Below are 57671 nucleotides of genomic sequence, written 5' to 3' on the forward strand. Positions count from 1 at the left end.
CTCTTGCCCATATCGCTTAGCCGGTACTGAGGAGTTCACTATTCATTCTGGATGCGGATGATTACCACCATCGCAACCGACCTCATAACCTCTAAGTTAATCCTTAAATATCAATCAACTACAAGCAATCCAAATTCACTGACAGACTAACCCATGACTGACGATAACTTCAGGTTATGAAAAGCAGGGAGAATATATCATTGGACCTTTTTTGGAATAGATTAATATACTCCAGTTAAGGTTTCCAATTTTTATCTTCTTAAATTTCAAGATGAGTATAATCATCAGAAAATAGAAGATAAAAGAAGACTGGTTATCTGAATTGTCACGACAAGGATTCCAATCGGTTTATAACTGACCTGAATTACTGGAAATCTCGATAATATAAATAATCAACAAAAAACCGGGACAAAAGCATGAGAACGTTCGCAAAAAAAATTTTAAAGTCGACTCAGCTCATTGCCATTTCAGCTGCGCTGGGCCTTACTGGCGCGTTGAACGCCGCAGCAAGCGATAACGAGTACAAGTTCAAGCTGGCTCTTGAATCGGGTGATAGAGAGTCCGCCTCCGGCGTATCCATGCGGATGTGGGCGGATCTTATCGAGAAAAACTCCGATGGCAGAATGAAAGTCAATGTCTTCTATCAGGGTGAGCTCGGTGGTCAGCAAGAGATGTTTGATCAGCTGGCGAAGGGCAATATCGATATGATGTTGACCTGGCCCCAGACCTCATACGATGAGCGCTTGGCCGTAAACTATATCCCTTATCTCACACTGGGCTGGGAGGATGCGCTTAAAGCCTACGGAAACGATGGCTGGCTGAAGGGCATTCTTGGCCCGATCTATGCCGAGATCGGCCTCAAGTACTTCGGCCCCTATCCTGAAGGGTTTGGCGGCATTGCAACCAAAGGGCGTTACGCTACCACCTATGACAGCGCGCAGGGGATGAAGGTCCGTTCTCAGCCCGTATTCCCGCTGCCTCAGACCTTGAAAGCCATGGGCTTCCAGGCTGTGCCGATCGACTGGAACGAGGTGTACACCGCAATCCAGACCGGTGTGGTAGATGGCGACTCCAGTAATGTAATCTACTGGGACTACCAGTACTTCCGCGATCAGCTCGACTACTACGTTCATACCAAGCACAACTTCTCATCCTACGCGCTGTTGATGAACAATGAAAACTGGGAAAAGCTGGACGCAGAGGACCAGAAAATTATCGCCGACGCGGCCCAGGCGGTCATCGACAAGCAGTTTGTCGATGCAAAAGCTGAAGATGAGAAGTGGATCAAGGCTGCGCAAGAAGGCGGAATGGAGTATATCGTTCCGACAACCGAAGAGATGGCTGACTGGGTCAAGCGTGTGCGCGAGGAAGTATGGCCGATTGCAGAAGAATCTCTTGGCAAGGAGCTGATGGACAAGATTCGAGCAAACGCATCGGTTCCACAATAAGTTAACAGCCAATCCTGTTAGTGCCCCTCGATTATGGGACTAGATAGTCGGTTTGAAAAAACCGACTATCTTATTTCTAAGTACCACAGGAGCTATTTATGAACGGCATACTCTCTTTCATCTCTAAAATAGATGTTGTTGTCGCGTTTATTGTGAAGCCGATCGTCATCTTTCTCAGTGCGGCCGTCGCTTTCATGATGGCTTACGGAGTCCTGACCCGCTCAGTGATGGATCAGCCTGTCTTTGGGCTGGAGGAACTGGTGCTGATGGCGGCTATGTGGCTTTACATGTTGGGTGCCGTACTGGCCTCACGCGAGCGCTCACATCTGACGGCTGATTTCGTCCAGGTGGTATGCAGCAATCCGACAGTCATCCGCTTCATGCATCTCGTCGCTACGGCGATATCCCTTTTCATGGCAGTCATGTTTTCGACCTGGGCATACGATCTGATGAGCTGGGGAATTGAAAAGGGACAGACAACCACAGTTTTTCATATCCCTTGGTATATATCACAGAGCAGTTTGTTTTTTGCCAGCACTCTACTTGTCTTCTATTTGATTAGAGACTTCTTTAACGATCTACAGAAACTGCGTGGGGTGGCAGTCGAGTAATTTTCAGAAGGGATTAAATAACTTTAATAATATAAAGGTATTTTCTATGGGTGCTGTATTTGCAATCGCTACGGTAATTGTGCTGATGATGATCGGCGTGCCGGTAGTGTTCTCATTCGCCGCTATGACACTGGTCCTGTCCATAGCTTATGGTATCGATGTATCATCCTTGATGACGACAGGCTTCTGGTCCGTCAACTCGATTATTCTTTTGGCGCTCCCGCTGTTCGTAATGACCGGCTACCTCATGCAGGCAGGTGGACTGGCAACACGGCTGGTACTCTTTGTGGAGGCACTGGTCGGCAAGTCACGTAGTGGTATGGGTTCATCGATGGTCGTTGCATGCGGCATTTTCGGGGCCATATCCGGTACCGCTTCGGCTGCGGTAGCATCCATCGGAACCATCATGATCGGTCCGATGGAGAAGCACGGCTACAAGCGCGAATATACCAGTGCGCTTCTGGGTATCTCCTCACTGCTGGGGCTGCTGATCCCTCCCAGCATCACGATGATCCTGTATGCGGTAGTAACAAGGCAGTCGGTCGCTGCATGCTTTCTGGCGACAATCGGCCCCGGCATACTTCTGATTATCCTGCTATGCCTGATGAACTGGTGGAAGATGCGACATCATCCGGATCCGGCAGCCGAAACCCTCTCGTTCAATAAACGGATGGAGCATATCGGTCAGACCGGATGGAAAGCCTTACCCGCCCTGGTATTACCCATCATCATACTGGGCGGCATCTACGGTGGTGTCTTTACGCCGACCGAGGCTGCGGCGATCGCGGTTGTCTACTCTATACCGGTAGGGCTGTTTGTTTACCGCGAACTGGACCTGAAAAAAATGGGGCGCTGCTTCGTGGAGGCTGCAGCGACAACCGGTGTCATCATGGTGATACTGGTATTCTCGTTCGTGGCAAGCCGCATATTCACGTTTGAGGGCGTTCCACAGGAACTGACCGATGTACTGATGGATCTCTTCAAGGACAAGTTGATGATCCTGTTGGTAGTCAATATATTCCTGATTCTGCTCGGAATGATAATGGATGATGTAAGCGTTGTCGCAATCATCAGTCCGTTGCTGCTTCCCGTCATGGTCCACATAGGTGTAGATCCGATCCATTTTGCTGCCATCGTCGGGACCAGCGTCGTTATCGGCTGCAACAGCCCTCCAATGGCGCCGATCCTGTTCATGACCTGCCGCATAGGCAATGTGGGTATGTCTCAGGTAATGAAGCCTGCATTGGGTTTCATGGCCTTTGCGGCACTGCCGGTTATGTTGGTTACGACATATTGGCCACCGCTGGCACTGTACTTGCCCAAGCTTTTTGGCTATATGTGACGGATATTACAAAGAATAGCAGGCCGAGTACATTTTCGGCCTGCTATGTTTATTTTCCGTGCCATACGTACTAAAACTATTGCTCTGCAGGAAACACATTGTGAATATGCGCGTGTACTCTGAAACCAGAGTACAAAGCTTGTACCACCGACACATATAATAAATCATAGCTCATCAGTCCAACTAAATACTCTGACCAACTGTCAGAAAAACATACCACATCTTCAACACCTAAAATAAAAGCACTTTTTGTTTCTTGACAATTTATCGATGGCATCTTCCATAGGGGCTGTCGACGTAATGGTCACATCTAACCTATTATCACCCGAACCCATATTTGAAGTCATTACCAGTTGCATAGAGGGATCGAAGGTTGACAGTGATTTAAGCACATTCTCGTTATTATATGGAGCTTAGATTACATAAATGCAGAAAATTGCTTCTTAAAACAAAATGTAGCACAAGTAAAATAGCTACAATCTGTGGATTTATAAGCCATACTCATTTTATCCATAGTTTAAAAAAATGTACGGCGCGTCACAACGAACGTCGAACTAGAAGGGAAAGATATTTTTAATTGATTTATTTTTAATATTTTTTTAGGATACCAAAAGGTTGGGGCATCTTGCGACTACAATCCAAACTGACCGCGATCGAACGTTTCTACCTCTCCTTATCACCAGATAGAGGCTCCAGTCCCACTATGGTCAGGCATGCAGATCCAGACAAGGTCTTAGTCAAAATGCCTTCACTTAGAGCAGTGAAGTCGTTCGTTGCAGCAGCAAAGTACCTGAACTTTACACGTGCCGCCGAGTCTCTCTGTGTCAGCCAGGCGGCAATCAGCCGACAAATTCGCGAACTGGAAGCCTACTTGGGGGTCGATCTATTCAAACGCGTAGGTCGCGCGGTCGAACTGACTGAAGCCGGGGCAATATTCTATGATGCCGCATACCTCTCATTTATAAACATCGCACAGGCAGCAGAGCGTATCCGAAATGTTGGTGCAAATAAGAAAATGCTGACCATATGCTGTACACCGGCTTTCTCATCGCTTTGGTTATCCAGGAGACTACCCTCTTTTTTTTCCGATAATCCTGATATTGATATCAATGTAGTTACAACCGAAAACTTCTTGCAGATGGAACCTGGAGTTTATCCTGATATATTCATAAACAAGAGTGCAGACCTAAGAGAAGGCTATCATTCAGTTCCGCTTTTTCATGATTTAATCTACCCCGTTTGTACACCCACCTACTTGAAACTACATCCTGAAGTAGACACCTTGAACGGATTATGTCGTGCTGCGTTATTGAACTTGAGCCCTTATGGACGTGCCCAGGTTGCAGAACACTTGGACTGGGGAGTATGGTTTTCATTTTTTAACATAGAAATAGAAGATCAGCTACAAAACAAACCCCATATATTCAACGCAAATGATTATAATATGCTGATGCAGATGGTGCTGAATGATCAAGGTGTTTCCTTAGGCTGGAACCATCTTGTACGACCATTAATAGAAGAGGAAAAACTGGTTTCGCCTGTAACGGAAAAGGTAGAGTTAAAAGAAAAGATACACTATTTAACCTATTTGGAAAGCAAGTCAACCAATGAAGCGTTTCTTAAGTTTCGAGATTGGTTATTCAAGGCTGTAGAACTTGAGATTACCTCAGTTCATGTGAGATAAAGGATGCTCCCCGCTCCGCAGGACTGAAAGTAGAATCTCTATCGTCGGTGCAGGGGGCTCTTGAGTACGTCCGGTCACTTCGCGAATAAACCTTGCACGAAATTGTCATATAATATCACTCCATTCACCCCCTTCTTATACGGCACTGACCGATAACGTCAGATAGCTTGGCGAATCCTGTCATTGTCGATTTTCATCCCTGCCCTAGACTTAGAACACCATGCACAACAAGAAACGGGTGACGTCATCCATCGTCGCCCAACACTGCTACGGAGCCTGACCATGTTGATGGAAGGAAAAACGATTCACGTTGCAGCGGTTGATGAGGGGATCTACGAGCTGGTGTTCGCCAGCGAGCACTCCGTCAACACGCTGAACCGGGCCACCCTGGCCGAGCTGCAGGAGGCGGTCACCGCCCTCAAGGCCACCGCCGATGTTCGCGGCCTGATGATCACCAGCACCAAGGATAGCTTTATCGTCGGTGCCGATATCACCGAATTCATGGGGATGTTTGCGGCCGGCGAAGCGGCGATCGTCGAGGGTCTTTCGCAGATCAACGCGCTGTTCTCCAGCATTGAGGAGCTGCCCTTCCCCACCGTTGCCGCGATCAACGGCCTGGCCCTCGGCGGCGGTTTCGAGATCTGTCTGACCTGCGACTACCGGGTGCTGACCGCAGGCGCCAAGGTGGGTCTGCCGGAGGTGAAGCTGGGGATCTACCCGGGTTGGGGCGGCACCGTACGCCTGCCGCGGCTGATCGGTGTGGATAACGCCAACGAGTGGATCTGCGGTGGTGCCGAGAACCGGGCCGACAAGGCGCTGAAGGATGGCGCGGTGGATGCCGTGGTCGCCCCTGAGCAGCTGCGCGATGCCGCGCTGGAGCTGCTGCGCGGCTGCATCGCCGGCAAGTTCGACTACCTGGCTCGACGGACCGAGAAACGCAGCCCGATCAAGCTGAACCAGATCGAGATGATGATGGCGTTCGAATCGGCCAAGGGTGTTATCGGTGCCAAGGCCGGTCCCCACTACCCTGCGCCGATGGCGGCGATCAAGACCATGCAGAGCCATGCCACCAAGGAGCTGGACGATGCTCTGGTGATCGAAGCGAAAGGCTTCGCAAAGCTGGCCACCAACGAGGTGACCCCGGCGCTGGTCGGGCTGTTCCTGAAGGATCAGCTGGTCAAGAAGGTCGGCAAGAAGTACGAAGCCGACACAGCCCCGGTCAAACAGGCCGCAGTGCTCGGCGCCGGTATCATGGGTGGCGGTATCGCCTACCAGAGCGCCTCTCGCGGCACACCGATCCTGATGAAGGATATCAACGAAGATGCCCTGCAACTGGGTCTGGACGAAGCCGCCAAACTGCTCAACAAGCAGCTGGAGCGCGGCAAGATCGATGCGCCGAAGATGGCCAAGGCACTGGGCCATATCCGTCCTACGCTGAGCTACGGCGACTTCGGCAACGTGGACCTGGTGGTCGAGGCGGTGGTCGAGAACCCCAAAGTGAAGAAGAGCGTGCTGGCCGAGGTGGAAGCCCAGCTGCCGGAGGGCGCGATCCTCGCCTCCAACACCTCCACCATCTCGATCACCGAGTTGGCCACGGCATTGAAACACCCGGAAAACTTCTGCGGCATGCACTTCTTCAACCCGGTACACCGGATGCCGCTGGTCGAAGTGATCCGCGGCAAGAAAACCTCCGCTGAAGCGGTGGCGCGCACCGTCGCCTACGCCAAGGCACTGGGCAAGACACCGATCGTGGTTAACGACTGTCCAGGCTTCCTGGTCAACCGCGTGCTCTTCCCCTATTTCGCCGGTTTCTCCGCTTTGCTGCGCGACGGCGCCAACTACCTACAGATAGATAAGGTGATGGAAGGTTTCGGCTGGCCGATGGGTCCGGCCTACCTGCTCGACGTGGTCGGCATAGATACCGCATGCCACGCCGACGGTGTTATGGCCGCGGGCTTCCCGGACCGCATGTCCCATGAGGGCGAAACCGCCATCGAGCGGCTGTACAGCCTCAAGCGTCTGGGCCAGAAAAACGGCCTGGGCTTCTATCGCTACGAGCTGGACCGCAAGGGCAAGCCGAAGAAGCTGGTCGACGAGGAGCTGCCGAAGCTGCTCGAGGGCAGTGTCGGTTCTGCACGTGAGTTCGGCGACGAGGAGATCATCGCCCGCATGATGATCCCGCTCTGCATCGAAACCGTGCGCTGCCTCGAAGAGGGGATCGTCGGCTCCGCCGCCGAGGCGGATATGGCCCTGGTCTACGGCATCGGTTTCCCGCCGTTCCGCGGCGGTGCGCTGTACTACATCGACCAGATGGGGCTGGATGTGTTCTGCCGGCTGGCCGACAGGTTCAGCGACCTGGGTAAGCTGTACCAGCCCACCGACAAGATGCGCGAGATGGCCGCTGCCGGCCAGAAATATTTCGGAAAGGAGAGCAGAGCATGAGCCTGAAACCTACAGATGTGGTCATCGTCGATGGCCTGCGTACCCCGATGGGACGCTCTAAGGGTGGTTGCTTCCGCAATGTTCGCGCCGAAGAACTCTCCGCCGCCACCATCCGCGGCCTGCTGGCACGCAACCCGCAGGTCGACCCGAACGCCATCGAGGATGTGATTTGGGGCTGCGTTAACCAGACCCTGGAGCAGGGCTTCAACATCGCCCGTAACGCCTCGCTGCTGGCCGGTCTGCCGCACAGCGTGGCCGGCCAGACCGTCAACCGCCTGTGCGGCTCGTCGATGTCGGCACTGCACACCGCCGCCCAGGCGATCCAGACCGGCAACGGCGATATCTTCATCGTCGGCGGTGTCGAGCATATGGGCCATGTGGCGATGGATCACGGTGTGGATATCAACCCGGCATTGTCCAAGCAGGTGGCCAAGGCATCAATGATGATGGGCCTGACCGCCGAGATGCTCGGTCGCATGAACATGGTCTCCCGCGAGGATCAGGATGCCTTCGGTGCCCGCTCGCATCAGCTCGCCTACCAGGCACAGATCGACGGCCGCTGGGGCAACGAGATCCTGCCGATCGAGGGCCACGACGAACGCGGTTTCAAGACACTGGTCGAGCAGGATGAGGTGATCCGTCCGGAAACCACGGTGGAGACTCTGGCCACGCTGAAGCCGGTATTCGTGCCCAAGGTGGGCACCGTCACCGCCGGCACCTCCTCGGCGATCTCCGATGGCGCCTCTGCGATGCTGGTGATGTCCGCGGCCCGCGCCGCCGAACTGGGGGTCACGCCGCGCGCCCGAATACTGAGCATGGCGGTGGCCGGCTGTGATCCATCCATCATGGGCTATGGCCCGGTGCCGGCATCGCAGAAAGCGTTGCAACGCGCCGGACTGACCACGGCGGATCTGGATATCGTTGAGCTGAACGAGGCGTTCGCCGCCCAGGCGATCTCGGTACTCAAGGGACTGCGCCTGCTCGACGAGCTGGATACCAAGGTCAACCTCAATGGCGGCGCCATCGCTCTGGGCCATCCTCTGGGCTGCTCCGGCACCCGCATCTCCACCACGCTGATCAACGTGATGGAGCAGCAGAACGCCACGCTGGGTCTGGCCACCATGTGTATCGGCATGGGCCAGGGCATTGCAACGGTGTTCGAGCGGTTGAACTGATCCCGTCTGGAAACCGGGGTACCTGCCTGCAGAATCGGCAAGTACCCCTACCTCAACTGACTATCTTTGCTCCCACGCCGGTTATAGAGCGCATCATCCTTTTCGCTTTTCTCGAGCTCGGACTGGCATTGTATGCACAGGCGCACACCCGGAATCGCCACTCGCCGCTTCTCCGGGATAGGCGCATCGCACTCCTCGCAATGGGTCAGGCTCTCACCCTTGGGGATGCGGCTCTGCGCCCGCTGCACGGCGGACTCCACCGTTGCATCGATCTGATCCTGTACTGCGCCATCTTGCGCCCAGCCACTTGCCATCTATTGCCCTCGACCTGCCTCTATTCATACTCAATGTACGACTTTCAAGAGGCAACTGCATAGCTGAACGCGACATCGGAAAAGCGCATCGCATGCGCCTGACAAGACACATCTGTGCACCATTTACCAACCTGAGGGATACTAGGCCTGCTGCCACAACTCATAAGCGCTCAGAGCATTGTCGGCCGTAACGCTATAATCCAGCTCAGAGGGGAAGTTCAGGACCATATGGTAAAGGAACTCTGCGACAAAGATTCTCTGTGCAACGGAACAGATTGTCAGCAGCCGATTATCGCGCCAGCCATAGGTCAGATGGAACAGCATCTGCTCGAAATAGCACTCGTCCGCGATGGTCTCCAGGCTTAGCCTGACCATCGCCGGCAGGCAGTACTTCAAACCCTCGGCGGCGCAGAAACAGAGGGGATCCCAAGCCGGGCTGCCCAGCTGTTCCAGTCCGATACTGTCCAGAGTGTGTGCAAGCAGCGTCTTGTCATGCTCGGCACATTCACAACAGTGCCGGTAATTTGTGAAATGCTCAGGCTTTTCGACCGCGAATACGCGCTTGGCCTCTGCTATCCAATCCCTGTCCATGCAAAACCTTCTGCTGGTTCCGATGATCAGCCCCAGTCTAGGCTAAATACCGAAGCCCCAACAGCGCTTATCAGATGGCCTGAACCGCGCTTTCACACCTAGATCAGCAGCTGCCACAACGCAAAAGCCAGCCCCAGGCCTGGGTCGCCTGCCAACTCAACAACATGTGAAACCTGAGACGGCTTTGTAAAGGTACGCCGCACGAGCAACCTCCACCGATGGCCGCGAAGGCCGCTCCATCGCTTCCGACGAGCGCCCGAACATCAAACTGAGCCCCCCCCGAAATAGCTTAGCGGAGCCGCCGGTGAAGGCACCAACCCGGAGCCGCTGTTCGCCTCCGCTTACTCCACCTGCTTTATCGGCGCGATGAAGTTCGTCGCAGGCCAGGACAAGATCCAGTTGCCCCTATTCCAACGCCACCTGCGGCAACATCCGCGTCGAGCTGGTGCTGAAGTAAGGCTGCAAGCCCCGCATACGCAGGGCACTGTATGTTATGCCGACATGTCGGTCGCGTCGGTCTTCAACGCTTTTACCAGCACCGACGTATCCATCCGTCCCAGCCCCTGTTGCTGCATCAGTTCGTAGCGCCGATCCACCGCCTCGGTCATCGGCAGGCGTAACCCGTAAGCAGCAGCCGCCTCCATACAGATCCCCAGATCCTTGCGCATCCAGTCGATTGCAAAACCGAAATCGAACTCCCCCCTTGCCATCGTTTCCATACGATTGACCATCTGCCAGGAGCCTGCCGCACCGTGCTGCAGGGTATCGACCACCCTGTCCACCGGCAGTCCCGCCTGTTGTGCCAGCAACAGCGCTTCGCTCAGCCCCTGCAGCACACCGGCGATACAGATCTGGTTCACCATCTTGCAGCGCTGGCCCTGTCCGCACTCTCCCATCAACTGCACCTGCCGCGAGTAGCTACGCATCACCGGCTCGATCCGCTGGAATACCGCCTCCTCGCCACCGCACATGACGGTGAGACAGCCGTTCTCCGCACCGGCCTGGCCGCCCGATACCGGCGCGTCGATAAAGGCGACCTGCGCCTGTTTGCAGGCTGCGGCCAGTTCGATCGCCAGATGGGCCGAGTTGGTGGTGTGATCGACCAGCACCGCACCGGGCTTCATCCCCGCCAGTACGCCGTCGTCACCGTAGATCACACTGCGCACATCATCGTCGTTGCCGACGCAGACAAACACGATATCCGCATCATCTGCCGCCTGCCGCGGTGTCGCAGCGGCCCGGCCTTCGAATTCGGCCGCCCACTTATCCGCTTTAGCCCGAGTGCGGTTGTACACGCTCACCGGGTATCCGTTACGGGCCAGATGCCCCGCCATCGGATAGCCCATCACGCCCAGACCGATAAAGGCTGTCTTCGGTTTCGTCATCGCTACGCTCTCCTTTGCCATCTCTTATGGTCATACAATCGAATATTGATATAGGTTATTTATTTAAAATGACATATGTTAATACGACTGTTAATATCCCTTGGATCCGAGACGGATAGAGTTAAACGCGCCGCTCGATTAGAATCGAAGGCCACTTCAGGGTTGGAAACAAGGATATGAGCGAAGCCAAGTACATCGAGATCGCTCGCAGCATTGAGTCACAGATTGACATCGGTCATTACGCCGAGGGTGACAAATTACCTACCCATCGCGCGCTGGCGGACGAGTTCGGCACCACGCCGATGACCATCGCGAAGGCGTATAAGCTGCTGACGGAAAAGGGACGTATCGAATCCTTCGTCGGGCGCGGCAGTTTCGTCAAGGTGAGAACCGGACTGAAACGGGCGATCCACTCCCGACCGGACGATCGGGAGTGGAATTTTTCCATCCTGCAGCCCTGCTATGCCGAGCATGTAGAAGCGCTACATGAGCAGCTACAGCAGAGTTTTTCCTCACTGACCAACCCGACTTTTTACGGTTACACGGAAGATTCCGGCCTGATCGAACACCGGGCCGCGGGCATGCAGTGGATGCAGCACTACGGTGTGCAGACGCGCGCGCCCGAACAGATACTGCTGACCAACGGCGCGCAACACGCGCTGTCGATTCTGATCGAACTCTATACCGAACCGGGCGATTGCATCGCAGTCGACCGGTGGACCTACCCCGGCATTCTCTCCATCGCAAGCTTTCTGGGGCGACAGGTGGTCGGTGTGGCCATGGATGACCAGGGGATGATCCCGGACGCGCTGACGGAGACCTGCCGTCGCCACAAGCCAGCCCTGGTCATACTAATCCCCTCGCACCAGAATCCGACCACAATCACGCTGTCGCAGCAGCGGCGGGAGCAGTTGGCCGAAGTGATTCAACGCTATCCGCTGTGGCTGGTGGAGGACGACATCTACGCATTTCTGAACACGTCGGCGAACCAGGCGATCACCAACCTGCTACCGGAGAAAAGCTTCTGCATCAGCAGTCTGTCCAAGGCGGTGAGCCCCGGCCTGCGCTGCGGTTACTTGAAGGCGCCACAGAGCCAGGTGGAGAAGCTGGCCGCCTATATCCGTGCCACCGTCTGGCTGCCACCACCGCTGATGTTCGAGGTAGCCGGCAACCTGATCGAATCGAACCAGGCATTTGAGATGGCACGAAAGCAGCGGGAGATCGCCCGCCGCCGACAGCGTCTGGCTCGCAGGATTCTGGGCGGACAGTCGTACTGCGCTCAGGACACCAGCTACCACCTGTGGCTGCAACTGCCCGGCGACTGGCAGGCGGATCAGTTCGCACTCACCGCCAGGGAGCGGGGAATGCTGGTCAGCAGCGGCGCCTATTTCAACACCTGCGCAGACGAGACGAAATCGGTTCGCTTGTCGCTGATCGCCATCAGCGACGAGTCCGAGCTGGAGCGGGGCTTGAAGGCACTGGCCAACCTGCTGGAACAGGAGAGCGGCAGCGGACCGACCGGTTAGGGAAATCCAAGCTACGACTTCCAAAGCCCGATATCAAACCGCCCCACGTAGCCCGGTTCATCCCGGGTCAGCTGCATCATCAGGTGGCTACCGCCGCGTCGAAAGATACCGTCGCGGTCGTTACGCACGGTGCGCGGCCCCATGTCGGCGTAGGGTGGCTGTGCGTGAACCCGGTCGGTGACGGCGTCGTCGAAGTAGAGCTGCGAGGTGAACTCAAGGCCCTGCTGGGATTGGGGATCGGTGCGGATCTTGAAGTGAATATGCACGGTGCGCCCGGGATACCAGCCGGGGTAGATCGTCAGGAAGCGGGCAATACCGTCGGCATCGGTGCTCTGATAGCCGCGCAGGAAGCGTTGGCCACGGGTGTCGAACCGGCCGTTGATATCGCGCACGTCGGAATAGACGCCCTGTGCATCGCATTGCCAGAGATCCACCACGGCGCCGTCGAGCGGCGTACAGGCGCTGTCCTCGATCAGGGAGACGTGAAACTCCAACCGCAACGGCACACCCGGTTTGATCGCGCCGTCGGACGGATCGGAGCGGATATCGCTACGGTCAAGCCTCTCGTCGCGGAAATAGGGGCCCTCTGTCTGTTGTGGTCTCACCACGCATTGAGCCGACGTGCCGTCTTTCCCGGTCGGTGACTGCGCACGCACGCCCCCGACGAAGGGTGCAGTGGATAAGGCCCCCATCAAGCCCAGCAGCTTACGCCGGCTGAGACTGAGCACCCCGCCGGCGCCCTTCGTCGAATCCTTTTTCACCCTCACGCCTCCCGGTTAGGTTGTACAGCTTACCGCCTCACACTATAGAGACTAGCAGCCGGACGAGCCTACAACGTCGTCTGCTTCACCTTTTCGGACTTCCGCACCGGATTGAGCAGGCAGGTCAGCGCCGGTAGCAGGATCAGCGCGCCGAGCATGTTCCACAGGAACATGAAGGTGAGCAGCAGCCCCATATCGGCCTGGAAGCGGATCGGCGAGAACACCCAGAGCACCACGCCGATGGCCAGGGTCAGACCGGTGAATGCCACCGACTTGCCGGTGCTGCGCAGGGTTTCGAAGTAAGCGGTCGGCAGATCCATCCCCTGCTGTAGCAAGGTGTTGAGCCGCGAATAGATGTAGATGCCGTAATCCACCCCGATACCGACGCCGAGCGCAATCACCGGAAGCGTCGCCACCTTGACGCCGATACCGAGCTGCGCCATCAGCGCCTGACACAGCAGCGAGGTCAGCGCCAGCGGTGCGATGATGCAGACCACCGTCTTGATCGAACGGAAGGTGAGCAGGCAGAGCAGGCTGACCACGGCGTAGACCCAGAACAGCATCTTGTACTGCGCCCCGGCGATCACCTCATTGGTGGCGGCCTCAAAACCGGCGTTACCCGCCGCCATCAGGAACTGGATGCGGTCGCTGTTGTGCTGCTCGGCAAAGGTATCGACGGCGGCGGTGAGACCGGCCAGCGTCTCGGCCCGGTGGTCCGCGAGGAAGACAATTACCGGCATCAGCGAGCAGTCGTCATTCATCAACCCCTGGGGTACGTAGCGTAACGAGGAGTTGATCACGTACTGATTGCGGCTGACACTGCGCCACTTCAGGTTGCCCTCGTTCAGACCCGCGGTAACACGCTCGGCCACATCCACCAGCGAGATGCTGCTCTGCACCCCGGGCGTATTGCCGAGATAGAACTGGAACCGGTCCACCAGTTGCAGGGTCTGGAAACTGCTGCACTGTTCGCTGGCGGTTTTCACCATCACCACAAACACGTCGCTGGAGTTGGCATAGTGTGAGGTGATGTAGGCGTTATCCAGGTTGTAGCGCGAGTGCGCACGCAGCTCTGGAGCACCGGCGCTGAGATCGCCGATCTTCAACGACTGACCGGCCTGCACACCGATCCAGGTCAGCATCAGCGCAACGATGACAGCGATAAGCGCACCGCGTGGACGGGCAAAGCGGGTCAGAGCCCGCCAGACCACGACACTGTGCTCCTTGCCATGACGCGCCTTGTGGATCGCTCGCGCACCGACACCGGTCCAGGAGATCAGCAGCGGCAACAGCAGCAGGTTGGTCAGCACAATCACCATGACGCCGAGAGCTGCGGCCACCGCCAGATCCTGAATTACCTGGATATCGATCACCATCAACGTAACGAAGCCGAGGCCGTCGGAGAGCAGTGCCGTGAGCCCGGCGATATAGATAGTGCGGAACGCCAGCCGCGCGGCATCAAATTTATTGGCACCGGCTGCCGCCTCGATTCTGACATTGTTGACCACCTGTACGCCGTGGCTGACACCGATGGCAAACACCAGAAAGGGCACCAGCATCGAGTAGGGGTCGAGACCGTAGCCGAGCAGATGCAGCAGGCCGAGCTGCCAGACCACCGCCACCACCGAGCAGAGCAGCGGTATCAGCGTGCCGGTCAGGCTATGCGAGTACAGATAGAGCAGCACCATCGTCACCAGCAGCGCAATACCGAAGAACAGCGCCACCTGCACGGCACCGTCGATCAGGTCACCGACCACCTTGGCGAAGCCGGTGATATGGATGCTGACTTGGTCGGAGCTGTACTTGTCGCGTACCAGCGTTTCGAGCTGCTGCGAGAACTGCTGGTAGTCGAGCCTGTTGCCGGTTTCCGGATCACGGTCGAACAGCGGCACCTGGATCAGCGCCGAGCCGAAATCGTTGGCCACCAGGCGGCCGACCTGCCCGGAGCGCAGGATATTGACCCTCAGCTGCTCCAGCTTTTGCGGCGAGCCATCGTAGCCCTCGGGGATCACCGGGCCACCGACGAAGCCCTCCTCGGTGACCTCGGTCCAGCGCACGTTCGGGGTCCAGATCGACTGCAGCGCCGAGCGATCAACACCGTGGATGAAGAACAGTTCGTCGGTGATCTCCTTCAGCGTCTGCTGAAAATCGGCCTGCAGGATATCCCCCTCGCTCGGCGCCACCACCACGCGGATGCTGTTGCCGAGACCTGCCAGGTCGTCACGGTACTGCAGATAGTTGGCGACCCAAGGGTGCGAGGTGGGGATCATCTTGACGAAGCTGGCGTCGGGGCGGATCTGTACCGCTTGCCACCCCAGCAGCAGTGTCACCAACAGGAATAGTAGCGCTATCGGAAGGCGGAAGCCGAACAGCAGGCGCTCAAGCAGACGTTCGCTGGCCTTGATCGGCGCCAGCAGTGCACTGTCCAGGCGGCTCATTGCGCACCTCCCTTCAGTTCGATCTGGCTCAGCCCTCCCTCGCCGACCAGCCAGAGCCGGTCGTGCAGCGCGACAGCGGCGGTAAAGCTGCGCCGATTGGGTACAGCAAGCGCGGAGAACCCCTCGCCTTTTTGCGCCAGCAACAGGCCGCTCTGGCCGAGCACGTAAAGCCGCCCGTGATAGTCGATGCCGCTGTTCAGCGTGGCATCGCCAGGCACCGCTTGCGCCTGCCACTGGATGCCGTCGTCGGAGCTGAACAGGTGACCGCGCAGCCCCATCAGGTAGAGCCGATCACTTTCGCTGATACCGAACAACGAGCCCTGGTAGGGAGACTCGGCCCACTGCCAGAACTCGCCCCTATCGTCGCTATAGAGCAGCAGCCCCGCCTCGCCAGCGATCAGCAACCGACCGCTGCGGCTAAGCAGGATCGTATTCAGGTGCAGGCGGTCAGGGTTGGGCAGGCGGTAACCGATGCTTTGCCAGTGCTCACCACCATCCTCGGTCTCGAACAAAGCTCCGTAAGAACCCAGTGCAAAGCCATGCTGATTGTCGGTAAACAGCACATCGAGCAGCACCGGCATGGCGCCCTCCTCAAGCGCGAACTGCACGTCCTCCAGTTGGTACTGCCAATCGTCGAGCTGCTGCGTGTCGATATTGTCTGCAGGGGCGTCGATCAGCCCCTGCAGGGTGTCGCGCTGCAGTTCGACCAACTGCAGCCCCGAACGCTGCAACTGCCAGCTGAGTCCGCCATCGCGACTGTGCAGGATGGTGCCATCATGGCCCACCGCCCAGCCCAGCTGGGCGTCGCTGAAACTCAAAGCGGTCAGCAATACGGAAACCGGTGTCTTCGCCTGCTGCCAGGAGGCGCCCTGATCGTCAGAATAAAGAATCGTCCCCTGCTCACCCGCCGCAACCAGTCGCTCGCTGCCCGGCGGAATCTGAATATCCAGCAACAGGGAGCGGGTGGCGTTTACGGAGGTTAAGGCAGATGCCTGTAAACGGTCGAACTGAGCGGCCAGGCCTTGACCGGCCGTCAACGTCAGTCCGAGCAGGAGCAGAGCAACAGAAAAGGGTTTACGCATGGATTCCCCGGTTTTTATCGTCGTTATCGGGTGAGAATATTCTGATGCCTGAAGCATCGCCAGCGAGGCCAAATACGGCAATGGCAAAACAACGCTGATCCGCTGACATTTTCCGTCACCCTGCTGCCGCAACCTCCCCTTGTAGGGCGTCAGTTGTGCATCAGATGCTGCTGGTAAGCGTCGCTGCGGCGGTACTCGCCCGGTGTCATCCCGGTCCAGCGCTTGAACGAGCGGAAGAATGCAGAAGGCTCGTCAAAGCCCATCAGTTCGGCCACATCGTTGATCGACAGCTGCGGCGATGTCATATAGTGCAGTGCGGCCGCCCGACGACACTCATCCTTGATCGCCTGGTAGGAGGTCTCCTCCTCCAGCAGACGCCGCCGCAGTGTCGATACCGACAGGTTGAGTGCCTTGGCCACCTCCTCGGCACTGGGCAGCTCGCGACTGAAATCCTTGCCGATCAGCGCCACCACCTGCGACTTCAACGACGGGTCATCATTGACCATGGCGATCAGCTGGAAAGGTGCGGTCTTGAGGAAGTTGCGCAGGCTCTCCTCGGTCTGTACCAGCGGTTGATCCAGGTAGCGGGCGGGAAAAACGAAGGCATTTTCGTGCTGCTCGAATTTGAGTTCCGACTGAAACAGCTTGTGGTAGATCTCCAGATCCGCGGGCTGAGCAAAGGTGAAATAGGCGGCCTTCAACTCGATCCGGGTACCGAGCAGCCAACTGATGAAATGGTGCCACATCGACAGCGAGGTACGGATCCGCTCGGGCGGCTCACTGGCCAGAAAGGCATCGAAGTCGAACTCCGCGTTATCGGTGGCGGCAAAGGTGATCTTGGCATAGCGCCCCTTGCGCACCAACACCGGTTTGATCTCGGCACCGCGACAGATCTCGTGAAACGCACTGGCCCGGTAGATCGCCTTCTCCAGCGTCTTACAGTGGATAATCGCGTGGCACATCATGCGAAAGGTGCCGTTGGGCACCTTGCCGCCGCTGAGCATGCCGAAATACTCATCCTGGGCGATATACATGATGCGCTGGTAGAGCGCACCGAACCTCTCCGCACTGAATTCGGTCTGGGATTCGATCTCCTGAGGATCGATACCCACCGCATGCAGCAGCTCGGCGGTATCGAACCCCTGGGTCCGCGCCTGCTGCAACAGATTCCTGACATATCCGGTCGGTACGGTGACGGTCCGGTTCATTCTGGTTCCCCCTGCACTCTCGTTATTCTGCGTTCAATTTAATTCAGACGGATCGCTTTTGTCAGTCAAACTGCACGTGAATGTCATTGTTAATCTACCCTCCGATCCGGAATATGGGCTACAGCCTGGGGAGGCATAATTGCCCTGAAAAAGCAAAAGTCCTTTATATTCTGGAAGTTAGAAACCAAAAACAGGACCGCCCCCAGAGCCTGATAAAAATAACAACCTCTGGTGAACGAAATGGAAATAAAAAACGGCGCCAATACGCCTGCTGGCCGTACCCCTTTTCTGGTTCGTCCTACGACACTGGCATTAATGATCAGTGCCGCGCTTTCACCCACTGCCCATGCGCTGCAGTTCACGCTTGGCGAGATCGAGGGGCGTTTCGACTCCCAACTCTCCGCCGGCGCCAGTTGGCGGGCCACGGATCAGGACGCCGACCTGATCTCGGTAGCCAACGGCGGCAGCAGCAAAGGCTCGGGCAGTTACGATGATGGCGACCTGAACTTCGAACAGGGTGACATGTTCTCCCGCACCCTCAAGGGGGTGCATGAGCTGGATCTTCGCCGTGACAACCTGGGTCTGTTCCTGCGCGGCAAGTACTGGTTCGATTTCGCACTAGAGGATGACAGCCATCCCCACGGCAATACCGTTAACGGCTATACACCCGATAGCGAACTGAGCGACGAGGGTTTTAACGATTACGCCCGGTTCTCCGGCGCCGAACTGCTCGACGCCTACCTGTACGGCAGCTTCGACCTGGGCAGCGAAGCACAATACCCACTCGATCTGCGCCTGGGTCGCCAGGTGGTCAACTGGGGGGAGAGCGCCTTCATTCAGGGCGGTCTGAACAGCATCAGTCCGCTTGATGTCAGTGCAATACGCCGCCCCGGTGCCGAGGTCAAGGATGCCCTGCTACCCACCAATCAGCTGTTCGCCTCCCTGGGGCTGACCTACAACCTCAGTGTCGAGGGGTTCTATCAGCTGGAGTGGGAACCCACCGCCATCGACGGCTGCGGCACCTACTTCTCGACCAACGATTTCGCTGCCCAGGGCTGTAACGGCATTCGTGTCGCCTCCGGCAGTCTGGCCCTGCTCAACGACCAGCAGTACTTCGATACCGCTTTCACCGGCGGTGCGCTCGGCTTCGACCCGGTGGTCTATCGCAACGCCGATGGATACCGCCCGGCGGAGGATGATGGCCAGTTCGGTATTGCCTTGCGCTACTTCGCCGAGAGTCTGAACAGTACCGAGTTCGGCTTCTACGCCACGCGCTACCACAGCCGACTGCCGATCAGCAGCGGCGTGAACACCGACACTACAACTGCCGATCTAAGCGCCATCGGCACTGCGGCAGCAACGCAATGGATCATCAACAACGCCGCCAACCCACTGGCGCCGACACCTGCGGAACTGGCCTCCGCCCAGGCTGCCGGCACCGCGGCCGCCACAGCCGCCGGCACCGCGGCCGTGTTCCAGAGCACCTATTTCACCGAATACCCCGAAGATATCTCGATGCTCGGCCTGAGCTTCAACACCAACCTCGGCGAAATCGCCTGGTCCGGTGAGGTCTCGTTCAAACACGACATGCCGATCCAGATCAACGGCCCGCTGCTGGTCGGTGCCATCCTGACCCAGTTCTCCGGCGGTATCGGTAACTCAGCCGCCGACCAGCGCGTGGCCGATGCCGGTCCCGGCGGCACCGTCAGCGGTTACGAGCGTTTCGATGTCACCCAGATTCAGACCAGCTTCGTCAAGTTCTATGACCGCGTGCTCGGCGCCAGCCGACTGTCGCTGATCGGCGAACTGGGCTGGACCCATATCCACGGCTTCGACGAAGGCCGCGATGCACTCAAGTTTGGCCGCCCGGGTGCCTGGGGCTACACCGCCGGCGACGACGAGGGCTTCGTCACCGCCGACTCGTTCGGCTACGTGGCCCGCGCGGCCCTGACCTATCCCAACGCTCTGGCGGGCGTAAATCTGACCCCCCAGGTCAGCCTCAAGCACGGTATCAAGGGTAACGGCCCGGAACCGGGCGCGGCGTTCCGCGAAGACGAAAAGGCACTGGGGCTGACGCTGACCGCCGACTACCAGAACCGGTACCAGATGCAGATGGGCTACACCACCTACTTCGGTGGCGATTACAACGCCCTGGCCGACCGGGATTACTTCTCACTCAGCGCTTCGGTGTCGTTCTAAACACCGTAGAGATGACCATGCGCAAGGAGACACAATAATGACCATACGCTCCCTACACCGACACATCACGCCGCTGGCCCTGGCCCTGGCCCTGGCCCTGTCAGCCCCCCTGTCGTTAACAGCGACACTCGGTTTTGCAGCCGTCTCGGAGCAGAAGGCCAGCGAACTCGGCAATACGCTGACCCCACTGGGCGCCGAGCGCGCCGGCAATGCCGACGGTAGCATCCCCGCCTGGGACGGCGGTTTGGGACCGAATGGCGACCGCTATACAGATCCCTTCGCCGATGAACAGCCGCTATTCACCATCACCGCCGCCAATGCGCAGCAGTATGCGGACAAGCTAAGTCCGGGACAGCTGGCGATGTTCAAGCGTTACCCGGACAGTTTCCGCATGCCGGTCTACCCCAGCCACAGAACCGCCGCCTACCCCGAGTCGGTTTATGAGCGGGTCAAGTGGAACGCCACCCACACCGAGCTTTCTGACGGCGGCAATGGTCTGACTACTTTCCAGGAGGCGATCCCCTTCCCGATCCCGCAGAACGCGCTGGAGGTGGTGTGGAACCACCTGACCCGCTACCGTGGCGGCTCCCTGGAGCGCACCTTCGTGCAGGTACCGGTGCAGGCAAACGGTGATTTCACCCCGGTCAAGATCAATGAAAAGCTGAGTTGGCCGCAATACCTCGAGGACACTCCCGACAGCAGCCAAACCGCCAATATTCTCTCCTTCTTCGTGCAAGAGGTGCTGGCCCCGGCACGCCTGACCGGTGACGTGCTGCTGATCCACGAGACACTGAACCAGGTGCAACAGCCGCGCCAGGCCTGGACCTACAACACCGGTCAGCGCCGTGTCCGCCGCGCCCCGCAGATCGCCTACGATGCACCGGGGACCGCCTCGGATGGCCTGCGCACCACCGATAACCTGGATATGTTCAACGGCGCTCCCGACCGCTACGACTGGACCTTGGTCGGTAAACGCGAACTCTATATCCCCTACAACAGCTTCAAGCTCGCCGACCGTGAGTTGAAATACAGCGACATCCTCGGCAAGGGTCACCTGGTCCCGGAGCATACCCGCTACGAGCTGCACCGGGTCTGGCAGGTGGAGGCGAAGCTGAAACAGGGTGAGCGCCATGTCTACAGCAAGCGAGTGTTCTTCATCGACGAGGACAGCTGGCAGATCGCCATCGCCGATCACTACGACGGTCGCGGCGAGCTGTGGCGGGTGGCCGAAGCTCACGCCTTCCCCTATCGCGATGCCCAGGTGCCCTGGATCGCCGCAGAAGCCCTGTACGACCTGCAGTCGGGCCGCTACCTGGTGGGCAGCCTGACCAACGAGGAGGGTAAGGGTTTCGATTTCGGCCAGCGCTTCGCGTATAAGGACTTCACCCCTCAGGCGATCCGCCGCCTTGGCCGCTGATTCCAATCCCGGCAGCCTATGAGGCTGCCGGCCTCTGTACAACTATCTGTTTCATTTACGGAACAATGCCGTTCATCTGTCACTATTGTCTTGGTATGCTTAGGCACACTCGAACCTAAACAACCGTCGCCGAGCAGGATTGTACGTGCCCGGCGTCAGGATCAACGCCATGACAATACAGAAGTATGGATTGTCGCTAGGGACTGGCGTATTCACGATATTCAGCGCTCTGTTGGCGCCCAATGCCGAAGCGTTGGAGTTCGCAATGGGCGATATCCAGGGGCGTTTTGACTCGCAGATCTCCGCCGGCGCAAGTTGGCGCGTAGAGAAACGCGATTCAAACCTGATTGCGGTCCCCAACGGCGGCACCGGCAACGGCTCTGGCAGCTACGACGACGGCAACCTTAACTTCGATCGCGGTGACACCTTCTCCCGTACCCTCAAGGGCGTACATGAACTGGAGCTGCAGCGCGACAACCTGGGATTGTTCCTGCGCGGAAAATACTGGTTCGACTTTGCCCTGGAGCAGGACAGCCACTCCCACGGCAACATCCCCAACCGTTATCGGCCCGATAGCAAGCTCAGCGACGAAGGCTTCAACGATTACGCTAAATTCTCTGGAGCCGAACTGCTCGATGCGTTTGTCTATACCGGCTTTGACCTCGGTGACGAGGGGCAACATCCGCTGGATCTGCGCCTCGGCCGTCAGGTGGTCAACTGGGGCGAGAGCGCGTTCATCCAGGGCGGTCTGAACAGTTTCAACCCGGTCGATGTCAGCGCGGCCCGCCGCCCCGGCGCCCTGGTCAAGGATGCCCTGCTGCCCACCAACCAGCTGTTCGCCTCCGTCGGCCTCAACGACGCACTCAGCCTGGAGGGGTTTTATCAACTGGAGTGGGAACCCACCGCCATCGACGGCTGCGGTACCTACTTCTCCACCAGCGACTTTGCCGCCGAAGGCTGCGACGGCGTCCGTATTCCGCTGGGTTTGACCGACGAACAGTACTTCGATACCAGCTTCACCGGCCTTGTACTCGGTTTCGATCCGGTGGTATATCGCCATGCCGACGGCAACCGTGAAGCGGACGACAGCGGGCAGTTCGGCCTGGCACTGCGCTACTTTGCCGACCAACTCAACGGTACCGAGTTCGGCGTCTACCTGGCCCGCTACCACAGTCGCCTGCCGATCAGCAGCGGCGTGAACACCGACTCGGGCAACGTGTTCGACGGTACCTACTACATCGAATACCCCGAGGATATCGATCTGATCGGGCTGAGCTTCAACACCCTACTGGGCGACCTCGCCTGGTCCGGCGAGATCTCGCACAAACGCAACCAGCCGATCCAGATCAACGGTCCACTGCTGGTCGGTGCAGTACTGACCCAGTTCTCCGGCGGGATCGGCAATGCAGCGGCCGACCAACGCGTCGCCGATGCCGGTGCAGGCGGCACGGTCAGCGGCTACGACCGCTTTGCCGTGACTCAGGTACAAAGCAGTCTGATTAAGTTCTATCACCAGGTACTCGGTGCAAGTCGACTCTCGCTGGTCGGCGAACTGGGCTGGACCCATGTCCACGGCCTTGACGAGGGCGATAACGCAATCAAATATGGCCGTGCCGGAGCCTGGGGCTACAGTGCCGGCGACAGCAACGGCTTTGTCACGGCAGACTCGGTCGGTTATGTGGTGCGTTCGGCACTGACCTACTCCGATATAATCGAGAGCACCAGCCTGACCCCGCAGATCAGCTTCAAGCACGGCCTCTACGGCAACGGGCCGGAGCCGGGCGCAGCCTTCCGCAAGGGCGAGAAAGCATTGGGGCTGACCCTCACGTCCGATTACCAACACCTGTATCAGCTACAGATGGGCTACACCCGCTATTTCGGCGGCGACTACAACGAGTTGTCCGATCGCGACCATCTGTCGCTCAGCGCCTCGGTATCCTTCTGACCGCATGCTTCGCACTGAGCCGCGCCCCAACACCAGCAAGGAGACAGACTTTTGATCCCATCCGCCACCCCATGCCGCGCCCTGCTGTCGGCACTGCTCCTGTCACTCCTGCCCGGCGCGGCCCTTGCCGCGGTATCCGCGGAGCAGGCCGCCGAACTGGGTAGAAGCCTGACACCGCTGGGCGCCGAGCGCGCCGGCAACGTCGACGGCAGCATCCCCGCCTGGGACGGCGGTCTCGGCCCGAACGGTGACCGCTATGCCGATCCCTTCGCCGACGAGCAGCCGCTGTTCACTATCACCGCTGCCAACGCGCAGCAGTATGCGGACAAGCTGAGCCCCGGCCAGTTAGCGATGTTCAAGCGCTACCCGAACAGCTTCCGCATGCCGGTCTACCCAAGCCACCGCACCGCAGCCTACCCGGAGCGGGTGTACGAACTGGCGCGCTGGAATGCCACCCACGCCAAATTGGCCGACGACGGCAACGGGCTCAGCGACTTCCGCGAGGTGTTCCCCTTCCCGATTCCGCAAAACGCACTGGAGGTGGTCTGGAACCACCTAACCCACTATCGTGGCGAGGCCCTGGAGCGCACCTACATCCAGGCGGCGGTACAGAGCAACGGCGAGTTCACCCCGGTCAAGCTCAACGAAAAGGTCACCTGGCCCGCGCACCTGACGGACAGCCCCGAGCCTCAGAAGCTCGACAACCTGATGTCACTGTTTATCCAGCGGGTGCTGGCGCCGGCACGCCTGACCGGCGACGTGCTGCTGATCCATGAACCCCTGAACCAGGTGAAACAGCCTCGCCAGGCCTGGCTCTACAACACCGGTCAGCGCCGCGTGCGCCGGGCACCGCAGATCGCCTACGATGCACCAGGCACCGCGTCCGACGGACTGCGTACCACCGACAACCTGGATCTGTTCAATGGCGCTCCCGATCGCTACGACTGGACCCTGATCGGCAAACGCGAACTCTACATCCCCTATAACAGCTTCAAGCTCGCCGACCGCAAGCTGAGATACGGCGATATCCTGAGCAAAGGACACCTGAATCCCGAACATACCCGCTATGAACTGCACCGGGTCTGGCAGGTGGAAGCAGCGTTGAAGGCTGGAGAGCGCCACATCTACAGCAAGCGGGTGTTCTTCATCGATGAGGACAGCTGGCAGATCGCCATCGGCGACCACTACGACGGCCGTGGAGAACTCTGGCGCGTGGCGGAAGCGCACGCATTTCCGTTCCGCGATGTGCTGGTGACCTGGTTTGCCGCCGAGACACTGTACGACCTGCAGTCAGGCCGCTACCTGGTCAGCGGCCTGACCAACGAGGAGGGACAGGGTTACGACTTCAGCCCAAGATTCAATTATCAGGATTTCACGCCGCAGGCGATCAGACGGTTGGGGCATTAAGACGCAACCGCTCCGATAGAGCAACCGTCAGTATTGAGGGCGAGCTATCGCTTGCCCTCAATCAGTTTGGTAAGCAGGTGTAACGGCGCCTTTAACGGACGTAGCTGCCTGCGTACTTGGCAATTTTGCGTGACGGGGTTTTCTCCGCTACCTGGGCCAAAAAGTCGCGATAGCGAGTGGCGGCGTTCTGTCCAATCGCCTTGCACAACCAGGCGATAGTGTCTTCGGTTTCACCGTCCATTCCGCCATCGAGATATTTTTCCTCTATCAGCTCTGCCGAGCGCTTTAACAGGCCGGCATCGGCGATATGCTCATGAAAGATGGCGCGCGCGGCCAGGCGCTGAACAAACACGTTGTTGGTGTTCAGCATCTGCATATAGGTTGCCACTTCGATACTCTGCCCCGGCTCCGGGGTTGGTTGGCCCGGCAGCAGCGACCACCACTCGGAAAACCGGGTCAGGTCGGACAGTGCCCGCTTGGCATGAGAGCGCAACTTGGAATCGCTCGCCTGCTCGCTGACAAGCGCCAAGGTCTGACGGTATTTATCATTGCCGCTGTAACCGAGGGCACGGGCATAGTGGGACATGAGTCCAGTCAGTGTGCGATCGTCAGCCTGGTACTGCTCCAGTAGACCTTGCTCAATCACATCGAACAGCGCCGGATCTGATAGCCCGGACCATTGCAAACGGCTAAGCATCTGTTGCTGCTGCTCATGGTTATTACCACCCAGCTGGCTCACATAGCTCGCGATCCGCTCTTCATTAGTCTGAAACGCCGCCACCTGCTGCGCCATACAGACGGCCACCAGGGCCAGAATCAGTTTTATACGCTTCATCTCTCAACTCCTTTTATCGAGGCTTAATTCAGGTCCATCGTTTGAAAATCAGCGACGTATTTATCCCGCCGAAAGCAAAATTATTGCTCATCACATATTCGGTATCGATCCGGCGGCCTTCGCCGATCAGGTAATCCAGGTCGGCACACTCCGGATCCACATTGTCCAGATTGATGGTGGGGCAGAACCAGCCCTCGTTCATCATCTCGATTGTGCTCCAGGCCTCCAGTGCACCGCAGGCCCCCAGCGTGTGGCCGGTGTAGCTCTTCAGCGAACTGATCGGTGTCGCATTGCCGAATACCGCCGCCGTTGCCTGACTCTCGGCAATATCGCCGCGATCGGTCGCCGTGCCGTGGGCGCTGATATAACCGATCTGAGTGGGCGACAGCGCGGCCCCCTCCAGCGCCTGGCGGATCGCGATCTCCATCGTCTCGGCGCTGGGCTGGGTCACATGGCTGCCATCCGAGTTGGTGCCGAAACCGACGATCTCGGCGTAGATCCTGGCGCCACGGGCACGAGCATGCTCCAACTCCTCAAGTATGAGGGCACCGCCCCCCTCCCCGATGACGAGCCCATCGCGATCGCGATCAAACGGGCGGGGGGTCAGCTCCGGACTGTCATTCTTGACGCTGGTGGCATAGAGGGTATCGAACACGGCAGCCTCGGTGGCACACAACCCCTCACTGCCACCGGCAATCATGACATCCTGGCTGCCGGACTTGATCGATTCATAGGCATAACCTATACCCTGGCTACCCGAGGTACAGGCGCTCGACGTGGTGATAACCCGGCCACGAATACCGAAGTAGACGCCGATATTCACCGGAGCGGTGTGCGCCATCATCTTGATATAGGAGTTGGCGTTGAGTCCGTCTGCGGTGCTGTTCATCAGCATGTTGCCAAAGTCGACAAACGCACGCGTATCGCCGGCCGATGAGCCGTAGGCGATGCCGACGCGGCCATTGCCGAGCTGATCGCTACCGAGCAGACCGGCATCACGCAGTGCCAGCTCTGTCGAATAAACGCCAAACTGGGCTACCCGCCCCATGCTGCGCAGCGCTTTGCGGGTGTAGTGGGACGGCATGACAAAATCCCGTACCGGGCCCGCCAGCCGCGTGTTCAAACCATCGTAACGGTCCCAGTCATCCATTCTGACGATACCGCTACGCCCGGCGGCGAGATTTTCCCGGATCGTCTGCCAATCGTTGCCGACCGGTGAGAGACCCGCCATACCTGTTACAACAACCCGTTTCATCAATGCATTCCACCATTTACCGAGATCACTTGCCGGGTGATGTAGCCAGCCCCGTCAGACATCAGGAAGCTGACGGTTGCCGCCACCTCGCCAACGCTGCCTACCCGCTGCATCGGAACCATTTTAAGTGCTTCATCCAGCGGCAGATGCTCGGTCATCTCGGTTTCTATCAGTCCGGGGGCGACGCAGTTCACCGTGATCCGGCGTTTTGCCAGCTCAACGGCCAGCGCTTTCGTCGCGCCGATAATACCCGCTTTGGCGGCGCTGTAATTCACCTGGCCGCGATTGCCCATCTCACCGGATACCGACGACAGGGTCACGATACGTCCGGGCTGCCGACGTCGGACCATCGGCATCACCAGCGGATGCAACACGTTATAGAAGCCATCCAGATTGGTTTTCAGTACCAGGTCCCACTCCTCTTCCGGCATCGCCGGGAAGGCGTTGTCGCGGGCCACACCCGCATTGCAGACAACGCCGTAATAGGCGCCATGCGCCTCCACATCTTGCTCCAGCACAGTGCGGCATTGGTCCCGATCAGCGATATCGAACTGCAGGATACGCACCTGGCGATCCAGGGCTGCTATCTCCTGTTGAACACTTTGCGCTGCGTCCAGCCCGGAACGGCAATGAAGTACGATATCGTATCCGTCCTGGGCCAGGCGCAATGCGATCCCCCTGCCGATACCCCGGCTGGAGCCGGTCACCAAAACTGTCTTTGTCATTGCTGCGCATCCCGTAAAAATCTGTCCGCATCGTCCGGCTGGAAAATATTCAGACTGGCAACCGCCTCGAACCCCTCTCCTCGCAGTTCGCAGTCGAAGGCACACAAGCCGTTCTCCGCTTCCATGTTCTTGGTCACCTTCAACTCGATCCTATGACCTGGCGTAAAGTAATCGACCGCTATGCTGTATTTGCGGGTGCCCAGCAGGAAGCCCAGTTTCGGCTCCCGCCCCTGCTTGCGCTCCTGCAGCCCCGCGTAGGCGCCGATCGCCTGCGCCATATATTCCAGCCCGACCCAAGCCGGCACCCCCTTCTCGTCGGCAAACATGGATGTTGGCTTAATCTCGACCGCGGCCGACAACCAATCCTCGCCATAACCGGTTATCTCCGACAGCAGGCTCATCTGCCCGGAGTGAGGTACCAGTTCATCTACTGTGAATTCAGCTGTCATCAGGTTCGTCTCAGAATCAGCGAAATATTGTTGCCGCCAAAGGCAAAGGAGTTGCTCAGGGCGTACTCGAGGTTCTGCACATCCCGCTGACCGGCTGACAGATTCAAGGCCGGCAACTCCGGATCGGGCTGTGCGTCCCAGACATGACGCGGCAGAAAGCCGTCGCTCAGCGCCAGCCAGCATATCGCCGCTTCAAGCGCCCCTGCCGCACCCAGGGTATGTCCGGTAAGTGGCTTGGTCGAGCTGCAGGGCACAGCGCCACCGAACACCTCGCCGACCGCCCGCGCCTCCATCTGGTCGTTCAGTGTCGTCGCCGTACCATGCAGATTGACGTAACCGATAGCGTCTGGAGAGAGACCCGCATCCATCAACGCCGCCTGCATACAGCGGATCGCGCCGGCGCCACTGGGATCGGGTGCCGAGATATGATGGGCATCCGAGCTTTCGCCGACACCGGCGAGCTCCACAGGCCCCTGCTCGCGCGTCACCAGAAACAAGCCCGCTCCTTCACCGATATTGATGCCTTGGCGATTGACACTGAACGGGTTGCACGGCGTATCGCTGACCGCTTCCAGCGCGGAAAAACCCTGCACGGTCAGGTGACACAGGGTGTCGACACCACCAGCAATCACCGCATCGCAGACACCGGCTCGTAACAGCCGTCGGGCCGATGCCAATGCCTTGGCACCGGAGGAACAGGCGGTCGAGATGCCGTATACCGGCCCGGCCAGGTTCAACTGCGCGGCGATAAAAGCGGCGGTCGCACCCATCTCCTGCAGGCGGTAATCGTACTCTTGTGGTATCTCACCCGTCGCCGCGCGCTGCTTCAGGTGTGCTTCGCTGTCGCCGATACCCGAGGTAGAGGTCCCGATCACTACGCCGATACGCTGCCGCCCGAAACGGCCGACGGCGTCGTCAACCGCCCCCTCTATCTGGCTCAGTGCTGCCAGCGCCATGCGGTTGTTGCGGCTGTGCCAGTGTGGCGCCTGCAGAGTGACTCTGGGTAAGGCACCGGTATAGATCCCCAGCGGCAAAGGCTGACCGGGGCTGAACTGATCGCTCAGCGTCAGGCCCGCATCCCCTGAGCTCAGTTGTTCACTTGCCGCCTGTCGGCTGTCTCCCATGGCACTGACCATCGCCATGGCGTTTAAATAGCACCGCATCGCTGCTCTACGTCCTTAAGTCCATTGCCTCAAGCGTCTCTATCCTGACCTTATACTCCTGCGCATGGTTGTACACCCGCGTGATATCCGCGTCATACACGATGTCGAGGAGGAGCACGCCATGATGCCACAACTGGCGCCTGCCGGTCTCTGTGCTCAATGCCCAACCCTGCTCGGGCCGGTAATGTTTGCGCAGCGACCGCTCCGGCCACAGGGCAAACTGTATCGTCGCCAGAATCGACTCGCCGGGAAGGTTCACCGGCATCGAAACCCTCTGATTCAACGTCTCGCCGTCGTAATCCAGCGTCGTCAGCGGCTGTCCGGTCGGCAGCAGCGCAGCCAACCTGACCTGCTGCGGCTCAAACCGACCCACGACGAGGAAAGCCAACTGCTCATCATGAGACTGTATGTCCACCCTCTGCTTAATCAATACCGGAGCAGGCCCCTCCTCCGGTGGCAATAGTACAAGTGCGGCCGCCGAATCAGGCTCCGGGCGGATCAGGGCGCAGCCCGCCAGTAGACAGATCAAGCCGATACACAGTAACCGAATCAACGACGGCATAACTCGGCCAGGGTCGAGAGTCGTGCGGGTTCACTGACATAGGGGTTGCGACGATCCCAGGCATAGCCCGCTAGCACCGAACTGATCATCGCCTTTACCGGTTCGCTCTTGTTGTCGGAGAAGATCACATCCTGCAGGCGTCCGTCATACCAGCCCTCCACGAACACCCTGAAGGTATCGATGCCGACCTTCAGCGGTATCGCGTACTCCTGCTCCCAGTCGGGCTCCTGCCCTTTAAGTTGACGGTGAACGGCAGCCGCCGCCAACGTTGCCGATTTGAGTGCTATGGTGACGCCGGATGAGAACACCGGATCGAGGAACTCTCCCGCATTGCCCAGCAGCGCGAAACGCTCGCCATAGAGCCGCTCCACATCGCAGGAGTATCCATCCAGCTTGCCGACCGGCGTATCGAACCGGGCATCGACCAAGAGCTCACTGAGCATCCCGCCCTCAGCGATATAACGCTGCAGGGTCGCCTGCTCTGCCATGCTGTCGTCGTCAAACAGTGCTCTTGGCAGCACGACACCAACGGAGGCGCGGCCATCGCTGAACGGAATCAGCCAGTACCAGATCTCCGGATTGGTCGGATGCACGGTAATCAGAATCTTGTTGCGGTCGAACCGGCTATCGCGAATGTTGTCCTCGAGATGAGTGAACAGCGCGACGCGAGAGCCCAGGCAAGATGCCTTCTCCAGGTTAAGCAATCGCGGCAGCACCCGACCGAAGCCGCTGCCGTCGAGCAGGAAGTCGGCCGCCACCCGGTAGGGCTCCCCCTCGTCTGGAACCACGTCGACCACAACCTCGGATTCCAGCAACTCGACCGCCGTAACGCTCTGGCCGTAGCGGATCTCGACACCACGCTGACCGGCGCAGTCGGCCAGAATCTTGTCGAACTGGCCGCGCTGCACCTGATAGGTGGTGCCCCAACCGTCCGAGAACTTCTTGCGAAAATCAAACTGATCATGCTCTTCGCCACGGCAAAATGCAGCACCGTTCTTATACTGGAAACCGGCTTCTACCACTGCCTGCAACAGTCCGGCCTGCTCAAGAAACTCCATGCTCTGAGGCAGCAGGCTCTCGCCGATGGAGAATCGGGGAAAGTATTGCCGTTCGAGTATCAATACCCGGTGGCCATAGTTGGCCAACAGGGTCGCCGCGACGGCGCCGGAGGGACCGGCACCAATCACGACCACATCATAACGTCCCTGTAACTCTGTCATTGTTTAGTCTCTCCTGTAGAGGGTGCACGCATGAGCGGTGCCAACAGCCAGGTCAGCGCAAGACCCGGCAACACGATGATTCCGAAGTGATACAACACCGGCGTTTGACTCAACGCCAGCAATCCGAAAGCCAGCAGACTGCTCACCGCCGACAGGCTCACCGCCAGCCAGGTGTGATCGCTGTCGCTGGACTCGCTGAGGAATATCCCCATATCCAGCCCTATGCCCAGCACCAACATCAGTGCAATCAGGTTAAACAGGTTGTAGCCGTCGTTGAGCAGCAGAAAACCGGCAAAGGTGATCAGGGAGCCCAACAGCGGCGGCAGCACGATCCGCCAGAACTGCCATCGGTAGCGCAGCATCAGCATCAGCATCACGCCGGTGTAGGCCAGCAGCAGCCAGTCGATGATCTCGCTGCGATAGCGCGTGATCAATTCGCTGATGTCGCTGACCCGGTCGACAAAAAACACCTCCGGTTCCGCTGCCGCCAGCTCGATCAGCGCCTGTTTCAGTGCCGGACTCATCGTGCCCTGGAGACGGATGACCGTAGCGGCCTCTCCGTCTCCACTGCTGATGATGAGGGGAGCCCAGGCCTGACTGGCAGCCAACTCAAGCCAACGCCGTGGAGTCAATTGCGCTTCGCTCCCCTGCTCCATCAGCGCTTGCGCCTGTTCTGACTGCTGCCGGGACAGCTGCAGTATGCCCGCGAGTTGCGGCCAGTGATTCGCGTAGAGTTCCTGCACCAGCGCCGCGTTCTCCCGCTGTCGCTGCTGCGACGGCAGCACCTGGGACAGCGCAGTGTAACCCGCTAACAACGCCTGACCCTGAAGCTGCGCCAAGCGCGGCTGCAGCCGCTCCTCCGTGCGCAGTACCTGCTCAAAGTTCCGGCCGCTGATGAGCAGGAACGCCGCGCTGCTACCATTACCCAGCCATGACTGTACCTGCCGGTCTTCATCCAACAGAGCTTTGGGAGAGGTCTGCAGTAACGCAATATCATCACGAGCCCCCCCTTGCCAGATCACTGCGCCGCTTATCAGCCCCAGTACCAGCAGCAGCGGCATCAACCAGCGCGTGTTCTCGACACGGGGATAGGCGTTACGCCAGCGGTCCAGCCATTGGGCAGCGACCAGCGGTGAGTTAAGACGCTGCCGATTGAGCAGCGGTAACCAGAGCAGCACGGTGATCCAGGCGCCCACCAGCCCCAACACGCAAAACAGCGCCATCTGGCGCAAGCCGGGGAAAGGCGCCAGAGCCAGAGCTGCATAGGCTGCGATACTGGACAGGAGGCCCAACAGGAGCCCTGCAAACAATCGGCTGATCGTCCGCTCCGGTACTACCCGGGACTCACAGATAAAGTGCAGGGCATAGTCAACGGCGACACCGATCAGGCCTGCGCCAAAGGCAGCGGTAATCAGGTGAATACGGCCAAACAGCAACAGGGTGACCGCGACGGCGACCAGAGAGCCGACCAGCACCGGCAGCAGCACGAGCCAGAACGGAAACAGGCTGCGAAACACGACCAGTATCAGCAGGACAATACCCAGCAGCGACCCCAGGCCGATGCTCGACATCTCCGCCCGCGCCTGTTCGGCACCAGCCGCCGCATGCAGCAGAAGTCCCGAGCACCGAATCGTGATTCCGTTCTGGCGCTGCTCCAGCAACAAAGGTTCCAGCACCTTATTGACCGCCTGCTGCACCGGCAGACTGAACGGATCTTGCAGCAATTCCAGGGTAAGCAGGTAGCTTGGCTGCTCCGAAGCAACCAGACGCAGGAGTCCGTTTTCGATGCGGACCGGGAGGTCTGACTGCAACGACAGCATCAGGTCGGTATACAGGCTGAACGGATCACGCAACGGCGCCAGAGTAAAACCGGACAGGGGGTTCAGCAGCCGTTGCAGGGCAAGCTGGAACTGCGCCGCTCCGCCCTCACGGCTCAGGCGTGAGCGCACCTCTTCACTCAACAGAATGAAACGATAGGGAAACAGATCGTCCATCGCCTGTTCGGACGGCGGCACCAGCCAGGTCAGATGGGCGACACCCTGCAGGGGCTGCAAACCCGCCGCCAGCTGCTTGACGGCCGTTTGCGCCTTGAGCTCATCCTCGGCCGAGACCACCAGCAGTAGCTTATCGGCATAGCTCGCCGCGAGCTGATCGGTGGCACGCTTGATCAACGGCTGCTGCTCGGCTTCCGGCAACAGCGCCATCAGGCTGGTATCGAAGGCGACGCCTTTCTGCCAGGCGCTAAAACAGAGTGCCAGAACCACCAGCAGCCATCCTAGAGCCGCTGTTCGACCTCTTGTCTTACCCGATGTCATTGCTGAATGTCGTAGAACCGGATCCGCGTCCAGTCCCCCCCGGCTTCGTGCAGCACGATCTGCCTCATGTAGCGATCACCCTGCAACTCAACCTTCGACACCACCTGCTGCACCTCAGACGCCTTCGGCATCAGGGTTGCCTGCCAGTGCGACTCGGCAATCCGGGTCTGCATGTCGAAATGCTCGGCCAAAGTGCTCCAGCGCGCTGTCATGACGCCAAAGAATATATCGCTGAACAGCGCAACCACCGGGTTGTTTCGCGTTTCCAACTGCGACAGTACCGTCCCCGCCTGTTCGCTGGTGATACGTGCAGGTGTCAGTCTCAGCATGTTTTCGATCGGCTCCAGTGTCTGCCAGCGGATCTCGCTGTCACGCTCATAAGCGAATCGCCCCGACGAGGCGATCTCGGTATCCAGCGCCGCCAGATACTTGACCTGCTCGAAACGCCCACTGAGGCTGGCTGGAGACTCCATCAGTGCCTCCAGCTCGCGAAGATCGGCCAGCGCCGCCGTCGGCAGAACGGCCAGAAGTGAGAACAGCAGTACAAGCACACGCATCATAGCTCCAGCTCCAACCCCAGCCTCTGCAGCAGTACAGCAGGTGAGGCATAGAGCATTTCACCGCTTTCGACATCCACCGCCACCTGAACCGTGTACGCCTTGGTCAGGCGCTGCCCACTCGCCAAATCCTTTATTACGTAATTGATTTTCAAGCGAGTTTCCCACTCGACCAACTCGGCCTCCACGACTATTTTCTGCTGGAACCGCAACGGCTGGGCGTAACGGATACGCATGTCGATAACCGGCCAGGCGTAACCGGACGCCTCCATCTGCGGGCAGTTGTAATCGATCTTGTCGAGCAGTGCGCAGCGCGCGATCTCAAGATACTTGGCATAGTGCCCATGCCAGACGACCCGCATGACATCCACATCATGAAAGGGTATTTCCAGGGTGACTTCAGCTTTAACCATGCGTATTCCTGATCATGAACGGCTGTCGAGTTGACGTTTTTCGGGCACGGGCGAAGTTTGCGGCTCCTGGTCTGCCTGCCAGAAGGGGAAAAAATTGAACCATTGCAGCGGCGCCCGGCAACAGTAGGCGGTCAGACGGTCGGCGTAGCGCTGCACCGCCTGTTGCAGACCTTCAGCGCGCTCCTTGCGCGGCAGTGACAGGTGCTCGGAAAACTTTTCCAGATAGAGGTGGTACTGGCCGGACTCCTTCAGGCAGAACATCAGATACACCGGACAGCGCAACAGACTGGCGAGAATGAACGCACCCTGGGGAAACTCGGCCCGATCGCCCATAAACTCTACCGTCGAGGTACGAGCACGGCCGCTGACAGGAGTCCGATCACCGGCGATCACCACATACTCACCAGCCTGGACACGTTCCGATAACAGCATGGCGGTGGCCGGCGACATATCGGTCACCTGCATCAAATTGATGCTCGCATCCGGGTTCGCCTGCTTCATCAGCCGATTGAACTTCTCAGCGTGCCGGGTGTACACCAGCATGGTAATGCCGATACCCGGCAACTGATGCGCCAGGGCGCTGCAGACTTCGGTATTGCCAAGGTGGGATACGATGATGATGCCGCCACTGCGGCTCTTGTCCACCTCGTCAAATACCTCAGGGGTGGCGAACACCACATCCTGGTGGCGGATATGCCCCATCCAGACCAGCAGCTTATCCAGCAGAATCTCGCCGAAACACCAGAAATGCCGGAAGGGTGTCAGCGCGCCACGCTGCTCTGCCGGCAACAGCCGTTGCACGCGCGCCAGATAGCCTCTGGAGGCTTGCCGCGATGCCCGGCGGGTCAGGTAGAAATAGCTCATCACCGGAAACAGAAACACCCTGAACCCTGCCCGGCCAAAAAGTCGATAGGCCAGCAGCAGAGTTTTCATACCCAGCAGCGTGCCGGCTTCACCGATTCCTGCCCAGTGTTTGCTACTGTCAGCCATTGCGACGCCGCCTGATAATCGAGGGCAGGCGCACCGGCATGCCGAAGAACAGCCGTGCATGCATCAGCGAGATCAGCAGGTTGTCCTTGACCGCATCGAAGTGCGAAACACCGTCCAGCGGGTAGTGCACCCGGGTCGGCAGGTTCTTGATCGGCAGCCCCCGCCAGGCCCAGCGTACGATCACCTCGGGGTCGAACTCCATCCGGTTACCGCAGGGTTCGCGATCCAGCAGTTCGACTACCGGTGCCAGCGGGTAGACCCTGAACCCGCACATGGTGTCCTTGATCTTGAACGACAGGGTATTGATCCAGACCCAGACATGGGTCAGATAGCGGGCGTAGTAGCGCAGTGCCGGTACCGTCTCATCATAGCGAGGATAGCCCGTGACCAGCGCGTCCGGCGAGGTCTGGCCCATCTCCATAAATAGCGGCAGATCATTCAGATCATGCTGGCCATCGGCATCGATCTGAACCCCGTGGGTATAGCCCATGTTCAGCAGCTGCCGAAGGCCGGCCTTTACCGCCGCGCCCTTGCCACCATTGCGCTCCAGCCGGATCAGGTGAACCCGGTCGCCATATTCACGGTCGAGATCGATCAGCACATCGCGACAGGCCGGTGAGCTGCCGTCATCCACCAGCAACACCGGGTAACCATACTCCAGCACATTGGCCAGCGTGGGTCCGATCGCCTCTTCATGGTTGTACACCGGTATGACAATGGCAGCCCTGAAGGTTTGTTCAGTTGAAGCAGATCCGTCCACTGGAGTGCACTCCCCTGTCTGAGTAATAACGGAAACTCAGCTTCCTCTTTTCAGCCGAGTACTCGAGCTCCAACGACACTTCCGACTCGGGGAAGATCACCTGCTGAAACTTGACCGCTTCCAGGCGGCAGAAAACGCCGCCGGAACCGAGTAGCTGATGACCATAATGAGCCGCCCAATGTACCTGGGTAATGCCCGGCAGAATCGGATTGCCGGCAAAATGCCCATCGAAATAAACCAGTTCCGCCGGTATCCGTAACACAAGCTCAGCGCCCTGCTCTGTGGCGGCCTGACTGATCAGCTCGGGCCATTTGGTCTCTTCTTGATGAAACAGCGCCATCAACGAATCCATCGTAATTTTTCCCTGCTGATTGTAAGGCATCTGCTCCACGAACCGCCAACGTCGCGGCAGCGCCACCGGTTCGAAATGAGGCTTGAACGCCTCGCGAAGCGCGCGTGCTAGCCCTCTTTTGCCCTGCCCCCGGAGATGGTCCTGCCCCTGGTCAGTCAGCTGGGCCACCAGAGCGATCTCGACACGCCTACCTGACAAAGCCAAAGCCTTGGCTGTTTTGATCAACGGGTGCTGCTCGGCAACTCGCTCCACTTCCGCCAGAGATACCCGCTTCCCCTCTATTTTCGCGATTCGATCGGTGCGCCCCAGCAGTCGGAAGCACCCGTCCGGATCCAGTTCCACCCGGTCAGACAGCGTCTGACTTCCACCCGAAATCTGCGCCGCGCGCAGGGTCAGCGTCGAATCGGGGTTAAGCGCCATCGAGATACCCGGAACCGGTGCCCAGCGGGCTTCTGCCTGCCGGCACTGAGCCCGCCAGGCCACCGCCCCGGTTTCCGAACTGCCATAGATTTCACGCACCGGCACGCCCAACAGATCCGACACCTGCAAACTATCCTGCCGCTGCAAAGGCGCGGCCGAGGAGAGCACGCCGCGGCACTTCGGCCGCAGGCTATACCAATCCAGCGAGGGGTTTAACCGACCGAGGTGGGACGGAGTTGAAACGAGGGCGAACTGTGGGTATTGCCGCGCTCTACGGTAGATATCTTCGGTAAATTGGCAGGCATCCCGCTCAAACAACTGCCCCCTGCAAAGCGGCCAGAACAGACGGAAGGTCAGGCCATAGAGATGCTGGTGGCTGACCGTGGTCAGGATGACAGCCTCGTTCTCTCCCGGCCACAACTGCTCCAGAGCCGCCAGCTCGCTCTCGAGCTGAGCAAAGGTTTTCAGTACCGGTTTCGGCTCGCCGCTGGAGCCGGAGGTAAAGATCTCAAGCGCCGGGAAAGCGGGCGACAACGTTCGCCACTCGGGCATCGAACACGGCGCGCAAGCGTTAGACTGATACGGCAACAAGTACTCAGGATACTGACCGGCAAAACCATCCACGCGCCGCTGCAGCCGCTCAATGGTAGCCGGCCGGTCATCGCCCGGTACACAGACGGTGCACTGCTGCTGCCACAGCGCGAGCAGCAGCGCCAGAAACTCAAGCGTATCCTGATGATAAACCGCCCAGCGCTGCCCTGGACGGGTCGGCAACACCTGGCACCAGTGGGCAACTCTGGCCAGCAGCTCGGCCCGCGACACCGCTCCCGTGGCATCTGTCGCCACCGGCTGGTCCGGCGCCTGGCGCAGCCAGTCAGACAGAGGAATCAAAGCGGTCATGACTGCTTCCTGACCCTCTGACGCACCAGCCACTCCACAGCCAACATCAAGCCGATCAGGATATAGGCGATCAGACCGTTGTACAGCATCCAGATCTCATCCGATGCCCAGAGCACGGTTGCAGCCGACACTGCAGCATTGAGTACAAAAAACAGGCACCAGGCTCGGGTTACTTTGCGCGTGTACGCCACCCCCTCTCGGGGTAGATCGGGCTCCTTGATGCGTGCCAGGCGTTCAATCAGAGTCTGCGAGGCGAACAGGCTGCTACCGAACAGGATCAGCAGCCCCAGGTTGACCAGCACCGGGTAAAACTTGAGCCCCAGCTGCGCATCCCACAGCAGTGTCACCGCCAGGACGCCAATCGCGCTGCTGATTATTACCACTCGATCGCGCCCCTTTTCATCGCCCAGCCAACGCAGCAGCAGGATCACGAGCAGTGCCGGCAGCAATACCAGAGCGTCAAAGCTGTGCAATCCCCAATACACCAGAAAGGGGTAACTCAGGGTTAGCAGTGTGACAAGCACCCGGATCGGCATCAGGCTCAGCTCAACAGTTTCTCAACTTCGGTGACGACATCCTGCACCGTACGTACGGATTTGAAATCTTCCGGCTTGATCTTTTTGCCGGTCATTTTCTTCAATTCAACGACAAGATCGACCGCATCGATGCTGTCGATATCCAGGTCCTGGTAGAGATTCGCCTCGGGGTGGATGTCGTCCGGATCGATCTCAAAAAGCTCCTCAAGAACCTTTGCGATCTGCTGATAGATTTTTTCCTGATCTGACATAGTAGTTACTTACTGTTCTGCTTGAGATTGGATCAGTGCAGCCAGTGCATTGACGCTGGCAAAATGTTTCCGGGTTTCGTCGGAATCGGCTTTCAGCTTGATGCCATAACGCTTCTGCAGCGCCAAGCCTATCTCCAGTGCATCGATCGAATCCAACCCCAGACCATCCACAAAGAGCGGCTCATTATCGTCGATCTCGCTGGCCTCGATATCCTCAAGATCTAGCGCATCGATAATCATCTGCTTCACTTCCAACTGCAGACTGCTCATAAACTTTCAACTCCTTACCAAAATAATCGGCGAGATCCGCGGTCAGCTTTCTAGCCGCCAGGGATGGGGTAATGTCATGTAAGTAAGGCGCCACCGGAATGGTGTCATTTACACGAATACGAATATGGACCCTTGATGCCGGCACCTGGTACCAGCGATCCTGCTTGGTCAGGGTAGTGGGCGTGCAGCTGATCAACACCGGCGTTATATCAGCGGCCGTGCGGATAGCCACATTGGCGGCGCCTCTCTTAAGCTTCAGGTCCGTGCCCGGCGTTGTCCGCGTCCCTTCCGGAAAGACGATCAAGGCATGTCCCTTGGCAAACGCCTCTCCCGCTGCACCGATCACCTTCTCGTTGTCTTCGTTAACGATATACCCTGCCGTCTTGATCGGCCCACGGGTAAAGGGATTGCGAATCAGCTTCCCCTTTACCACACAGTTTGCGTTCGGCACCAACGCGATCAGAAAAATCACGTCGATCAGCGTGGGGTGATTGGCCAGAATCAGCCGCGCATCGCGCAGTTTTTCGACGTTTTCCAGCTCATAACTCAGCACACCCAAAAACTTCATCATGCCGATATAGAAGCGAAAGGCATGATGTATCACGCGCTGCGCGCGCGCTTCACGCTGCTCGACACTCCCCGGCATGGCATACAACACCGGAACAACGATGATCGGCAGCAGAATGCCGCCAACGCCGAACATCAGGAAACTGAAGGCGGTACCGCACCAGCGCCAGAGATGATTAATACGCGCCAGCAAGTCAGTTCTCCCGTGCATCGGCCTTCCTGCGCAGGCTCCAGCCGACACCCGACCCGGAGCGAAAGTTAGCTGTACCGTCCAGATCGCAAAGAAGGCGCATGACCCGCAGCAGATCGCTTGCCTCTTCTGATTGCAGCTGATGGTGCAAACCATGCTCAAGCACCATATCGACACCCTCGCGGCGGCTAAGCCGCATCGCAAGAGCAAAAGGGTAAGATTCACTCTCCGCGTAGGGACGGTAAAGTTCGGGCAGCGGCACGTCATAGATGATGCACAACACCTGCTCGTGCTCCTGCAGCCGGGTCACTGCCTCAAGCAACGCGAGAGGAATCAGGTTTTCGGTAGCTGCGATGGAGGTGGCTTCACTGACATCCTTGCGGGCGATCGACAACAAACCGGCCACGGCGTTGTGTACCGCCAGACTGAAGCCGGTGGGAGACATCGGCTGATCCTCGGCAATCCCCTCCAGCAGGGACAGCGTCAGCGGCGTATCGCCGTGCCGGGATGCGAATACTCCCGGAACAGCATCGATATTTTCGAGCAACGGCAATGCCGCAGACGCTGCGCACCGGCCCAACTCGGTAAAGCGTCGCCGCAAAATCGGGGATACCTGGGTCAGCGATACTTTATGAAGATCAGATGAGAGAGGAAACGGCCGTTCCAGCCAACTGCGCCACTGGGCCTTGCTCTCCAGTCCAGGCGCCACAGCATTCCATGATTGCAACTTGAAACTCAACAAAGTCCATACTCCCGCTTGCCGAGTTTCGAAAAATCAAAGCAAGCCACACCATCCTAGCTAGTCTTAACAACACTGTCCCTATTGAGTGACAAGCGGATTTTACCCGCTCACATCCACGATGCAAATAGCAAGCCGATTGATCCTCCATCTCGCCCTGCCTATAATCGGCGACACCTATGGATCTGCCAACACAAGGAGTCAAATGTGAAGCTCATCGCTATCTGCCTATCACTGTTTCTATTTGCCGTATCGCCCCAAGCCTTCAGTCGGGACACCAAGCACATGCTGTCGATCGAAGACGCGATGGCATCGGCTGATTTCAAAGAGCGTCTGGACCCGAATATCCGATTCTACTTTGCCAACCAGAAACACTCGAAAGTCACAAAATCCTTTGGCGATTTTTCAACTAACAAAAAGACCAACGCTTTCAACAAAAGCGACGAAGAAGCCTGTCAATGGGTGCTTTTGTCCGCACTGCTCTCACTTCAGGAACGCGCCAAAGCTGAAGGCGGCAATGCGGTCATCAACATTGCCAGTTACTACAAGAAAAACAAAGTCAGCAGCAACACTCAGTATGAATGCCATGCCGGGGCGATCATGGCCGGCGTTGCTCTGACCGGAGAAGTGGTCAAGCTTGCCAAGTAAGCAGGACACCCCGACCACCCGGTTCTGGTACACCAGAACCGGTGGTTCCAACCCGCACTCGTTTGCAACCAAGCTCGTTCTACTACCGCAAAGACAGCAAGAGCGTTATCACGCCATCAAGTCCGCACCGCGGAAAAAGCAGTATCTCTATAGCAGGCTGTTGATCTGCTCCGCTTTGAGCCAGCTATACCGTCAACCCACCACCAGCTGGGATATAGAAGACAGTACTCAAGCTTCTCCTTTTATCCATAACTTGAGCTCGACCTGCCATACCAGTTTAAGCCACAGCCATGACTTGATCTGCTTTGCTTTGAGCACAGCGCAAGTCGGAGTCGATGTGGAACTGATGAAAGCCAGAAGAAACTTCAAACAGCTTGCTGAGCTGTTTATGAGTGAGGATGAGCTTCAACGATTGCCAAAGGATAAAAACGAGGGGAATACGTACTTTTATAGGCTCTGGTGCGCCAAGGAAGCCCTGTATAAAGCCCTCCCTGTTCAAGAGCAGGCGTCAACCTCCTTAGCATCGATCTCATACCACGCCCTGTTGGATCAAGAGTCTCCTTGGCAGCTGAACGAATACATTGTTGACGATTACCGCGTGGCAGTCGTCAACGAAAGCACCGCCCCTCCGGCAAAACTGATAAAGATCTTCTTGGACTTGAACCAAGATACTACCTTCAGTATTAAACCAATCCCGCGGACTTATCCCGTTCAAAAGTAGTCGCGAATGCCTGGATAGTCTCAACGCCCCAGGAGATCCGGCGGATAGGGCGATGAGTACCCTCTACAGGCGACCGGAAAATACAGTGTTATTACCGTAACTATCGATGCCCTGTGCCTCAAACCTGTCACCGTCGTACAACCAGGTGCCGGAAGCAGTTACCTGGCGTCCACAGTATGCTGACCAACGCCCTTTCTTGTCGCTCTCCGCACTCTTGCTCCAAAAGCCGTAGCAGGGAGGTAAAGAAAACGGCAACTCAAGGACGAAATCCGATCCATGGTTCGATAGGATCGGCATGCTTTTGAATATCGCACTTTCGGTACGATATGGCCCTCGTCTATATGTCATCGTCTTTTCCAACGCATAAGGTCTTTTGAGCAGCGCTTTAGTGTCCAACCGCCGATAGTGCGCAGATCCAATACACCCCTGCTCAGTGTCATGGAGAGCTAACATCGCTTTGCCTTCACCGGCATACTCTTCCAGCACAGCATCGAAGACTAAATCGACGACACCTTTGGATAAGTAGATTGTCGTGTACTCCCCTGCTGGAAACCTGGCCAACAATTTTCCATCCGGGTCTACCCGCCCAAGAAAAGGCCCCACCGCCGGCAATCCGACCACCCCATCCTCAACAAAGATAAGTGCATACCACTCATCCTTCGTACAATCGAACCGACCGAGCTGTCCCAGCGGGAAGGTGAACTTCACCTCCCATATGCCGTCATATCTCTCTGATGGCTGATCTGACGGTTGCTGAAACTGGGACATACAACCCGCAAGGGCAAGGCTGAAAAGTAGAATGAGTAGCCTGTACATTGGGTTTCCTTTTTACCCAAGCGCCGATCATGAACTGACCAAGCGTTTCCTTTATCCAAGACCTATGCGACAACGGAAAAGTGTCGTCAAAGATAGTCAATTACTGACTTCGGGTTACAAAAATACATGCCGGTATGGTGAGCGTCAATCAGAGGTTCACAGCGCATCAACATAGCGTATTGGTGCCGTTGAGAGGAATCGAACCTCCGACCTACTGATTACGAATCAGTTGCTCTACCGACTGAGCTACAACGGCCTGGTGGGATATCTGCAAGACCTGGGTGGATATCTGCAAGGATAGTCGCGAATGCGCCGGATAGTAGCAACGCACCCATCCCGCCACAAGAGCCACAACAAGAGCCTCGACAAGTGCCACTCGACAAGTGCCACTTGAGCAGCCGTTGATAACCTTCTACTTTATAGGGATTCGCTGCCGAGTTCTCGAACCGGTAGACAGGGATACCTGAGCGGACAATCATAATAATGGTGGGGGACGGCGTAATGGAGACACCGGGGTTTCTTCCGATGGCGCGTTTGCAGACATTGATCGATACGCTGATCGATGACGGCTTCCGCTGTGTCGCGCCTCAGGTCCGCGATGGCGCGATTCTGTACGATACGCTGGACAAGGTGAAGCAGCTGCCCAAGGGCGTCACTCAGGAGCAGTCCAACGGTCGTTACCGCCTGCACCAAACCGATTCAACGCGCAATTTCGCCTGGGCCAACGGCCCGCAGGCGATAAAGCCGCTGACTTTTGCCCCGCGCGAGGAGCTCTGGTACAGCGAGGTCAAGAGCGACGGAAGCCTCAAGTTCTACCAGGCGCCAACCGAAACCGAGCCGGTGGCCATACTGGGCGTGCGCGCCTGCGACCTGGCAGCTCTTGCGCTGCAGGACCAGCACTTTCAGCACAGTTTCCCCGACCCCTACTACGATGCACGGCGCAAGCGCCTGCTGCTGATCGCTGTGCATTGCACCCACCCGGCCGAGACCTGTTTCTGCGCCAGTACCGGCGATGGCCCGGAGGCGCGGTCCGGATACGATCTGTCCCTGTATGAAACCGATCTGGGTTACTTCGTCACCGCCGGCAGTCTGGCCGGTGAGATGTTGCTGCATCGGTTGCCATTGGAAGCGGGTGATGCGGCGCTGTTTGCCGCTGCGCGGGGCGAAACGGGCGCGGCGGCTGACGCTCAGCAACGCCAGCTACCCGAGGGAGACCTGCAGGCTATGCTATTCGGCAACCTCAATCATCCGCAGTGGCAAGCGGTGGCCGAGCGCTGCCTGAGCTGCGGCAACTGCACCCAGGTCTGTCCCACCTGCTTCTGCCATAGCGAGAACTCGGTACCGTCGATCTCCGGCCAGAGCACGGCCCATGAGCGTCAGTGGGACTCCTGCTTCAGCCCCGGCCACAGCTACATACACGGCATCACCCTGCGCAAGGATACCGCAAGCCGCTATCGTCAATGGCTGACCCACAAGTTCGGCAGCTGGCACGAACAGTACGGCCGCAGCGGTTGTGTGGGCTGCGGACGCTGTATCAGCTGGTGTCCGGTCGGTATCGACCCCACCGAGGAGCTTGCCGTCATCTGCAAAGACAGCGCGGGGGATTCGGCATGATCAACCCCTACCTCCCGCTGGAAGCAGAGGTGATAGAGCGGGTTCAGGAAACGCCCAGCATCGTTACGCTGCGTCTCAGGCTGACCGACCCGGATGCCCGCCACCGGTTCTACTGCGCGCCAGGCCAGTTCAACATGCTGTACCTGTATGGTGTCGGCGAGGTACCGATCTCGATCAAGTCCGGACCGCAAAGCTTTCTGGATCAAACCCTGCTGCTCGATCACACCATCCGCGCGGTCGGGCGGGTAACCCGCGCCCTGGTCAAGCTCGAACCGGGTGCAAGACTGGGCGTACGCGGCCCCTACGGGCGCGGCTGGCCGCTGAACCTGGCACAGGGCAAGGATGTGCATATCATCACCGGCGGTCTGGGCTGCGCCCCGGCGGTATCCGTGGTACACGAGCTGATGCGCCAGCGCAGTCGCTTTGGCCGGATCTCGGTGGTACAGGGGGTCAAGCACGCCGACGACCTGATCTGGCGTGATCAGTACGAGCACTGGGCGAAACAGCCCGACACCCAGGTATTGCTGGCCGCCGATCAGGCGAATGCCTCCTGGCGCTGGCACACCGGCATGGTAACGGGACTGCTCGACCAGCTGCATCTGGATACGGAGCGCTCTCTGGCCATGCTCTGTGGACCCGAACCGATGATGCGCGCATCCGCCGAGCGACTGATCGAGCTGGGCCTGGAGCCGGAGCAGATCTGGCTCAGTATGGAACGTAACATGCAGTGCGCTATCGGCCACTGCGGCCACTGTCAGTTCGGCGCGGCATTCGTATGCAAGGACGGCCCGGTGTTCAACTACCCGGCAGTTCGCGAGCTTCTAGGTACACGGGGGTTTTGATGCACAACCTGGAAAAAAAGCCCCGGATAGCGGTACACAAATTCAGCTCCTGCGACGGCTGCCAACTGGCCTTTCTGAACCTGGGCGGCGATCTGCTGGAGCTGACCAGACGGGTGGAGATCATGCATTTTCTGGAGGCGGGCCTCGACGCCCCCGAGGCCGAGGTCGATATCGCCTTTGTCGAGGGTAGCCTGTCGACCCAGGACGAGATCGAGCGTATCCGCAAGGTGCGCGAATCCAGCCGCTACCTGATCACCATCGGCGCCTGTGCCACCGCAGGCGGATTGCAGGCACTGCGCAATCTGGATAACCAGCATGAGCAGTGGCGCGATGCGATCTATGCCAAACCCGAGTTTATCAAGACACTGAACCACGCCCGCCCCATCGCCGACGAGGTGCGGGTGGACTTCGAACTCTGGGGCTGTCCAATCAACAGCCGCCAGTTGCTCGCCGCCATCAACTCGCTGCTGTTCGGCGTCCCTCCTATCGACGACCGGGACAAGGTCTGTCTGGAGTGCAAGCGTCAGCAGCGGGTCTGCGTCATGGTCACCGAGGACAAACCCTGCCTTGGCCCCGTTACCCGTACCGGTTGCGGCGCCCTGTGCCCGAGCTTCGGCCGCGATTGCTACGGCTGTTACGGCCCGGCCGATAACCCCAACACCGCCAGCCTCAGTAAGCGATTCGCAGGTCTGGGCTTGCTGCCGCAGGCGATCGCACGACGCTTCCTGCTGATCAACAGCGCCGCGCCCGCATTTCACGATGCCGGGCTGATCGCCCGCAGCGGCGTTAGTGGAGACGACAGCGATGACTGATGCACAACCCACCTCCCGGCGCATCCGGATCGATGTCCCGGCACTGACCCGGGTCGAGGGCGAGGGCTCGTTGAAGCTGGCGATTGACGATGGTCGGATCGAACAGCTGCAACTGTCCATCTTCGAGCCGCCACGCTATTTCGAGAAGTTTCTCGAGGGGCGTGAATACACCGAGGTGCCGGACATCGTCGCGCGTATCTGCGGTATCTGTCCGGTGGCTTACCAGATGACCGCGGTTAAGGCGCTGGAGCAGGCGTTCGGCCATATGCCCTCGCCCTGGGTTGAGCGGATGCGCCGCCTGTTTTACTGCGGCGAGTGGCTGCAGAGTCACGCCCTGCATATCCACCTGCTGGCGCTGCCCGACTACCTCGGCTTCGACAGCGCCATCGGCATGGCCACCAAACACCCGGACGCCGTACAGCGCGGGCTCGCCCTGCAGGCGCTGGGCAACTCGATCATCCGCCTGTTCGGCGGCCGTTCGGTGCACCCGGTCGGCACCTGCGTCGGTGGTTTTCATCACGCCCCTGCACCATCCGATATCTCGGCGCTGCATACACGTCTGCAGGAGGCCCAGGAGTACGCCGCTGAGTTGACCCGCTGGTGCGCGCTGCTGCCATTGCCCGAGGATGACGACGACTTCACCAGCGTCGCCCTCAGAGCGGACACCGAATATCCGTTTTATAGCGGCGCGCTGGTCAGCTCGGATGGCCTGTCGATCGATGCCACACAGTGGGATAACCACTTCCGTGAGGAGCATGCGCCGCATTCGACGGCGCTCTGGTCGCTTTACGAGGGTAAACCCTATCTGGTGGGGCCATTGGCACGCCTGAACCTGAATCTGGACCGACTACCAGGTGCGGTGCGAAGCAATCTGGACAACACCGGTATTCGCTTCCCCAGCCGCAACATGTTCCACAGCATGCTGGCCCGCGCCGTGGAGATCGAGCTGGCGATCCACGAGGCGATCGAGATCACCGCAAGCTACGAGTACCCGGCAGCCCCCTTCGATCCGGTCACGCCCCGTGCCGGCGTTGGTTTCGGTGCTACCGAAGCCCCCCGCGGCCTGCTTTGGCACCGCTATGAAACAGATGCCGACGGGCTGATCAAAAGCGCCCGCATCGTGCCACCGACCAGCCAGAACCAGGCCCGGATCGAGCAGAATCTGCAGCGCTCGCTGCAGAGTTTCGGACTGGAGCACAGTGACGACGAATTGCGCCTGCATTGCGAAAAGGTGATCCGCAACTACGACCCCTGCATCTCCTGTGCAACCCACTTCCTGAAGCTGGACTTGGAGCGGCGGCGTTGAGTGCTGCTCGGTTGCAGGTGATCGGTGTCGGCTCCCCTGCCGGCGATGACCGGCTGGGCTGGGAGGTGATCGCTCGTCTGAAGGCAAAACTGCCGGCTCAAACCCGCTGCGATCTCTGCGCACTCGACCGTCCCGGCGCCAGCCTGATCGAGTATCTGGCCAATGCTGAGTGGTGCTGGTTGGTGGATGCTCTTCTAATCGAGGGCACTCCCGGCCGCTATTGCCAGCCGGGGTTAGAACAGCTTATGCGGTCGGGCAATAGCGCCGTCGGCTCACACGGGTTCGGCCTGGCCGATAGCCTGCGGCTGGCTGAGCGGCTTGGCATGCTGCCTGCGCGACTCGAACTCCACTGTTTGACGATCAACGCGGCGGATACTCTCAGCGAGCAGTTGAGTCCGGCGGTTGACGCAGGCGTGAACGGACTGGTGGAACGCCTTCACCAGCGCCTGGTAGACGATATGAAACATGCTGATGCTGAGCCTCAGAGGTATCGAAAATTTTGAAAACTATCGGCAAAGGCCGGGAGAGCCTGCCAGACCGGGTCAGTACCGGGCAAAAACTGTGCGGGAGGTACGGATGACGTGCATTCTAACCGCTCCAATCCAAATTGCGATTGAAAAATATACAGCGATAGCAGTATGCAGATGAGTAATATTTGCCCGGAGTTCAACCCGTCCGGCAGAACTGGTAGACTCCAATCAACGACGTTTTCTTCCCGGGCCGGCGATCAGGCACTTCCGCCACGCCGGCCTTTTTTCGACTCAGGCAGTTGTACCGTTGAGGAAGATCTCTACCCCTTGGCGCAAACTCCTCTCCGGTAAGGCAGGGTCATAGGGGATCCCCAGCAACGCCTGCAGATGCCAGGGCTGCTTGATCATCTCGACAAACTGTGCCGCTGCAACCGTGCAGCAATCGATATTCAAACGCCCCTCGGTTTTCTGCTTCTCTAGGTAGACTGTCAGCAGCTTGCGTATCCGGTCCGGGCCTGAGGTGTAGAATACCGCCTGGATCTGTTCACGCTCCGCGCTATTGGCGGAAAGTACCAGGCGATACATGGCGATCGCCTGCGGGCGACTGATCATATCGATGAAACGCTGCCCAAAGCGGTACAGGGTGGATGCCGGGTCCTCGCTCCAGATCCGGTCCTGATCGAAACTGGCAAAGAGGTCATCGCAGGATTGCTGCATCATCGCCTCGAGCAATCCCAACTTGTTACCGAAACAGCGATAAAGGGTAGTCATCGAACCACCGGCGCGTTTCATGATGTCGCTTATGCTGGCGTTCTCGAACCCCTGCTCCAGAAACACCTCCTTGGCGGCATCCAGGATGCGACGTCGACGCTCCAGACCCTTCGCGGTCAGCCCTTTATCCGAGCATTCAGATAGAAGTGAATGACTCATGCCTACTCTGCCCACTCCTCAATAGAGATTAAACCACCAAGCCGGCGATCATAGTGGATCACACCGGAATATGAGTGGACCCGTCGCAATAATGTAATGTATATTACACTATATTCTTCTACCCTCTCCAACTTTTTAGCCAGTGCCCCTCACGCCCAGAGTTGGCAGTTCAGCCCATCGCGCAACGATAACAGACGCAGGCTCGTGGAGAGCGTTCAGTACCAATACTTGACCCATTACCCATCTGTCGGCTCGCGCGCGCTCGCGAGTTCTGAAGGAGCATCACCTTATATGGAGTCCAAAGCGCTTAGCCATGACGCAGGTCTTGTCATTCCCGGATTCGTGTTTATTCTCGCGGCGTTGACCGCGCTGGCACCCTTGGCCACCGATGCCTATCTGCCGGCAATCCCGACCATTGCCCGGGAGCTGGGTCGCACGGTACCCGATGTGGAGCTTTCGATCAGCTTCTTTCTCGTCGGCTTCTCCATCGGCCAACTGATCGGCGGTCCCTTCTCCGACCATTTCGGTCGCCGCACCGGAATTTTCTGTGGCCTGAGCCTGTTCATCCTCGGCTCCCTGGCGATCACCTTCACGCCATCGATCGAATGGCTCTGGGTATTCCGGGTGGTCCAGGCACTTGGCGGCGGAATCACCGTGGTCAATACACCGGCCATCGTCCGCGATCTGTATAGCGGACGGGAGAGCGCGCAGACCATGTCGCGGATGGCGATGATCCTGATGCTGGCGCCACTGCTGGCGCCGGTGTTGGGCAGCCTTATACTGCAGACGCTGAGCTGGCAGATGATATTCAGTCTGCTGCTGCTCTATGGCTGCATCCTCGCGGCGGTGATCCATCGGACCCTGCCGGAAACACGCCAGGTCCAGGTCAACAAACCCAACGCCTTTCGTCGCTACTGGATGGTCATGCGTGACCGTCATGCACTCGGCTACCTGTTCTCCGCCTGTTTCGGTTACGGCAGTCTGTTCGCTTTCATTACCGGCTCACCTTCGGTCTATATGGGATATTTCGGCCTCAGTGAGTCCTCCTATCCACTCGCCTTTGGCGCCAATGTTATCGCCTTGGTACTGCTGAACAAGGTCAACATACGTCTGCTCTCCAGCCACGCCCCCCGCACGTTGCTACTGGCCGGACAACTGATCCAGATCCTCACCGGCGCACTGCTGTTCGGCTATGCCTGTCTTGGTGGCGATCTGAAACTAGCGCTGTTCATTCCGCTGGTGATGCTGTTCTTTGGCTGCCATGGACTGGTCAGTGCCAACTCAATGGCCGGCATGACCGACCTGTTTCCCACCAACAGCGCCACCGCCACGGCGTTGATGGGTGCCTGCGGTTTCGCCTTCGGCGCGCTATCGGGGTCACTGGTCGGCTTGCTCTATGACGAGACCCCGCTGCCGATGACGCTGGTGATGTTCGCATGTGCGCTGCTGGCACCGACCATACGACTGCTGCTGCAGATGGGCCCCCAGCCACAGGTAGCGCGGTAAATGTGCTGAGGTGAATTAAGACTTCTTTAAGTAAAAGGGGGTAGACTGAGGCATCCCTACATGAACGTGAAAGGCGATGAAGGTACTCCTCGTTGAAGACGACCCCCTGCTCGGTCAGGGGCTGCATAGCGCTATGAAACAGCACCGGATTCCGGCCGAGTGGGTCACCAACGCAACGGAAGCGCTGGGTGCTCTGCGCAGCACAGACTTCGACGCGCTGGTGCTCGATCTCGGGCTGCCGGACATGGATGGCATCGACCTGCTCAAACGCCTGCGCGGTGATGGCCACCCGTTGCCGGTATTGATTCTGACAGCCCGGGACGGCATCAGCGAGCGGGTGCGCGGACTCGATACCGGGGCCGACGACTTTCTTGCCAAACCCTTCGACATCGATGAGCTGATGGCGCGCCTGCGTGCGCTGGTCCGCCGCAGCAGCGGCATTGCCACGCCGACGATTCAGCTCGGCGAGATCGAGATCATCCCCAGCCACCATCGGGTCGAACGGAACGGCGAGGAGGTGCCTCTCAATCGACACGAATATCAGTTGCTGACGCTGCTGGCCTCCAGCCCAGGCCGAGTGTTCAGTCGCGAGACGATTATCGATCACCTCTACCGCTGGGATGAGGAGATCGAAAGCAACACCATCGAGGTCCATGTGCATCACCTGCGGCGCAAGCTCGGTCGTGCGCTGATCGGCACGGTGCGGGGTATAGGTTACCGCCTGGTACTACCGGAGAACGCCTGACGTGCAGCGCTCCATCGCCCAATATCTGATCGTCGGCTTGACCCTGGCCACCACGCTGCTGCTGGGTGCCGGCTATCTGTTGAGCTATATGGACATCCTCTACGAGACCGAAGAGGTGTACGATGCGGAACTCGCCCAGGCCGCCAGGGTGCTTGAATCCCTGTTTATCAGCCAGGATGAGGACGATCCCGCACTGGATATCCACCTGCCCGAACAGATCGCGACCCAGGCGACAGAGCTCAGCGACTTGGGCCATCGCTACGAGAAAAAACTGGCCTTCCAGGTCTGGGATAACGCCGGCCACCCACTGCTCGGCAATAGCGCTGACAGCGCAGCGCTGAACTGGGACGGTATTCCCGGTTATGGTTACGAGCACGATCAGCGCTGGCGCACCTTTACCCTGCACTCCGACAGCGGGCTCTGGATCAAGGTCGGTCAGGATATGGAGATCCGCGAGGAGATCGCCGAGGAGATCAACAAGCACAATATTCAGCCCCTGCTGCTTATCGTGCCACTGCTCTGGCTGATGATCTGGCTGATCGTGCGCCGCGGCTTACGGCCACTGCAGGGGGTCTCCAGCGAACTGTACAAGCGCAGCGCCGAATACCTGGATCCGATCGACATCAGGTCGGCACCGCATGAGATCGCCGGCGTCGTCTATTCGATCAACCGACTGATGAAAGCGCTGGAGCGGTCGCTGCAGCAGCAGAAGCGGTTTACCAGTAACGCCGCCCACGAGCTGCGCACGCCGCTCGCCGCGATCCGCATCCAGGCACAGAACCTGATGCTGACCGATACCGAAAACCTGGTCAGCCAGCAGCAGATCATCAATGCCGTCGACCGGCTCAGTCATATGGTCAACCAGTTGCTGACCTTGAGCCGCCTCGAAAGCGGCGAGCGTCGGGATAATTTCGAGCTGACCGACATCCACGCCGGCCTCAATGGCCTGCTGCAGGATCAGCGCCGCATGATCCGTAATCGCAAGCTTGACGTCAGCTTGCAGCCGGCAGAGCCCGTACACGCACGCGTCACGCCGGATTGCGTCGATATCCTGCTACGCAACCTGCTCGACAACGCGCTGCGTTACACCCCCGATGGCGGACGCATTCTGATCGAGATCGGTCAGCACAATGGGGATCTGCAGGTCAGGATCAGCGATACCGGCCCAGGGCTGGACGATGAACAGAAAGTACGCGTATTCGACCGCTTCTATCGTGCGGCCGGGCAGGGCAGTGAGGGGTGCGGGATCGGCCTGTCGATCGTACAGGAGATCTGCGAGCGCACCGGCTATCGGGTCGCCCTCAGCGACTCCCAACTAGGCTCCCACGGGCTGTGCGTGGAACTGACCTGTCCGGGCGCCGTGGCCAGCGCCGAGCCTGAGCCCAACAGCTAGGGTTGGCAGGTTAACACTGGGCGAACCCGGGCAAAGACGCTAATGCACCAACGCCCGGAGGGTACAGGTAGCCCCCGGGTGTTGATGATCGATCCAGCAGTAGATCCAGCAGTATCAGAGCAGTGGCTTTCAGGCGCTTTGTGCTCGCTCCGATTCGCGCATGCGCAGGCGATAACCGTTTGCCTGCATCTTCCAGCTTGGCAGGTACTGCTTGGCGTTGATGCGGTCGATGTAGTTCTCGCTCAGGCTGGCCGACAGATCCAGATCGAGCTCGTTACCTATCGATGGCAGCAACGCATCGGCAATATGCGCGGCGCTCAGTGGCGTGAAGCTATCGCCCACCGCTTCGTCCGGCTCGTGGTGCAGCAGAACCGCTTCAACCACCTGAGGTGCCAGGTTCCACATGTTGAGCAGGTAGGCACCCAACTCGGCATGGGTAACGCCATAGGCCATCCGCTCCACAACATGCAGCGGCAGTTGCTTGCGTGCGGCATACTTCATCACTTTCAGGTAGCCCTGTCCCTGCTCGGCGGCGAGCATCAGCATGCCGATATCGAGCAGCAGACCGGCCAGAAACGCCTGATCCTTCAGCGCCTGACCTTTGCCATAAGGAGTGCAGATCTCCTGTGCCAGACGCGCCACACACAGCGCGCGCTGACTCATCATGTCGAACGAAAACACCTTCCAGGCGGATGCTTCCGGGTAGTGGGCATTGAGATGGCCCGCCAGCGACAGCCCGCGCACGGTGCGCACGCCCAGCAGCGTCACCGCTTCGTTCAGGTTGGAGATGTGACGGCTCAGCGCGAAGTAGCTCGAGTTCACCAGTCGCAGGATACGGGCCGCCAGCGCCGGATCGCGCTCGACGATGGCGCTGATATCGCGGGTACTGGTGCGATCGCTGTTCAGCGCCCGGCTGAGCTCATGATAGATGGACGGCGGAGAAGGCAGCTGGCGGAACGCGGCAAAGGAGCGCACCACCTTGTCCCGGTAGAGTTGCCGCGTCACCATCACCGTCTGCTCGACGGATGACACGATCTCTTCGATGCTGCTACCCTGGAATATGTTGCGATGCACCACATCGAGCGCCTTGGCCAGGTTAGCCGCACTCAATGCCGGCGACAGCAGAATACGCGCGGTTTTCGGTTTGGCGGACGCCACCTGACGCAGGATACCGATCTCGCGCTCGAAACTGCTCAGCGCCGCAACGATAACGGCATCAAAGTTAGTTTCCGCCAACATGGTGAGTGCCGCACGCCCGTCATCCGTGCGAACGACCTGCCAGTTGCAGCCGTACTGAACCAAGCCGCTGCCCCAGGTCACGAATGCGGCATGCGGATCGATGAAGAGAATTTTCAGTGGCGCGGTTGTGTGTGAACCGCCGGAATCTGCCCTGTTCATAATGCGCCTGTCTTTTTTCTGTGGTCTGCTGATCACCACACCCAAATTCAAAAAGACGCTCAGAGCGGTTAGAGTTCTGAGCGCCGCCCTAGAAAAACGGCATACTCAAGATCCTCAGAAGTCGTGGACTTGCAAGCTCACTCTCCTTCGATGGCCCAGCTATCCCCGGAGGGACCTGAAGCTTTGCGTCGCCCGATTACTCGGGGTTTGCCATTATCGAGAAAGGATCTCTACAACGCACAAGAGAGGGTATCGGCCCCTCTTGAAAAAACTATAGTCTATGCATTGATGATTATTTCACCAATCGTTAGCTCCAGAGCCTCTCTTGTCAAGCAAAAAACACCAACGCCCGCACAAATGCCATACACCGTACCCATTTAGAGACAATGATTTAAATATGCCTCACAAACGTCGATGGCTTTATTTATATACCCGGATTACCTCCCCCTGCCTGACGCATCGGATGGTACTCAGCGAATAACTGAGTGCCGCCGCTCTAGATCTGTACACTTATATAAATAAGTATCTAAAAAGAGACGAAAAATAAACTCCTCAGTTTATTTCCAAGATCGTGCAGGTGGTTTTATTTAAGTTTCATACCAGATTAATGAAACTGTTTTTTAACTGAAAAGTCCCCTCCCAATACTGCGTCAGGCACATTGCCGAGAGTGAGTCGATGCAGTTTCTCGGCCCAACGTCTCTCTTCTGACCCAAGGCTTTTCGAGGAATCATTCATGTTGAAGAAACAGATCTGCGTGGGCATCGCGTTGGCGCTTCTCGGCGCAGGTAACACCGCTGCTCTGGCAGGGGGCGACTCTACTACAGGCCCTTTCGGATTCAAACCGATCAGCGGTTCTGCCTACGGCGCCGAGAACGATGCCGCCGCCCCCTGGCTTATTCCCGAGGGTTTCGAACAGTACCTGGTATCCGGTGAGACCCGTGACATGTGGGGCGGTGACGGCCAGAATATCTATGCCGATGGCCAGGATGACTGGCACGATATGAACACCGTGAACGAAAACGGCCCCCATGCCGGTCGCTTTCTATTCCGCACCCACGAAACCCGTGAGCACCCTGAGGGCGGAGCCCTGTCCATGGTCGACCTGAAAACCGGTCAGCACATCCTGCTGGCGCAGAAAGCGGACAACCCCGAAACCGAAGACTATGACGGCTACACTGCACTGGACGGGATCCGCTGGACCCCTTGGGGCACCCTGCTCTTCGCGGAGGAGACCACCGGCGGCCGCCTGTTTGAAGTGGTGTTTGAGTACAACAAGGACGGCGTGCCGACTGAGGCCACCATCTACGACCGTCCCGAGGTCGGTCGTCTGGCTCACGAGGGGATCGAAGTCGATAACGAAGGCAATGTCTATGTGGTCGATGAGTTCCGCGGCCAGCGCGACGGTCTGGGTGGCGGAATCTACAAGTTCGTTCCCGCTACGTACGGCGACCTCAGCTCCGGAGAGCTGTATGTCCTGAAGGTCGACAGCAGCGATGAGGAGTTCATCGGCCAGGGCGAATGGGCGGGCCCGATCGATCCGCAGGATCCGCGCAGCTCGGGCCTCGCCGTGCAGGCTGCACGTTACAACCGACCGGAAGATCTGCAGATCATCGGCAATACCCTGTACGCCGCAATTACCGAAGGCACCTACACCGGTGGCTCGCAGAACTACGACGGCCGTGTGCTGGCGGTCGACCTGGACAGCCTAGTGGTGAGCGACTTCGTCAAGCCGGGGGTGAATGTGGCGGTGGAAAGCAGCGGCACGACCGGCTTTGACAATCCGGACAACCTGGCCAAGACCCCGGATGGCAAACTGGTGATTATCGAGGATAACGTCCCGTCCGACATCTGGATTGCGCAGCCGAGCCGCAAGGATGCCGGCAAGGCGGCGTGGGCCGAACTCTTTGCCTCCCTGACCGACGACGGCGCCGAAGGCACCGGCATCTATTTCGGCCAGGACCCGGATACCCTGTTCGTCAACGTGCAGCACTCCAAGCACGACGACGGCGACGGCACCTGGGCGATCCGCAAGGTCAGCAAAGGCAACGGGAAATAGAACGGAAGAAAGCCTGGCGTTAACCGGAACCAGGCTTTAACGACACCCACCTGCGGGCGTCGGTTCCGGGACGGCAGCGTATTGCTGAACCGATTTGAGAGCCCCCTTCAAACTCTCGCGCCGCTGAAGGGCATCCCTGTTACGGATGCCGTTCAGCTGCACCGACTCAGCGCACTACCAGTCCCGAAAGGACTATTCCAGCGACGAATCTCCCCCGTCCAAGAGGAGTCGTTTACCCGTTAGATCAGTTAGCGCTACCCTCTTCGGTCGGCGCCATTTCGCCCCCCTGCTCCTGTACCGGCTCGAATGCACTGAACTCGATACGATCGATGGTGCCGCTTTCATCAGCGTCGATGGCGGACCACTTTTCAGTCAGCTCCTCGTTGACGCTAACCTCTTCCGTGCTCAACTGACCATCTTTGTTCTGATCCAAAGCGTCGAACTGAGACACCTGTGCATCTCCTGCCAGGGCCAATCCCGACACCAGCATGGAAGCAGAGAATCCAATTGCAGCGGTAAGACTCGTTTTTTTCATGACATCCTCCTGTAGTCAATAAATGGGGTGTGCACGATGAGTAGAGCAGAGTTTGTGCCACTTTATAAAAAACCTTATACATCAACATGATACGAAATCATCAACCGATATCTGTCCGATATTCGCCGCATCGCTGTCGCCTGCAGGCGACTACAAAACAGCAGTAAAAATTAAGTCATTGATATAAAAAGACTTTATATGTTGTCACGCAGCGACGGCGTAAATTCGGGCAGATCTGCTCGCCTGCCGCTAGGCTGAAGTGGGAACCATTAGCGCCCGCTGCGCTCTGTAAGCTAGCTTTTCAAGTTGCCCATCGATGTCTCAGCCGCTACTTACCGTTGAGCATCGCGTCATCAGGTTATGGATAACAGAGCCCATGAGACTGACATTCAAGCTTCCACCCTCCTTCTCGGCACTCCTGCTGGCAGCTTTCGTTGTCGTCGCTCTGCCGCTGCTGGGCGGGATCCTGGTGATGACTCATGCACTCGAACAGATGGCCCTGGAGGGGCGGCGCTCGGTCAATATCAGTGCCGATATCACCCAAGCCAGCCGTCAGCTCGGCGAAGTGGAGCTGGCCCTCAAGCGAGCGGCCGGACAGTACTTCGTGCTGGAGGACCCGGCGTTGAAGCAGCGTCTCGAGCGTGCTCATCTGCGTTTTCAGGAAACCCTGGATACGCTTGCGCCGATGCCGTGGAACGTTGAGCAGGAGCGCCAGTTGGCCGATCTCAACGCGATGGAGGTTGAGCTTTACGAGCGTCTTATTCAAGCGCCTGCGACGGGCGTTCTCGAAACCTACCGGGAGGATTTCGAGCGTCTGGATGCGGCGACCCGTGCGTTGAGCGATGCTTCAACACAGGTCATCAACGATCAGGTGACCGGCATGAACGAAACCGCCGACCGCATCCAGGCCGGGATGATCACCCTGGCGGGGGCGATGATTCTCCTCTCGCTGCTACTCTCCGGCACCCTGTCCTGGTTGCTTGGCCGCCCCGTATCCCAACTGGCCGCCACTATTCGCCGCCTGGGCCAGAATGATCTGGATACGCCCTGCGCAATACGAGGCCCCCGGGACCTGGTCTATCTCGGCGAGCAGCTGGACTGGTTACGCAACCGTCTGCAGGAGCTGGAAGCCCGCAAACTGAGCTTTTTTCGCGAGGTATCGCACGAGCTGAAGACACCGCTGACCAACCTGATGGAAGCGGTTGCGCTGCTCCGGGACGAAGTGACAGGCCCCCTGACAGTACAGCAGCGGGAGGTGGTCGAGATTATGCGCGCCAGCACGCAAGAACTGCGTCAGCGCATCGAGGACCTGTTACGCTACAACGAGGCGTTGAGCGAACCGCGACTGGAACCCGACTGGTTCGAACTGCGCCTCCTCGTCGACGAAGTAGCCAAACGCTTCGACCTGGCCATGCGCAGCAAACAGCTGAGCTG

The 57671-nt window shown here is 58.5% G+C and carries 52 protein-coding genes, 1 tRNA gene and 1 riboswitch (1 of these 54 running past the window's edge); of the genes, 23 read left to right on the forward strand and 30 right to left on the reverse strand.

Features of this window, described 5'->3' with window-relative positions:
- The first annotated feature begins 416 nt into the window (after positions 1-416).
- From dctP to fadA, 6 genes are all read left to right on the forward strand, one after another.
- The gene (dctP, locus tag KQ940_RS09345) at positions 417-1448 is read left to right on the forward strand and encodes a TRAP transporter substrate-binding protein DctP (RefSeq protein ID WP_217413232.1); all 1032 of its coding nucleotides are present in this window, start codon (positions 417-419) and stop codon (positions 1446-1448) included.
- A 98-nt stretch (positions 1449-1546) separates the two neighbouring features.
- Positions 1547-2059, forward strand: a complete 513-nt coding sequence (locus KQ940_RS09350) for a TRAP transporter small permease (protein ID WP_217413234.1) — start codon at positions 1547-1549, stop codon at positions 2057-2059.
- 46 nt (positions 2060-2105) lie between these two features.
- Positions 2106-3401, forward strand: coding sequence for a TRAP transporter large permease (locus tag KQ940_RS09355; protein WP_217413237.1), 1296 nt, complete (start codon positions 2106-2108; stop codon positions 3399-3401).
- 625 nt (positions 3402-4026) lie between these two features.
- Complete coding sequence (locus KQ940_RS09365) at positions 4027-5085, forward strand: LysR family transcriptional regulator (RefSeq protein ID WP_246589918.1); 1059 nt, start codon at positions 4027-4029, stop codon at positions 5083-5085.
- Positions 5086-5367: 282 nt separating this feature from the next.
- Positions 5368-7527, forward strand: a complete 2160-nt coding sequence (gene fadB, locus KQ940_RS09370) for a fatty acid oxidation complex subunit alpha FadB (RefSeq protein WP_217413241.1) — start codon at positions 5368-5370, stop codon at positions 7525-7527.
- Positions 7524-8702: an acetyl-CoA C-acyltransferase FadA gene (fadA, locus tag KQ940_RS09375; RefSeq protein WP_217413243.1), complete on the forward strand. Its 1179-nt coding sequence runs from the start codon at positions 7524-7526 to the stop codon at positions 8700-8702. Before fadB ends, fadA begins: the two co-directional genes overlap by 4 nt.
- Before the next feature lie 47 nt (positions 8703-8749).
- Here fadA and KQ940_RS09380 read toward each other — a convergent pair whose 3' ends face one another.
- The 3 genes from KQ940_RS09380 to KQ940_RS09395 form a co-directional block, all read right to left on the reverse strand.
- Positions 8750-9016: a DksA/TraR family C4-type zinc finger protein gene (locus KQ940_RS09380; RefSeq protein ID WP_217413244.1), complete on the reverse strand. Its 267-nt coding sequence runs from the start codon at positions 9014-9016 to the stop codon at positions 8750-8752.
- A gap of 141 nt (positions 9017-9157) precedes the next feature.
- Positions 9158-9607 carry a hypothetical protein gene (locus tag KQ940_RS09385; RefSeq protein WP_217413245.1) on the reverse strand — a complete coding sequence of 150 codons (450 nt, stop codon included), beginning with the start codon at positions 9605-9607 and terminating at the stop codon, positions 9158-9160.
- Between the two features lie 491 nt (positions 9608-10098).
- On the reverse strand, positions 10099-11013 hold the full coding sequence (locus KQ940_RS09395; protein ID WP_343222640.1) for an NAD(P)-dependent oxidoreductase: 915 nt from the start codon (positions 11011-11013) through the stop codon (positions 10099-10101).
- Positions 11014-11168: 155 nt separating this feature from the next.
- Here KQ940_RS09395 and KQ940_RS09400 point away from each other — a divergent pair, with 155 nt between their 5' ends.
- Positions 11169-12518, forward strand: a complete 1350-nt coding sequence (locus tag KQ940_RS09400) for an aminotransferase-like domain-containing protein (protein WP_217413247.1) — start codon at positions 11169-11171, stop codon at positions 12516-12518.
- A gap of 11 nt (positions 12519-12529) precedes the next feature.
- On the opposite strand, the gene KQ940_RS09405 is transcribed toward KQ940_RS09400, so the two are convergent.
- The 4 genes from KQ940_RS09405 to KQ940_RS09420 all read right to left on the reverse strand — a co-directional run bounded on the left by KQ940_RS09405 (position 12530) and on the right by KQ940_RS09420 (position 18007).
- On the reverse strand, positions 12530-13279 hold the full coding sequence (locus tag KQ940_RS09405) for an intradiol ring-cleavage dioxygenase (RefSeq protein WP_217413248.1): 750 nt from the start codon (positions 13277-13279) through the stop codon (positions 12530-12532).
- A 68-nt stretch (positions 13280-13347) separates the two neighbouring features.
- A complete protein-coding gene (locus KQ940_RS09410; RefSeq protein ID WP_217413250.1) occupies positions 13348-15717 on the reverse strand; it encodes an efflux RND transporter permease subunit in 2370 nt (789 codons plus the stop codon).
- Positions 15714-16799 (reverse strand): WD40/YVTN/BNR-like repeat-containing protein, encoded by a 1086-nt coding sequence (locus tag KQ940_RS09415; protein ID WP_217413253.1) that lies wholly within the window; start codon positions 16797-16799, stop codon positions 15714-15716. The genes KQ940_RS09410 and KQ940_RS09415 overlap by 4 nt, the downstream gene beginning before the upstream one ends.
- A 149-nt stretch (positions 16800-16948) precedes the next feature.
- Positions 16949-18007 carry an AraC family transcriptional regulator gene (locus KQ940_RS09420; RefSeq protein ID WP_217413255.1) on the reverse strand — a complete coding sequence of 353 codons (1059 nt, stop codon included), beginning with the start codon at positions 18005-18007 and terminating at the stop codon, positions 16949-16951.
- 240 nt (positions 18008-18247) lie between these two features.
- Here KQ940_RS09420 and KQ940_RS09425 point away from each other — a divergent pair, with 240 nt between their 5' ends.
- The 4 genes from KQ940_RS09425 (at position 18248) to KQ940_RS09440 (ending at position 24975) form a co-directional block, all read left to right on the forward strand.
- Positions 18248-20206, forward strand: coding sequence for a DUF1302 domain-containing protein (locus KQ940_RS09425; protein WP_217413258.1), 1959 nt, complete (start codon positions 18248-18250; stop codon positions 20204-20206).
- A gap of 37 nt (positions 20207-20243) precedes the next feature.
- Entirely contained in the window at positions 20244-21623 is a 1380-nt protein-coding gene (locus KQ940_RS09430; protein ID WP_217413259.1) for a DUF1329 domain-containing protein, read from the forward strand.
- Between the two features lie 169 nt (positions 21624-21792).
- Positions 21793-23568: a DUF1302 domain-containing protein gene (locus KQ940_RS09435; RefSeq protein ID WP_217413260.1), complete on the forward strand. Its 1776-nt coding sequence runs from the start codon at positions 21793-21795 to the stop codon at positions 23566-23568.
- A gap of 51 nt (positions 23569-23619) precedes the next feature.
- Positions 23620-24975, forward strand: a complete 1356-nt coding sequence (locus KQ940_RS09440; RefSeq protein WP_246589919.1) for a DUF1329 domain-containing protein — start codon at positions 23620-23622, stop codon at positions 24973-24975.
- A 91-nt stretch (positions 24976-25066) separates the two neighbouring features.
- Here KQ940_RS09440 and KQ940_RS09445 read toward each other — a convergent pair whose 3' ends face one another.
- The 18 genes from KQ940_RS09445 to KQ940_RS09530 are packed head-to-tail and all read right to left on the reverse strand — an operon-like array spanning position 25067 to position 40444.
- Positions 25067-25810 (reverse strand): hypothetical protein, encoded by a 744-nt coding sequence (locus KQ940_RS09445; protein WP_217413261.1) that lies wholly within the window; start codon positions 25808-25810, stop codon positions 25067-25069.
- A 28-nt stretch (positions 25811-25838) separates the two neighbouring features.
- Positions 25839-27065: a beta-ketoacyl-ACP synthase gene (locus KQ940_RS09450; RefSeq protein WP_217413262.1), complete on the reverse strand. Its 1227-nt coding sequence runs from the start codon at positions 27063-27065 to the stop codon at positions 25839-25841.
- Positions 27065-27790 (reverse strand): 3-ketoacyl-ACP reductase FabG2, encoded by a 726-nt coding sequence (locus KQ940_RS09455; RefSeq protein WP_217413264.1) that lies wholly within the window; start codon positions 27788-27790, stop codon positions 27065-27067. Before KQ940_RS09455 ends, KQ940_RS09450 begins: the two co-directional genes overlap by 1 nt.
- On the reverse strand, positions 27787-28239 hold the full coding sequence (locus KQ940_RS09460; protein WP_217413266.1) for a hotdog family protein: 453 nt from the start codon (positions 28237-28239) through the stop codon (positions 27787-27789). Before KQ940_RS09460 ends, KQ940_RS09455 begins: the two co-directional genes overlap by 4 nt.
- The gene (locus KQ940_RS09465; RefSeq protein ID WP_217413268.1) at positions 28239-29402 is read right to left on the reverse strand and encodes a beta-ketoacyl-[acyl-carrier-protein] synthase family protein; all 1164 of its coding nucleotides are present in this window, start codon (positions 29400-29402) and stop codon (positions 28239-28241) included. The genes KQ940_RS09460 and KQ940_RS09465 overlap by 1 nt, the downstream gene beginning before the upstream one ends.
- Positions 29403-29409: 7 nt before the next feature.
- Positions 29410-29964, reverse strand: coding sequence for a DUF3261 domain-containing protein (locus KQ940_RS09470; protein ID WP_217413270.1), 555 nt, complete (start codon positions 29962-29964; stop codon positions 29410-29412).
- Positions 29952-31184 (reverse strand): NAD(P)/FAD-dependent oxidoreductase, encoded by a 1233-nt coding sequence (locus tag KQ940_RS09475; protein WP_217413272.1) that lies wholly within the window; start codon positions 31182-31184, stop codon positions 29952-29954. The genes KQ940_RS09470 and KQ940_RS09475 overlap by 13 nt, the downstream gene beginning before the upstream one ends.
- Positions 31181-33448: an MMPL family transporter gene (locus KQ940_RS09480; protein ID WP_217413277.1), complete on the reverse strand. Its 2268-nt coding sequence runs from the start codon at positions 33446-33448 to the stop codon at positions 31181-31183. The genes KQ940_RS09475 and KQ940_RS09480 overlap by 4 nt, the downstream gene beginning before the upstream one ends.
- A gap of 47 nt (positions 33449-33495) precedes the next feature.
- A complete protein-coding gene (locus KQ940_RS09485) occupies positions 33496-34056 on the reverse strand; it encodes a LolA family protein (RefSeq protein ID WP_217413279.1) in 561 nt (186 codons plus the stop codon).
- The gene (locus tag KQ940_RS09490; protein WP_217413280.1) at positions 34056-34469 is read right to left on the reverse strand and encodes an acyl-CoA thioesterase; all 414 of its coding nucleotides are present in this window, start codon (positions 34467-34469) and stop codon (positions 34056-34058) included. Before KQ940_RS09490 ends, KQ940_RS09485 begins: the two co-directional genes overlap by 1 nt.
- 12 nt (positions 34470-34481) lie before the next feature.
- A complete protein-coding gene (locus KQ940_RS09495; protein WP_217413281.1) occupies positions 34482-35459 on the reverse strand; it encodes a lysophospholipid acyltransferase family protein in 978 nt (325 codons plus the stop codon).
- Positions 35452-36219 (reverse strand): glycosyltransferase family 2 protein, encoded by a 768-nt coding sequence (locus tag KQ940_RS09500; RefSeq protein WP_217413282.1) that lies wholly within the window; start codon positions 36217-36219, stop codon positions 35452-35454. The genes KQ940_RS09495 and KQ940_RS09500 overlap by 8 nt, the downstream gene beginning before the upstream one ends.
- The gene (locus KQ940_RS09505) at positions 36197-37891 is read right to left on the reverse strand and encodes an ApeI family dehydratase (protein ID WP_217413283.1); all 1695 of its coding nucleotides are present in this window, start codon (positions 37889-37891) and stop codon (positions 36197-36199) included. The genes KQ940_RS09500 and KQ940_RS09505 overlap by 23 nt, the downstream gene beginning before the upstream one ends.
- A complete protein-coding gene (locus KQ940_RS09510; protein WP_217413284.1) occupies positions 37888-38427 on the reverse strand; it encodes a COG4648 family protein in 540 nt (179 codons plus the stop codon). The genes KQ940_RS09505 and KQ940_RS09510 overlap by 4 nt, the downstream gene beginning before the upstream one ends.
- 5 nt (positions 38428-38432) lie before the next feature.
- Positions 38433-38678 (reverse strand): acyl carrier protein, encoded by a 246-nt coding sequence (locus KQ940_RS09515; protein WP_217413285.1) that lies wholly within the window; start codon positions 38676-38678, stop codon positions 38433-38435.
- A gap of 9 nt (positions 38679-38687) precedes the next feature.
- Complete coding sequence (locus KQ940_RS09520) at positions 38688-38948, reverse strand: phosphopantetheine-binding protein (protein ID WP_217413286.1); 261 nt, start codon at positions 38946-38948, stop codon at positions 38688-38690.
- Positions 38893-39708 (reverse strand): lysophospholipid acyltransferase family protein, encoded by an 816-nt coding sequence (locus KQ940_RS09525; protein WP_246589921.1) that lies wholly within the window; start codon positions 39706-39708, stop codon positions 38893-38895. The genes KQ940_RS09520 and KQ940_RS09525 overlap by 56 nt, the downstream gene beginning before the upstream one ends.
- 1 nt (position 39709) lies before the next feature.
- Positions 39710-40444: a beta-ketoacyl synthase chain length factor gene (locus tag KQ940_RS09530; protein WP_217413288.1), complete on the reverse strand. Its 735-nt coding sequence runs from the start codon at positions 40442-40444 to the stop codon at positions 39710-39712.
- Between the two features lie 207 nt (positions 40445-40651).
- Here KQ940_RS09530 and KQ940_RS09535 point away from each other — a divergent pair, with 207 nt between their 5' ends.
- Positions 40652-41092 (forward strand): excinuclease ATPase subunit, encoded by a 441-nt coding sequence (locus KQ940_RS09535; protein WP_217413289.1) that lies wholly within the window; start codon positions 40652-40654, stop codon positions 41090-41092.
- Complete coding sequence (locus tag KQ940_RS09540) at positions 41082-41813, forward strand: 4'-phosphopantetheinyl transferase family protein (RefSeq protein WP_217413291.1); 732 nt, start codon at positions 41082-41084, stop codon at positions 41811-41813. Before KQ940_RS09535 ends, KQ940_RS09540 begins: the two co-directional genes overlap by 11 nt.
- A gap of 63 nt (positions 41814-41876) precedes the next feature.
- Here KQ940_RS09540 and KQ940_RS09545 read toward each other — a convergent pair whose 3' ends face one another.
- Both KQ940_RS09545 and KQ940_RS09550 read right to left on the reverse strand, forming a co-directional pair.
- Positions 41877-42521, reverse strand: coding sequence for a hypothetical protein (locus KQ940_RS09545; protein WP_217413293.1), 645 nt, complete (start codon positions 42519-42521; stop codon positions 41877-41879).
- A 288-nt stretch (positions 42522-42809) separates the two neighbouring features.
- Positions 42810-42885 (reverse strand) — tRNA-Thr (locus KQ940_RS09550).
- Positions 42886-43154: 269 nt separating this feature from the next.
- Here KQ940_RS09550 and KQ940_RS09555 point away from each other — a divergent pair.
- The 5 genes from KQ940_RS09555 to KQ940_RS09575 are packed head-to-tail and all read left to right on the forward strand — an operon-like array spanning position 43155 to position 47706.
- Positions 43155-44243 (forward strand): 4Fe-4S dicluster domain-containing protein, encoded by a 1089-nt coding sequence (locus KQ940_RS09555; protein ID WP_246589922.1) that lies wholly within the window; start codon positions 43155-43157, stop codon positions 44241-44243.
- A complete protein-coding gene (locus KQ940_RS09560) occupies positions 44240-45085 on the forward strand; it encodes an FAD/NAD(P)-binding protein (protein WP_217413298.1) in 846 nt (281 codons plus the stop codon). The genes KQ940_RS09555 and KQ940_RS09560 overlap by 4 nt, the downstream gene beginning before the upstream one ends.
- Positions 45085-45897, forward strand: coding sequence for an NADH-quinone oxidoreductase subunit B family protein (locus KQ940_RS09565; protein ID WP_217413300.1), 813 nt, complete (start codon positions 45085-45087; stop codon positions 45895-45897). The genes KQ940_RS09560 and KQ940_RS09565 overlap by 1 nt, the downstream gene beginning before the upstream one ends.
- A complete protein-coding gene (locus KQ940_RS09570) occupies positions 45890-47203 on the forward strand; it encodes a Ni/Fe hydrogenase subunit alpha (protein ID WP_217413302.1) in 1314 nt (437 codons plus the stop codon). Before KQ940_RS09565 ends, KQ940_RS09570 begins: the two co-directional genes overlap by 8 nt.
- Positions 47200-47706, forward strand: a complete 507-nt coding sequence (locus KQ940_RS09575) for a hydrogenase maturation protease (RefSeq protein WP_217413303.1) — start codon at positions 47200-47202, stop codon at positions 47704-47706. Before KQ940_RS09570 ends, KQ940_RS09575 begins: the two co-directional genes overlap by 4 nt.
- 258 nt (positions 47707-47964) lie before the next feature.
- Here the strand turns inward: KQ940_RS09575 and KQ940_RS09580 are convergent, their stop codons facing one another.
- Positions 47965-48603 carry a TetR/AcrR family transcriptional regulator gene (locus KQ940_RS09580; protein WP_217413304.1) on the reverse strand — a complete coding sequence of 213 codons (639 nt, stop codon included), beginning with the start codon at positions 48601-48603 and terminating at the stop codon, positions 47965-47967.
- Between the two features lie 291 nt (positions 48604-48894).
- Between KQ940_RS09580 and KQ940_RS09585 the strand changes: the two genes are divergently transcribed.
- From KQ940_RS09585 to KQ940_RS09595, 3 genes are all read left to right on the forward strand, one after another.
- On the forward strand, positions 48895-50109 hold the full coding sequence (locus KQ940_RS09585; RefSeq protein WP_217413305.1) for a multidrug effflux MFS transporter: 1215 nt from the start codon (positions 48895-48897) through the stop codon (positions 50107-50109).
- A 76-nt stretch (positions 50110-50185) separates the two neighbouring features.
- Positions 50186-50854, forward strand: coding sequence for a response regulator (locus KQ940_RS09590; protein WP_217413307.1), 669 nt, complete (start codon positions 50186-50188; stop codon positions 50852-50854).
- A 1-nt stretch (position 50855) separates the two neighbouring features.
- Entirely contained in the window at positions 50856-52247 is a 1392-nt protein-coding gene (locus KQ940_RS09595; protein ID WP_217413309.1) for a sensor histidine kinase, read from the forward strand.
- A gap of 129 nt (positions 52248-52376) precedes the next feature.
- Here the strand turns inward: KQ940_RS09595 and KQ940_RS09600 are convergent, their stop codons facing one another.
- Complete coding sequence (locus KQ940_RS09600) at positions 52377-53645, reverse strand: response regulator (RefSeq protein ID WP_217413310.1); 1269 nt, start codon at positions 53643-53645, stop codon at positions 52377-52379.
- Between the two features lie 146 nt (positions 53646-53791).
- Positions 53792-53867, reverse strand: a riboswitch (cyclic di-GMP riboswitch).
- 512 nt (positions 53868-54379) lie between these two features.
- Here KQ940_RS09600 and KQ940_RS09605 point away from each other — a divergent pair.
- The gene (locus tag KQ940_RS09605) at positions 54380-55702 is read left to right on the forward strand and encodes an alkaline phosphatase PhoX (RefSeq protein WP_217413311.1); all 1323 of its coding nucleotides are present in this window, start codon (positions 54380-54382) and stop codon (positions 55700-55702) included.
- 244 nt (positions 55703-55946) lie between these two features.
- Here the strand turns inward: KQ940_RS09605 and KQ940_RS09610 are convergent, their stop codons facing one another.
- Positions 55947-56237, reverse strand: coding sequence for an EF-hand domain-containing protein (locus tag KQ940_RS09610; RefSeq protein ID WP_217413312.1), 291 nt, complete (start codon positions 56235-56237; stop codon positions 55947-55949).
- A gap of 376 nt (positions 56238-56613) precedes the next feature.
- Between KQ940_RS09610 and KQ940_RS09615 the strand changes: the two genes are divergently transcribed.
- A protein-coding gene (locus KQ940_RS09615) for a sensor histidine kinase (protein WP_217413313.1) crosses the window boundary here: on the forward strand, positions 56614-57671 show its 5' portion. The gene runs 415 nt beyond the window's last position; the window shows 1058 of its 1473 coding nt (coding positions 1-1058); it begins with the start codon at positions 56614-56616; its stop codon lies off the right edge, out of view.

The organism is Marinobacterium ramblicola (assembly GCF_019084545.1).
Lineage (GTDB): Bacteria > Pseudomonadota > Gammaproteobacteria > Pseudomonadales > Balneatricaceae > Marinobacterium_D > Marinobacterium_D ramblicola.

Coding starts and splice junctions, on each gene's coding strand:
- dctP (WP_217413232.1), top strand. CDS start 417: ATGAGAACGTTCGCAAAAAAAATTTTAAAGTCGACTCAGCTCATTGCC.
- KQ940_RS09350 (WP_217413234.1), top strand. CDS start 1,547: ATGAACGGCATACTCTCTTTCATCTCTAAAATAGATGTTGTTGTCGCG.
- KQ940_RS09355 (WP_217413237.1), top strand. CDS start 2,106: ATGGGTGCTGTATTTGCAATCGCTACGGTAATTGTGCTGATGATGATC.
- fadB (WP_217413241.1), top strand. CDS start 5,368: ATGTTGATGGAAGGAAAAACGATTCACGTTGCAGCGGTTGATGAGGGG.
- fadA (WP_217413243.1), top strand. CDS start 7,524: ATGAGCCTGAAACCTACAGATGTGGTCATCGTCGATGGCCTGCGTACC.
- KQ940_RS09380 (WP_217413244.1), bottom strand. CDS start 9,016: ATGGCAAGTGGCTGGGCGCAAGATGGCGCAGTACAGGATCAGATCGAT.
- KQ940_RS09385 (WP_217413245.1), bottom strand. CDS start 9,607: ATGGACAGGGATTGGATAGCAGAGGCCAAGCGCGTATTCGCGGTCGAA.
- KQ940_RS09395 (WP_343222640.1), bottom strand. CDS start 11,013: ATGGCAAAGGAGAGCGTAGCGATGACGAAACCGAAGACAGCCTTTATC.
- KQ940_RS09400 (WP_217413247.1), top strand. CDS start 11,169: ATGAGCGAAGCCAAGTACATCGAGATCGCTCGCAGCATTGAGTCACAG.
- KQ940_RS09410 (WP_217413250.1), bottom strand. CDS start 15,717: ATGAGCCGCCTGGACAGTGCACTGCTGGCGCCGATCAAGGCCAGCGAA.
- KQ940_RS09415 (WP_217413253.1), bottom strand. CDS start 16,799: ATGCGTAAACCCTTTTCTGTTGCTCTGCTCCTGCTCGGACTGACGTTG.
- KQ940_RS09420 (WP_217413255.1), bottom strand. CDS start 18,007: ATGAACCGGACCGTCACCGTACCGACCGGATATGTCAGGAATCTGTTG.
- KQ940_RS09425 (WP_217413258.1), top strand. CDS start 18,248: ATGGAAATAAAAAACGGCGCCAATACGCCTGCTGGCCGTACCCCTTTT.
- KQ940_RS09430 (WP_217413259.1), top strand. CDS start 20,244: ATGACCATACGCTCCCTACACCGACACATCACGCCGCTGGCCCTGGCC.
- KQ940_RS09435 (WP_217413260.1), top strand. CDS start 21,793: ATGACAATACAGAAGTATGGATTGTCGCTAGGGACTGGCGTATTCACG.
- KQ940_RS09445 (WP_217413261.1), bottom strand. CDS start 25,810: ATGAAGCGTATAAAACTGATTCTGGCCCTGGTGGCCGTCTGTATGGCG.
- KQ940_RS09450 (WP_217413262.1), bottom strand. CDS start 27,065: ATGAAACGGGTTGTTGTAACAGGTATGGCGGGTCTCTCACCGGTCGGC.
- KQ940_RS09455 (WP_217413264.1), bottom strand. CDS start 27,790: ATGACAAAGACAGTTTTGGTGACCGGCTCCAGCCGGGGTATCGGCAGG.
- KQ940_RS09460 (WP_217413266.1), bottom strand. CDS start 28,239: ATGACAGCTGAATTCACAGTAGATGAACTGGTACCTCACTCCGGGCAG.
- KQ940_RS09465 (WP_217413268.1), bottom strand. CDS start 29,402: ATGCGGTGCTATTTAAACGCCATGGCGATGGTCAGTGCCATGGGAGAC.
- KQ940_RS09470 (WP_217413270.1), bottom strand. CDS start 29,964: ATGCCGTCGTTGATTCGGTTACTGTGTATCGGCTTGATCTGTCTACTG.
- KQ940_RS09475 (WP_217413272.1), bottom strand. CDS start 31,184: ATGACAGAGTTACAGGGACGTTATGATGTGGTCGTGATTGGTGCCGGT.
- KQ940_RS09485 (WP_217413279.1), bottom strand. CDS start 34,056: ATGCGTGTGCTTGTACTGCTGTTCTCACTTCTGGCCGTTCTGCCGACG.
- KQ940_RS09490 (WP_217413280.1), bottom strand. CDS start 34,469: ATGGTTAAAGCTGAAGTCACCCTGGAAATACCCTTTCATGATGTGGAT.
- KQ940_RS09495 (WP_217413281.1), bottom strand. CDS start 35,459: ATGGCTGACAGTAGCAAACACTGGGCAGGAATCGGTGAAGCCGGCACG.
- KQ940_RS09505 (WP_217413283.1), bottom strand. CDS start 37,891: ATGACCGCTTTGATTCCTCTGTCTGACTGGCTGCGCCAGGCGCCGGAC.
- KQ940_RS09510 (WP_217413284.1), bottom strand. CDS start 38,427: ATGCCGATCCGGGTGCTTGTCACACTGCTAACCCTGAGTTACCCCTTT.
- KQ940_RS09515 (WP_217413285.1), bottom strand. CDS start 38,678: ATGTCAGATCAGGAAAAAATCTATCAGCAGATCGCAAAGGTTCTTGAG.
- KQ940_RS09520 (WP_217413286.1), bottom strand. CDS start 38,948: ATGAGCAGTCTGCAGTTGGAAGTGAAGCAGATGATTATCGATGCGCTA.
- KQ940_RS09555 (WP_246589922.1), top strand. CDS start 43,155: ATGGCGCGTTTGCAGACATTGATCGATACGCTGATCGATGACGGCTTC.
- KQ940_RS09560 (WP_217413298.1), top strand. CDS start 44,240: ATGATCAACCCCTACCTCCCGCTGGAAGCAGAGGTGATAGAGCGGGTT.
- KQ940_RS09565 (WP_217413300.1), top strand. CDS start 45,085: ATGCACAACCTGGAAAAAAAGCCCCGGATAGCGGTACACAAATTCAGC.
- KQ940_RS09570 (WP_217413302.1), top strand. CDS start 45,890: ATGACTGATGCACAACCCACCTCCCGGCGCATCCGGATCGATGTCCCG.
- KQ940_RS09580 (WP_217413304.1), bottom strand. CDS start 48,603: ATGAGTCATTCACTTCTATCTGAATGCTCGGATAAAGGGCTGACCGCG.
- KQ940_RS09585 (WP_217413305.1), top strand. CDS start 48,895: ATGGAGTCCAAAGCGCTTAGCCATGACGCAGGTCTTGTCATTCCCGGA.
- KQ940_RS09590 (WP_217413307.1), top strand. CDS start 50,186: ATGAAGGTACTCCTCGTTGAAGACGACCCCCTGCTCGGTCAGGGGCTG.
- KQ940_RS09600 (WP_217413310.1), bottom strand. CDS start 53,645: ATGAACAGGGCAGATTCCGGCGGTTCACACACAACCGCGCCACTGAAA.
- KQ940_RS09605 (WP_217413311.1), top strand. CDS start 54,380: ATGTTGAAGAAACAGATCTGCGTGGGCATCGCGTTGGCGCTTCTCGGC.
- KQ940_RS09610 (WP_217413312.1), bottom strand. CDS start 56,237: ATGAAAAAAACGAGTCTTACCGCTGCAATTGGATTCTCTGCTTCCATG.